Here is a 55,692-nt window from a genome sequence, read left to right on the forward strand (position 1 = left end):
GTGCGCCTACCAATCCGGACTGGTACTACAACCTGCTCGCTCACCCGAAGGTCCATGCGGAGATCGGTACGGACAAGTTCGAGTTGGTCGCCAGAGTTGCCGTCGGTGACGAGCGGGAACGGATCTGGAGCCCGTTGAAGGCCGCGTATCCAGGCTTCGCCGACTACGAGCGGAAGACCACCCGCCAGATCCCAGTCGTCGTACTGGAACCTGCGCCGTAGGCAGAGACGGTACAACCCAGTTCAGATCTGACGCGTGGATCCGTCGGCGGGGTGCGCTCCCGCCGACGGACCTCAACGCAAGACGCTGCCTATGGTTTGCGGGCGAGGAGCCCGACGAAGGTGTGATAGGTGTCGGTCTGCACCGTCGGCGGTGCGTCCGGCTCTGGACGCCACTCGGCCAGCGGCACCAGCCCTGGCTCCAGCACTGTCAGCCCATCGGCGAACGAGAGGATCTCCTCGTCCGTACGCCAGCGGCCAGTGCCCAGCGACTCGTTGAAGACCCGCTCGACCTCGCGGGCCTTGCGGGAGCCCTCCGGGTCTCGCTCGCCCGGGTCGCGGAAGTGCGAGATCGCCACGTAGCTGCCGGAGGGCAGCGCGTCGATCAACGCCGCCGCCACCGCCTTCGGGTCCTCGTCGTCACCGAGGTGGTGCAGGATCGCAAAGAGCAGCAACCCGATCGGCCGGTCGAAGTCGAGGAAGCGGCGTACGTCCGGGTGGTTGAGGATCACCTGCGGCTCACGGATGTCCGCCTGGATCACCGTCGCGGTGCCCTCCGCGGCGAGCAGGGCCCGCCCGTGCGTCAGAACTATCGGGTCATTGTCCACATAGACCACCTGAGCCTTGGGGTTTTGCTCGGTGGCGACCTCGTGCACGTTGCCCTGCGTGGGCAGCCCCGATCCGATGTCGAGGAACTGGTCGATGCCCGCCTCGCTGACGAGGAAGCGAATCACTCGACGCAGAAAAGCCCGGTTGGCCTGGCCGGCTGCTGGCCCGTCCGGTGTGATCCGCAGGGCGTGCTCGGCGACCCTTCGGTCAACCTCGAAGTTGTCCTTGCCGCCCAGGAAGAAGTCATAGACCCGGGCCACGCTGGGAACGCTGGGGTCGATGCCGGGGGGTGCCGCCTTGTCGCGGGTCACAGGCGTCTCCTATCGATGGGGATTGGCGCAGGCTGAGGTCTGCGGCGGTGCCGGCGTTCCGGCGAGTGTAGCGATCGGGAGCGTTGAATTTTGCCCCACTGGTATCGCTCCCAACGACGCGGCTGAGGCGTCAGGAGCAGTTCCTGTCATCGGCCGAGGCGTGAGACACGTTGGCGATCATCGATCTTTTGCTGCATCGTCGACGTATGACTGGCGTCCCCTCGTCTTCACAGTTTCGCCGTTTGCGGCCTGGCCTGCTGGCTGCTGTCGTGCTGTTGACGGCGGTGCCCGGCACCGCTCTGAGCGGCGCACCGGCGGCCGACGCCGGCACCGTGACGCCGGCCGCGTACCCGAGGGTCGCCCCAGCGCCCGCGGCGGCCGCCGAGTCCGTCGCAGCGCCGGCCGGGACCAACCCGCCAACGCCGACTACGCCATCCAGTACGCCGAGCGCCTCGCCCGTTCCGCCGAGTGCGCCAACGAACCTGACCGCCAGCGAGGTCCGCAGCTCGTCGGTCACCCTCACCTGGACGGCCGCCACGTCCGGCTGCTGCACCATCGCCGGCTACGACATCACGTATTACCAGGAGTTCGGCGACATCGTCTTCAGCGCCAGCGTCGGGGCCGTCACCAGCACCACCATCACCAACTCGCTTGGGTCGGGCCAGCAGTACACGTTCCGATTGATCGCCCGGGACAGCCTCGGGCAACGCTCGAACTGGTCGGACGCGCTGACAGTGGTCACCCCGGTGACGGACACCGGCCCGGACACCACCCCGCCGAGCGCGCCGAAGAACCTGACCGTCGGCGAGGTGACTGCCTCGACCGGCACGTTGTCCTGGTCGCCGTCGACGGACGACGTCGGCGTGCTCGGGTACAACGTCTACCGGTTCGACGGCTGGTTCACCTCGCAACTGGTCGCCACAGTGCCGGATACGACGTACACGACGCCGCTACCTGCGTCGACGCCGCTGCGGAACCTGTACTACGTGCGGGCCCGGGACGCGGTGGGCAACGTCTCGATCGCATCCAACACTGTCGCTCTGCCCACGACGACGACCACCCCGACGCCCCCGCCGCCCTCGACCTGCCGGGTGACCTACCGGAACCAGTCCGAGTGGCAGGGCGGTTTCGTGGCCACAGCGACGGTCCACAACGCCGGAGCGGCACCGATCGACGGCTGGGCCATCACCTTCAGCTACCCGGGAGACCAGCAGGTCACCTCGGGGTGGAACGCCACGATCGGCCAGACCGGGACAACAGTGACCGCTCGTAACGTCGGCTGGAACCGCGTCCTCGCGCCGAATGGCTCTACGACCTTTGGCGTCCAGGGGCGGTGGGGCGTCAGCGACGCGCCGCCGACCGGCTTCTCGCTGAACGGCGCCCCCTGCACAGTGGGCTGAGGAGGTCTCGTGAGCACACCCCAGCGCCGCCCCAGGGCCCTTGTCGGGGCTGTCGCGGCCGGTATCCTCGTCGTCGCCACCACGCTCGGCGCCGCGCCCGCGCCCGTCTCCGCCGCGAACACGCTCACCATGCGGGGCGCCGACGTCTCCTCGTTGCAGCGCAGCCTGGATCTGGGCGCCAAGTACTACGACGCCGGCGGCGTCGCCCGCGACCCACTGGACATCCTGAAGTCCGTCGGCGTCAACTACGTCCGACTGCGCGTGTGGAACAACCCGGCCAGCGGCTACAACAACAAGAGCGCGGTGATGGGTCAGGCGAGGGCGGCCAGGGCGAAGGGCCTCAAGGTGCTCATCGACTTCCACTACTCCGACACCTGGGCCGACCCGGGCAAGCAGTACAAGCCGGCAGCCTGGGCCGGCCACAGCCTGAGCCAACTGCGTACCGACGTCTACACCTTCACCTACGACGTCTGCTCGAGCCTGCGGGGGCAGGGCACCCCACCGGACAGCGTGCAGATCGGCAACGAGATCAACGTCGGGATGCTGTGGAACGAGGGCAGGGTCGCCAACAATGACTTCGCCCCGCTGGCCGGCCTGTTGAAGCAGGGTTACAACGCGACAAAGGCATGCGGCAGCGGCATCCCGGTGATGATCCATACCGCCAACGCCGACAGCAACGCCAACGCCCGATGGTTCTACGACGGCATCCGCGCCCAGGGTGTGCAGTGGGACATCACCGCCCAGTCGTACTACTGCATGTGGCACGGCACCCTGGCGAACCTCTACAACAACATCGTCGACCTGCGCGGGCGCTACGGCAAGCCGGTGGTGATCGTGGAGACCGCGTACCCCTTCACCCGCAACAACGCGGACAGTGAGCCGAACGCTATCGGCGACGCGACCTGTGACGGCATCAGCGCGACCTGGTCCGGGCAGGCCCAGGAATTCGACTGGGTGCAGAACACCGCCCGCAACGCGGGGGCCATCGGTGTCTTCTACTGGGAACCGACCTGGTACGCCGTCCGCGGCAACGGCTGGGACCCGGCCAACATCAACGGCACCGGAAACCAGTGGGACAACATGGCCGTCTTCGACTGGTCCGGGCGGGTGAACCCGGGCGTACGGTGGACGCCCTGACCAAGGGCCGGACGCGTCGCAACGGTTCCTGGCCTCTGCCAAGACCGCTCGGGCAGCGGCCACGATCCGTCGCCGAACCACTGTCGGGCGGCGGGCGAAAATCAGCAGGTGCGCGGCTGCCAACTCACCTTCGTCACGAACATGGGCACATACAGGTCCCCGCCGCCGGGGCGAGCGCAGATCGCGCCGGAAAGCTGCGTCCCGAGGTAGTTGTAGGACCAGGTGATCTCGGCGTTGCGGGAGGTGCGGTTGTAGAAGTTGAAGGCCGGGACGTTGCCGGACCACTCGCTGGTGGTCACCAGAGACGGAGTCGCGCCCAACGAGGTGCCGTACCAGTCGCAAACGCAGGGGTGCCGGTAGCGAGACGGCTCGCATCGAACAGAGGACCGGCTAGCTCCAGATGAGAGTGTTGCTGCTGACCGGCGCGATTGGTGAGCTAGGGGTGAGCCCGGCGACGTCGATGGTGTAGGCACCGGGTGGCAAATCATTGACGAGGGTCGTCGTCGTTGTGCTTCCGCGAGGTCTGGTAACTCGCGCGTCGACCACTTTGTGGTTTTCGTCGGACACCGTGATCCGGATGACGTGGGCGAAGCCGTCGGTGGTGGCGACGTGGATGGGAAGGGGTTCGCCGGCGAGGAGCAGGTCGGGAGTGCCGACATGGAGCGCAGTGGTGCGCGGTGCGCGGATGGCGATTCGGCTCGCGGTGAGGATGCCGTGGATTTCGTCGAGGACGGCGGTGTTTCGATGCAGGTTGCCGTGCTGGTCGGGGACGCGTCGTAGTAGCGGGCTGTTCATTGGAACGTCGGGTCTGCTGGCAGCGACGATCGGGACGGTGGCGTCGCCATGGAGCTCGTCTGTGCGGTAGGTGTCCATCAGTTCGATGCGGGAGCCGCTCAGGCGTGCGGTGGTGGCGGTTGGTTGGTGGATGCCGATGATGGCGTGGGTGGTGGTGAGGCTGGCCGGGCGGCCGATCTCGGCTTCGGCGAGTTGAGTGTGAAAGCGCATCCCGTCGTCGATCTTGGCCGTGGCCAGTTCTGGTAGGGCGGTCTCGGTGGTCTTGGCGAGGCCATCGGGATTTTCGAGGCAGGCGTACTCAGGTAGCAACTGGTACATGGACGGCATGCTGCGGATCAGGTCCGTCAGACTGACGCTGAATCCACCGATGCCCTTGTGGCTACCGTTGACGAGTTGTCCGAGGGCCTTGGCAGATCCCCGATACGGCGTACCGATGGTGATGAGCTTGTGAGTTGTTTCTGCGCCGCGGCAGTACTCGATGTACCAGCGGGCGATGAGACCGCCCATCGAGTGGCAGACGAAAGTCACCATGGCGTCGGCGTAGGCGCCGCCTTGACCACGCCAGCGTTCGAGGGCGGGTTCGATCAGACACGAGAGGCGTCGGCCGTTGTACCGGTTGGACAGCCGCCAGTCGTACGCGATGGGTAGCAGGTTGCCGGGCGGGGCGTCGGGATGGTCCACGGATTCGCGGTAGCCGAGGGCGCGTAGCCGGGTCAGGAGCCGGTCGTACCCCTTGATCGGGGTCCAGATGCCGGGGAGCACGTGCAGGTCGGGCATCAGGCCAACCGGTTCAACACCGTCGCCGGGGTGCTCGTCACCGAGGCCGTCGGGCAGTTGGAGGTCGCGGATACTGCGACCGAAGGTTCGGATCGCGCGGAGCGCGGAGCCGGCCGAGGGCGCCCAGACCAGCTTGCCGCGATGTCGCAGGGTGCTGCCGAGGATGCCGGGTAGCACGACGACGAAGTCGGTGGGGTTGGTCATCCCTGGGCTCCCGGTTGCTCGTCCGGGATGGTGAGGACGCTGATGAGGTGCAGCGCGGCAGGATGGCGGCGGCCGATGGCCGCCAACCGATTGATCCAGGCGGCAGTCTGCTCCGGTGCGAGCCGGCGTGCTGCGGTGAGGACGTGCGTCGCCTCGTCCACGTCGTCAGCGAGAGCAGAGGCGACGGCGGTGTAGAAGTCGGCGGTGGCTGCCGCCGCGTCTGTTTGTGCCGAGGTCCGGGCCAGAAATGCGGTGGCATCGAGGGCAGCCGGGTCCGGGCTTTCCGCGATCGCGGCCATGAGATCGGTGAACTTCTCAGGATGGATCAGCGCATCGAGGGCCGGTTCGGCGGCGCCGATCTGGGCGAGAGCGAGGATCGCGTCGGCGCGATCTGCGGTACCGCTGGTGTCCCGCTGCGCGAGCGCTGCGAGGGCCTCGCGGGCGCCGTCGGTGAGCAGCTCCTCGTTGTGTTCCGCGAGCATGGTGGTTTGCGTGAGTGGATCGGCCGCGGCGAACTCGGCGGCGAGAATGCTCAGCAATAGGGGAGCGTAAGCCGCAGTGACGCCGTCGGTACGGGCGATTCTGCGTAGCGTCAGGTACCGCAGGGCTTCCTGGTCGCTGACTGTGAGGAGGGCCTCGGTGACGGCAGTGTCGACGGCGGGAGCGAGCAGTTCGGGATGGGTCGCGAGGTAGTCGCGTTCGTCCTGGTACGAGGTCGTGTTGATCCACGCTTGGGCAACGGCGAGGAGAGCCGGGTCAAGCGTAAGCCAGTCCGGGAGATCCCCCGCGATCTCGGTCCAGGCACGTTCGAAGCGGTCAGGGTCAGGGCGACGGAGTCGCCTTGCCTGATCACGTAGAGCACGGAGCAATACCCGATCGGCAGGCTCGTGCCGCAACGCGGTCACAACCCATTCGACGACTTTTGGAGTCCCGGCATCGGCCGTAGCAACCCGGGTGAACAGGAGATATGCGATGTCCGGCGGCGATGCGTCGGCCAGAACAGCGAACCAGATTGCCTCCTGTTCTGCCGACCTCCCCACCTCGCTGTAGCGGTTGCCGAGGTTGTTCAGTGCACTGGCCAGGTTGGGGAGGAAGGTGGGGCTGGTGGCGGCGAGTTCCCGGTAGAAGGTGACGGCTTCCTCGGCGGGAGCGACGGCGTCGTATCGTCGCCCGACTTCGCTGTAGCGGTTGCCGAGGTTGTTCAGCGCGGCGGCCAGGTCGGGTAGGAAGGCGGGGTTGGTGGCGGCGAGTTCCCGGCGCAGGGTGACGGCTTCCTCGGTGGGAGGGACTGCCTCGTATCGTCGCCCGACTTCGCTGTAGTGGTTGCCGAGGTTGTTCAACGCGCCGGCCAGGTCGGGTAGGAAGGCGCTGTTGGTAGCGGCGAGGTCCCGGTAGGCGGTGACGGCTTCCTCGGTGAGAGGAACCGCGTCGTCTCGCCGCCCGACCTCGCTGTAGCGGACGCCTAGGTTGTTCAACGCGCCGGCCAGGTCGGGTAGGAAGGCGGGGTTGGTGGCGGCGAGTTCCCGGCGCAGGGTGACGGCTTCCTCGGTGGGAGGGACCGCGTCGTCTCGTCGCCCGACCTCGCTGTAGCGGTTGCCGAGGTTGTTCAGTGCACTGGCCAGGTTGGGGAGGAAGGCGGGGTTGGTGGCGGCGAGTTCCCGGTAGACGGTGACGGCTTCTTCGGTGGGAGCGATCGCGTCGGGTCGCCGCCCGACTCCGCTGTAGCGGTTGCCGAGGTTGTTCAGCGCGGCGGCCAGGTCCGGTAGGAAGGCGGGGTTGGTGGCGGCGAGTTCCCGGTAGGCGATGACGGCTTCTTCGGTGGGAGCGATCGCGTCGGGTCGCCGCCCGACTCCGCTGTAGCAGATGCCGAGGTTGTTCAGCGCGGCGGCCAGGTTGGGTAGGAAGGCGGGGTTGGTGGCGGCGAGTTCCCGGTAGACGGTGACGGATTCTTCGGTGGGAGCGACCGCGTCGGATCGCCGCCCGACTCCGCTGTAGCGGATGCCGAGATTGTTCAGTGAGCCGGCCAGGTCGGGTAGGAAGGCCGGGTTGGTGGCGACTAGTTCCCGGCGCAGGGTGACGGCTTCCTCGGTGGGAGCGATCGCGTCGGGTCGCCGCCCGACTCCGCTGTAGCAGATGCCGAGGTTGTTCAGCACGCCGGCCAGGTCGGGTAGGAAGGCCGGGTTGGTGGCGGCTACTCCCCGATAGGCGGCGACGGCTTCCTCGGTGGGAGCGATCGCGTCGGATCGCCGCCCGACTCCGTTGTAGCGGATGCCGAGGTTGTTCAGTGCGCCGGCCAGGTCGGGTAGGAAGGCCGGGTTGGTGGCGGCTACTCCCTGGTAGACGGTGACGGCTTCCTCGGTGGGAGCGATCGCGTCGGATCGCCGCCCGACTCCGTTGTAGCGGATGCCGAGGTTGTTCAGTGCGCCGGCCAGGTCGGGTAGGAAGGCCGGGTTGGTGGCGGCTACTCCCCGATAGGCGGCGACGGCTTCCTCGGTGGGAGCGATCGCGTCGGATCGCCGCCCGACCTCGCTGTAGCGGATGCCGAGGTTGTTCAGTGCGCCGGCCAGGTCGGGCAGGAAAGCGGGACTGGTGACGACCAGTTGCCGGTAAATGGTGACGGCCTCTTCGGTAAGCTCCATGGCTTCTTGCCGGTAGCCCCACCGACGAAAGCGTTGAGCTACGAGTAGTCCAGCCGCTGCCACGTCGGGTACGAGCGCCCGGTCAGTCTCGGCGAGCAGTCGAATCAGATGCAAGCCGTCCGGGCCAGCGTCGGCGGCGTGACGCCAGAAATATCGCCACAGGTATATCGGTCGGTCCGCGTTCAGCCCAGCGTCGAGTCTCGCCCGGTACAGGGTAGCCAGAGCATCGGCGATCAAGTACGCATCCGGATCGAATACCTGCTGGTGAGTGGCGCGGAAGGGCGAACGGAGATGGTCAGCCAAGCTTTGATGCGCCACCCGATAAACTGCGGTGCCGCCCTCACCGTCCTGCACGATGTACCGGCCGAGCCGGTCCAGCAGCCAACTGAGATCGTCACGCTCGAACGTCCCCGCCGGCTCTCTGCTGGCGTTCGCAATGGCTAGCCACTCGTCCTCTGGCAGACCCGCACCATAGCCCCGACTCAGCGCCGCAAGCAGCTGCCGGGCCGCCGCTACGTGGTCACTCACTCCCGTCCTCTGAGTGCCCGGGAATGCGCTGATCGTGGCCAGGTCACTGTCGAACGCCTGCTCGACCGAGACAGCCACTCGGCCCTGCCAATCCTCGGCACTGGTGTCGACCGGCACAGCATTCAGCTGGTCGGCCACCAATCGCGCGAGGAGGAATGGCCGACCGGCCTGCCAATCCGCCGCTGCGACGCCCGCTCCAACTTGCTCGGCGACCAACGCCGGATTCATGGCGGGATCCACCCCCGCCAGCCGAGCCGCGACGTAGTCGACAACATCGTGACGAGTACGCTCCTGCGCCTGCCTGGTATCCAGATCAAGTCCTGGTCCGTCTGGATTCAGCGTGGACACCACGCTCGCCCCACCGCCCGGCCGGGGAAGATCGCGGGTGGACACCACCACCACCGCGAGTCGGGACAGGCGCAACACCAGCTCCTCCGCCAGTGTGAACGCTTCGCCACGTGACTCGTCCACGCCGTCCACCACCAGCACCGGAGGTGCGGCGCCGGCCTCTACCGCCCGCTGTACCTGGCCGACCAGCTCTGCGGCGTTGCGCCGGGCCGCCTGCGCCGGTAGCAGACCACACCTGACCAACTGCCCGGCGATCAGCTCCGCTGCCTGGTCCACGCTCAAACCCCGAGCGTGAATGTGCGCGTGTATCGACCGTTCGCCAGGATCGTCGTGCTCCCACGGCCGGCCCTCGGTCAGCAGGCGGGCACGCTCGTGTGGATTCGACAGGCTGACGACCCGGCCCGTGATGGCGGATTTACCGGTCCCCGCTGAGCCCGTCACCACGTAAACGCCCGGCTTGCCGGCCCGAACCCACGTGACGACCTGGTTCACCTCGGTCGTGCGGCCAGTGAACCAGGACCGCTCATCCTCTCGCGCGCCGCCACGGGCTGCCCGCAACAGGTGCTCCACCACCTGCTCCGGCGCGCCCGGGTCGAACAGCGGGTTAGGGAACATCCACCAAGCGCTGCCGCGGCCTTGAAACTGCGGCGTCTGCCGTGGGCCAGGCCACTCTTTGATCACCGCATCGCAGAGGTCGTCGCCACGGATCGACTGGTTGTGCACCGACCAGCGCAGCCGCAGCATCGCCGACTGCGGTCCGTGTGCCAGCAACGACCGCAAGAGCTCACCCAGCAGACCGTCCTGCGCGGTTTCGACAGCCATGCAGGATGTCAGCACTCCTACCCACAAATGCTCGCCGTCGACTGGAAGTTGCTGCATCACCTCGGCCGCAACCGCAACTGCCGGTAACCCTTCACCGGAAAAGCAGGCGTCCAGGATGAGCAGCAGCTGACTCGAACCGGACGATGCGCAGTACGCGGCCACGTCCAACGCGCCGATCCCCGCCGCCAGTTCACTCCCGCTGTCACTGGCCAACAACCTCAGCCCAGTGGGGGATCCGATCCCGTGCCCGGCCCATAGCAGTACCAGCGGCCCGTCTGAATGCTCACCCGAGAGCTCACGAAGTCGGTCTCGTGCGGCGTTCTCGTCCGGGTCGGTCAGCAATGCACTAACGAAGTCCGTCCCCAGCAACTCTGCGAAGGCCCTAGTGTCCGGCACCGCATGGCGCAGGGGCGCGTGTCGATCCTGGTCGTATTTGCCGACGGCGATGCCAATGAATCGTCCCACCCGATCGACGCTCCCTCTCCGACAACGCGTGATGAGCGCGCCTGACCGTACACACAGCCAGCGATATCACGTGACAGGTACCCGACAGCAGAGCCGGGACTGCGAGGTCGTGCGGGCTGTGCCTCAAGGGCCTCGCGGTAGACGTTGCGGCGGCGAGTGAGCCGTGTTCGAGCCCCAGGTATCGGTGCGCGAGGATCGACAGATGAAAGATCTCCTCAGATTTCTTCATCACCGGTATGAGGCGGACTGCCACGCGTACGCCGACGTGTTTCACCGCTTCGGGGGCGACGCGCTCCTCGACAGCCAGCTGCCGATGCTCGACCTGGTCGACATGCTGGCGCGGGAGTACGAGGCGATGGACCCCGATGACGAGCGCTTCGCTGGCCTCACGTATGCGCTCCGGGTGCTCGTGCAGTCGTACAACGAGCACCCCGACTACCGCAAGGAGTGGCGTCCCTAGCTGCCTGACAGGCGCCAATGAGCCATCAGCGGTTGAGGTAGGCGGTCAGGCCGCCGAGTTCCTCGCTGGCGATGAACACCGACCGCACGTTGAGGATGGCCTCTTCGACGTGGGCGGGGCAGCCCCACGCCGCGTCGCCCCACGAATCGGCGATCTTGATCTCGGCCCGCGCGGTGCACCCGGCGGCACCGCCGAGCTGGCAGTGCTCGGGGTGCGGCGTGGCGGCCTGCGCGGCCGCGGCGGCACGCATCTGGGTGGCGAGTTCGGCGGCGACGGTGGCCCGCTGCTCAGCCTCGGCGCGCAGTTCGCGCTCCACGCGCAGCACCTTGGCCAGCTCGTCATTGGCCGACTTGGCGCGTGCCTCGGCGGCGAGTTTCGCCTGCTCGATGTGGTGGCGTTCGATGGCCAGGGCTGCCGTTCCGGCGAAGAGCCGGGTGAGGGCGAGGTCGGTGTCCTGCGGGACGCGCGGGGTGCGGTGATACATCGCGAAGGTGCCCAACAGGCCGCCGTCGCGGGCCAGGATCGGCGTCGACCAGCAGGCCGCGAGGCCGGCCTGGTCGGCCAGATCCCGGAAATCGTCCCAGAACGGATCGGTGGCGATGTCGGTGACGATGACTGGTTCCCGCCGGTGGGCGGCAGTACCGCACGAGCCGACACCTTCGCCCGTCGCGATGCCGTCGATGGCCTGGTTGTAGAAGTCGGGCAGGCTCGGCGCGGCGCCGTGGCGCAGGTGCCGGGCATCGGGATCGGCGAGCAGCACGGAGACGAGCACCTCCTGCGGTGCGAGGTTCTCGATACAGCGGGCCATCCCGTCTAGCACTTCGGTCAGGGGTGCCTGGCGGGCGATCTGCTCCAGCAGGGCACGGTGTTCGGCCATCAGCCGTTGGGCGTGCTTGACCTGCGTGGTCTCCACGCCGAGCACACGGATCCCGGTCACGTTGCCGTCGGTGTCTCGACGCGGCTCGTAGGTGAAGTCGAAGAACGCCTCCCGCGCCTGCGGGCCGCTGCCCAGCACGACCCGGACGTCACGGCCGGTGTACGGCTCACCAGTGCGGAAGACCTGGTCCAGGAGAGCGATGAATCCCTGACCGGCCAGTTCGGGCATCAGCTCGGCGATCGCCACCCCTACCCGGGCCCGCTCTTCGCCGACGGTGGCGAAGAACGCCGGGTTCGCCGTCTCCACCAGGTGCGATGGCCCCGCCAGCGACGCGAAGACGGCGATGGACTGCCCGAACAACGCCCGCAGGTCCTCCTCCGCTGCTTGCTCGGCAGCCGCCGGACCCGCAGCAGCAGTAGACCGTTGGCCTGGTACTGCGGTCATGGTGTGGGTTCGCCTCTCGTCTGCGGATACGGGCAACGACCGACGGTGCCACCCGTCGGTGCGGGTGGCCCCGGTGCGGCGGGAGTTGGCTGAGGCCACCGCCGGTGCAGCGTACCCATGTGCCCGACATTCAGGTCTTACCCACCAACCACGTACCGCAACCCGTCGCCCGAACAGCGCGTCGCCAGGTGATGGGTACATCCTGGAGCTCAGATCCGCTGCTCCCACAAACGGATGAGATCGGCCGCGTCCTCAACCCTGCAGCGCCGCAGTCAGCAGGTCGCACGTCGCGTCGTCGAAGGCGACCAGACGAACACGCTCAACAGTTGTCGGCGTCGCACTGATGGTCGAGATTGCGATCTTCGCTGCCTGGTCGGCCGGGAATCCGTAGACGCCGGTCGCGATGGCGGGGAAGGCGACGCTGCGAGCGCCAATCTCATCGGCAACCGCGAGGCTGCGCCGATAGCACGACGCCAGGACGTCTGCCTCGCCGTAGCCGCCACCTTCCCAGACCGGACCGACGGTGTGAATGACATGACGTATTGGTGGGTCCAGGTCGAAAGCTGGCGTGGCAACCGCATCACCGGGATCGCATGGAGCCAGCGCTGCTCCCGCCTGGGCCAGACGCGGCCCTGCCGCACGGTGAACCGCCCCATCGACACCGCCGCCACCCAACAGCGACTCGTTCGCCGCGGTCACGACGGCGTCGACGTCCTCACTGGTGATGTCGCCACGAACAACTTCGACCACAGGCATGGCTCGATGATGCCACCAACCGGTCAGCCCCACCCGTCGTCCCGGCACAGTCAGATCAGGGCTGCGGCGAGGGCGCGGAACGCGTCGGCGGGGAACGTCGTGGCGTCGCCGTCGTTGAGCACCTGGATCGCCACCTCGTCCGCGCCGGCCTGGTAGTGCTTCTCCAGCCCAGCCACCACCGTCTCGACGCTGCCCCAGGGGATCAGGGCGTCGATGAGGCGGTCACTGCCGCCGTCGGCGAAGTCCTCGTCGGTCCAGCCGAATCGCCGCAGGTTGTTGGTGTAGTTCGGCAGTGCGAGATACCCGCTCGCGTACTGGCGGGCGGTGGCGCGCGCGGTGGTGGCGTCCGCGTCGAGGACCACCGCGACCTCGGGGGCGAGCAGCCGGTCGGGTCCGATTGCCGCCCGGGCTTCCGCGGTGTGCTCGGCAGGGACAAAGTACGGGTGCGCCCCGGTCGAGCGGTCGCGGGAGAGTTCGAGCATCCGCGGGCCCAGTGCGGCCAGGATGCGCCGCTCGGGCGAAAGCCCGGCCGCGTCGAGGCCGTCGAGGTACTGCACCATCCGTGAGTACGGCTTGCGATAGTCGGTGCCGCTGCCCTCCACCACCACCGCGTGGCTGGCACCGAGACCGAGCAGGAACCGGCCGGGATGCGCCTGCTCCGCGTCCTTGGCGAACGCCGCCGCCTCGGGTGGCGACGAGTGCCAGATGCTCACGATCCCGGTCGCGACCCCGATGCGCGTGGTCCCGTCCAGGATCTCCCGGAAGCGGGGGGCGACGTTCTCGCCGAAACCACCGGAGAACCAGATTCGTGAGTAGCCGAGGTCTTCCAACTCGGTCGCGGCGTCGATGGCCGCGCCCTGACTCTCGCTAGCAAGGAAGAACGGTTGCCACACGCTGACGAGTCGTTGTGCCATACCGCAACCCTACGACCCGTGGGGTCAGGCGTCGCGGCGTAGCAGGATGGTGACGGCCACCCAGACGACGACCAGGGCGAGGCCGAGCCACGGCTGCCCGAGCAGGGCGAGCATCCCGCCGCCGAGCACGAACCAGCTGGCCTGGAATGCGCGCTTGGCCGGTGGGCGTAGTGGCACCCGGGCCCGTGGCGAACCGAGCGCACCCCAGAGCCCGGCAAGCAGCAGCGGTACGACGATGGCAGCGACCAGCCGGACGACGATGGGCGCGTCCAGGGCCCAGCCCCAGCGTGCACCGACTGCGAGTACGGCGAGTTCCAGGAGGAAGATCAGCAGCAGCCCGCCCCCCCGAAGCATGGTCGCCGCCCCAGCTTGGACCTCGTCGGTGATCTGCCCACCATGGCGCTCGACCTGGCTAGCCTTCATAGCCTTAAAGCTAAGCCACTTAGCTAGCGTCGTCAAGCTGAACGGGGAGATCCACGCGGTGATGGTGTCCGACGCCGACGCCGACGCCGACGCCGACGCTGGACCGCATGGCGGAACACGACTGACGGGGTGGTCGGCGAAGATCGTCACGGTGCGAGGCCGGCCTGGATCGCCAGGATGGCGGCTCGTACGCGATCGCGGCTGCCGGTCTTGGCCAGCACGTTTGTCACGTGGGTCTTGACGGTGCTCATGGACAGGTAGAGACGCTCGGCGATCTCGTTGTTGTTGAGCCCGGCGCCGATCAGGGCGAGGACATCGGTCTCCCGAGCGGTCAGCTGGTAGGCCGCCAACTCCACGCGGGAGGCCGGCCCGGTCGCGCGGACCCGGTCGAGGACGGCGCCGGTGACCTCGGCGGAGAGGACCGCCTCGCCGGCCGCGACTGTGCGCACCGCGGCGATCAGGTCACGGGCGCTGGACCGCTTGAGCAGGAACCCGCGCGCGCCGGCGGCGATGGCGTCCAGGACGTAGGCGTCGTCGTCGAAGGTGGTGACGACGATGACGGCCGGGGCGTGCGGGATCGTGGCCAGCTCGCGGGTGGCTTGCAGGCCGTCGAGCACCGGCATGCGGATGTCGACGAGGGCGACGTCGATGCGGGAGTCGCGACGTACGGCGTCGAGGAACTGCCGGCCGTCGGCCGCCTCGGCCGCGACCTGGATGTCGGGTTGGGACCGCAGGATCAGGCTGAAGCCGTCCCGGACCAGCTCCTGGTCGTCGGCGATCGCGACGCGGATCATTTGTTCGCCACCGGCAGGTCGGCCTGCACCACGGTGCCGCCGCCCGGGCGCTGGCTCAGCTCCCAGCTCCCGCCGCGCGCGGAAACGCGTTCCCCGATGCCGAGCAGGCCCGAGCCGCTCGTGGGTGCGCGGGGCGGGCCGACGCCGTCGTCGCTGATCCGTAGGCGAGCGTGGTCGCCGACGCGGACCAACTCGACCCAGGCCGCCGTGGCCTTCGCGTGGCGGGCGATGTTGGTGAGGGCCTCCTGGGCGATGCGGTAGGCGGTCAACACGCCGATCTCGTCCAGGCCCGGCTCCGGGTCCAGCTGGACCCGCACCGTCACGCCCTGCTGGCGCAGCGGCTGGGCGAGCAGTTCGTCGATGTCGGACAGGCGCGGTGGCGCGCTCACCGCGATCGACGCGTCCGGATCGCGCAGGTGCACGACGAGCGTGTCCAGCTCGCTCAGTGCGGTGCGGCCACTGCCCGCGATCGCCCGTAGCGCCGCCCCCGGGTCGTCACTGAGCTGGCCCGCCTCGGCCTGAACCACCATCGCTGTGACGTGGTGGCCGACCACGTCATGCAGCTCGCGGGCCAGGTTGGTGCGCTGTTCGAGCCAGGCGGCCTGGCCGCGTAAGTCGTCCGTCTCCCGGGTCAGGGCGTTGCCGCGGGACCACGATCGCAGCAGGATCGCCAGCAGGTAGCCGGCCGTCACGAAGAAGAACGGCTGTTCGTACACCCCTCGCTCGTTGACCAGCGCGGTGGTGAGGGCGCCGGCCGCGCCGATCAAGCCACCCACCCACCCCAGCCACGGGTGTCGGGCAGGGTCTTCGCAGACCGAGACGAACACCAGGCCGGCGGCCGCGAGGCCCAACTGCACCGACTCCCCGGTGCTCACGATCGCCACGAACCCCGCGCAGACCGCGAAGACCAGGGTTCGGTAGCGGGGGCGCAGCGCCGTGGCTCCGAGGCCGACCGGCAGTACCAGCCACGCCCAGCCCGCCGGCACGGACACGCCGTCCTCGACGGTGGTGACAACGGCGGCGATGATCAAACCAACCACACCGTACGCGAGCCGGCGCACCCGCTCGGGGTCGCGCAACCGTTCGCGGATTCCAGTCATCACCTGCACAGTCTCCGTGACCAGCCGGAAGACCGGCCAGTACCCAGGTACTGGATCGCCCGGCACCTCGGTACCGCCCTCGGGACCAGATCGGCACCGCGGCACGTTCCGCGAAAACGTTCACCGGACGACTCTGCGGAGGTGACTCTCGTTGACTCCCGCGCCGCCATTACCGTCGGCCCGCTTCGTACGGTTCCCAACTACATCACCGCCGTTCGCACGGTCGCCGCTGTCACCGTCGGCGTCGTGGCCCTCGTCTCCGGGTCGGTGGCATTGATGGCGGTATCGTACGGTATCTACTGGCTCGGTGACGTGCTCGACGGCTGGGCCGCCCGCCGGCTCGGACAGGAGACCCGGGCCGGGGCCGTCTTCGACATCGTGAGCGACCGCGCGTGCACCGCCGTACTCTGCGTGGGCCTGGTCTCCCTCGTGCCGGACGTCGCTGTCGTGGCAGTGGTCTTCCTGCTCTCGTTCCTGGTGCTGGACACCATGCTGTCGCTGGCGTTCCTGTGCTGGCCGGTGCTCAGCCCCAACTACTTCCACCTGGTCGACCGGCAGGTGTGGGCGTTGAACTGGTCGCCCCTGGCCAAGGTCGCCAACACCGCCGGGGTCATCGGCGCCATCGCGTTCGGGCAGTACCTGCTCGCGCTGGCCGTCGCCGTCGCCGTCGTCGTGGTCAAGCTGTGGTCGGTCGCAGCTGTGGTCCGGCTGCTCGAGCGGGACGGTCGGGCGTGAGCAGCCTCGCCGAGGCCGTGGTGGCGCTCGGCTACGGTGTCGCCTCGGCGCTCGTCCCGATCGTCAACGCCGAGGCCTACGCCGTGGTCGCCGGGCATCGCGGCGGCCACGCCCTCGTCGCCGTCGTGGTCGCCCTGGCACTCGGGCAGACCGCCGGCAAGCTGCTGCTGTTCGAATCGGCGCGTCGCGGATCGGGGCGACTGGCTCGGAAGGTCGCGAAACGGAAAAGGTCAGGTCGCGCGGCGGCTCGGGCCGCACGGTGGACCGAGCCGATCCGACGCTGGCTCTCCCGCCGCCGCACCGCCCTACCGACAGTGCTGGCCTCCGCCGCGGTCGGGGTTCCACCGTTGGCAGTCGTCAGCCTCGCCGCCGGCACCGCGGGCCTTCGACGCTGGGAGTTCGCCGTCGCCTGTCTGTCCGGGCGGGTGATCCGATTCGCCCTCCTCGTCCTGCCAGCGGTGCTGGCCTGACCCCGACTCCCGGTCAGAGGAGCCGGCCGTCGTGGGCGAGCAGGGCGATCTGGGTACGGTTGTCGAGATCCAGCTTGGTCAGGATGTGCGAGACGTGGGCCTTCACCGTCGTCACGCTCATCAGCAGCTCGCTGGCGATCTCGGCGTTGGAACGCCCCTGCGCGATGGCCAGCACGACGTCGCGTTCCCGGGGCGTGAGCAGGGCCAGCCGCTCGTGCGCCTGCTCATAGGACTCGGCCCCCGACGCGACCCGCTGCATGAGGCGGCGCGTCACGCCCGGAGACAGCATCGGGTTGCCGGCCGCGACCGCGCGGACCGCCTGGCTGATCTGCTCGGGCGGGGTGTCCTTGAGCAGGAAGCCGTTCGCACCGGCTCGGAGCGCTCGCACCACATGCTCGTCGGTGTCGAACGTGGTGAGCACGATGATCTCGGGCGGCCGGTGGCGGCGGCGCAGGCGCTCGGTGGCGGTGATGCCGTTGACGCCGGGCATCCTGATGTCCATCAGCACCACGTCCGGCAGGTGCCGGTCCACCGCCGTGATCGCTGCGGCGCCGTCGGCGGCCTCGCCCACCACGACGATCCCGTCGGCGCCGTCGAGCATCAGCGTGAGCATTCCCCGTACGAGGGGGTCGTCGTCGACGATGACGACCCGGACTGGACCCGTCACGTCGGCCACGGCAGCCACGCGGTGAGGTGGAACCGGCCCTCGGCGTCGACGTGGTGGGCGACCCGACCGCCGGTGAGCGCAGCCCGTTCGGCGAGGCCGATCAGGCCGGTACCGGCGGTACCGGTGGCGCCGCTGTCGGGCGTGGTCGGGTTGCTCACAGCGATGCTCAGGCCGGAGCCGGGCGCGCCGCCGAGCACCAGCCGGACCGGCTGGCCGGCGGCGTGTTTGCGGGCGTTGGTCAGCGCCTCCTGCGCGATCCGGTACGCGGTGCGGCCGACCGTCGGGGGCATCTCGACCGACGGGCCGAGCGGGTCGCCGACCTCGATCTGTTGCCCGGCGGCCCGCGCCTCGTCGACCAGGCGCGGCAGGTCGGCGAGGGTCTGCCCGGGTGGTGCGTCGGTCGGCGACTCGGCGTCGTCGCTGCGCAGCAGGGTGATGACCTCGCGCAGCTCGTCGAGGGCGTGGTGTGCGCTGGCCCGGATCACCCCGGCGGCGGCGCTGAGCCGCTCGGGCGGCGCGTCCGGCCGGTACTCCATCGCGCCGGCGGCCGCCGCCAGCAGGGACAGCCGGTGGGCCAGCACATCGTGCATCTCCCGCGCGATCCGGCTGCGCTCCGCCGCCCGCGCCTCGTCGACCCGTCGTTCCTGCTCCTGCTCGGCCCGCCGGGCCCGGTCCCGCAGCGCCGCCAGCAGTGCGCTCCGGGCCTGCGCCCAGGTGCCCCAGCCGAGCAGGGCCGCGTAGGCGATCGTCATCAGCACCAGCCGCCACCCGTACGGCAGGCTCGGCACCGGCCGCCAGAGCGCCTGCACCGCCTCGCCCGCCACGCCGACCACCGCCACCGCCGCCGCCTGCCGAAACGGTCGGTTGCGGGCGATGAACAGCACCGCGAAGCTCGCCACCGGCGTGGCCACCGGAGACAGCGCGACGAGCAGGCCGGCCAGCACGCCACCGATCGGCGGGCGGCGGACGACCACCGGAACGAGGGCCAGGGCGGCCACCGCCAGCGCGACGTCGAGGCCGACCAGGCCTGGGGAGCTGGACCGGGTGGCGGACCACAGCATGGTCGCGACGAGGACGCCGATCGCCACGGTCGTCACGACCACCACGGAACGCCACGTCCGCGGCGGCTTGACCTCGCACGTCGCCGCATCCACACCGCGCACGCTACTGGGCTCGCGGCCGGCCGGACCACCTCCTTTGGTAGTAGGTGGAGCCGCCAGCGGACGTACCCGCCGCGGCGTCTGGACCGACGCGTCCGGGCCGGCCCGGTCCACAGACTCAGACCATGACGAACAACCTTCTCCTGGGACGGGCCGCTGTGACGGCCGGCGCGATCGTGGTGGCGGTGACCGAGTTCGCGCTTCTGCACTCGGCGGCCGGCGTCGACCTGGCGGTCAGGTCCGCAAACTCGACCCGGCAGGTAACTGTGGCAGCGGTCGTCGTGGCCACCGCTGTCGCGGCACTGGCCGGCTGGGCGCTGCTCGCGGTGCTCGAACGCCGCAGCAACCGCTCCCGCGTCTGGTGGATCTCGATCGCTGTCGCCGTTCTGCTTCTGTCGCTCGTGCTCGGGCCGCCGAGTGGCGTCGGCGGGGGAGCGAAGGCGACCCTCGCGCTGCTGCACCTGAGCGTCGGCGTCATCCTCATCCTCGGTCTGCCCCGGTCGCGCCCGGAAGGGGCGAGCCGATGACCACGCTGACAGTTCGCAAGCAGGACGGGGCATTCATTCTCGAGTCCGGGGCGCGCGCCTCGCTGCGTACCGGCTGGACCTGGCGGTGCGGCGAGATCCGCACCGGCACCGGCCGCTGGACTGTCGCACCGACCGACCGTCGACGCATCGGGTTCAGCTCCCGGGGCGAGCACGGCGTGCCGGTGCGGCTCGACCCGGGCCGGTCACACGTGCCGGGGCCTGGCGGGGTGGCCCGCTGGGCGCCCGGTCGCTGCGGCGGTGAACTGGTACGCGACGGGCACCGCCTCGCGGTGCGTCTCCCCGGCCGGCGCGGCGGGCCGATCCGTGTCGACGTCACCGGCGAGTGGGCCGAGCTGGAGTTGGTGGTGCTCACCGCCTGTTTCGCGCTGATGAGTCAGCGGCGGCGACGCACCCTGATCGTGATGGCGGTCGTCAGCGCGGGGAGTGGGTGACAGTCGGCCCGACGGCGAGGGCGGGTGCTCAACGGGTTCCTGTCTCAGTTCACACAACTCCTCGGCGCCACGCCCGGCGCGCACCGGAAGGTCTTCCGACCGCAGGCGCGTCAGGCAGGCGCGCAGTCGAGGGAGGAGCGACGGCGCGGCCGCGACGCGCGTCAACCGAGAGCAGCGTGAGCGCGGCCAGCATCAGCAGCCCGCCCACGAGCGCCAGCGGGCGCGCCCCCGAGGTGGGCAGGAGGGCGCCGCCGAGCAGCGATCCGCCGGCGATGCCGGCGTTGAAGGCGGTGCTGACCCCGGCCGACGCGATGTCGGTGCTGCCGGGGGCCAGGTGCAACATTCGGTTCTGCACGGCAGAGCCGAACGCCGCGTACGCGAGGCCGATTCCGGCGAGAAGCGCGACCACACCTGGCTTGAGCGCGCCGAGCGCGTACAGCCCGAGCAGCGAGGCCGTGCCGATGCTCAGCGGCGTCAGCAGCGAGGCGATCGGTCGGGTGTCCAGAGTCCGGGCCGCGACCAGGGTCCCGACGACGCCGGCCGCGCCGGAGACGAACAGCAGCGGCGCCAGCACCGCGTCGGCGAAGCCGCTGACGTCGAGCAGGAACGGTGTCACGTAGGTCTGCAGGGTCATGAAGCCGCCGATGCCGAGGGCGGTGCCGATCAGCAGGACGACGAAGCGCCGCCCGTCCGGTGCGGTGCCCCGGGCGGCGCCGCCGGCGGCCGGGGGATAGGAGGGGAGGAGGAGCAGCACCGCGGCGGCGATCGCCACACCGATTCCGGCCAGCACCGCGAACGCCGCGCGCCAGCCGGCTTGCTGCCCGAGCAAGGTGCCGAAAGGTACGCCGAGCACCGGGGCGAGCGTCGCCCCAGTCCCGAACAGCGCCACCGCCCGGCCGCGCACCGCGACCGGGAACGGCCCGATCACGGTCGCCGTGGCGACGGACCAGAACAACGCCTGGGCAAGGGCGGTCACCAGGCGGGAGCCGGCCAGAACGGCGTACGTCTGGGCGAGCGCGGCGGCGGCGTTCGTGGCGGCGAACAGGAGCATCGTGACGCCGAGCAGGTGCCGCCGGGGGATCCGCTGGGTCAGTCGGGTCAGCGGCACGGACGCCAGCACCACCACCACTGCGTACCCACTGACCAGCAGGCCCACCTCTGAGCGGGACCGGTCCAGATCCGGTGCGATGCGGGTCAGCAGACCGACGGGCAGCAACTCGGTCGTGATGAACGCGAACGCGGCGAGGGAGAGCGTGACGAGCACGGCCCTGGCCCTTCGCGGCGACACCTCCGGTGCCATGGCCCACCCCCCATTCCAGGGGGTCACCGTAATGGAGGGCCCGACCCCCACTCCACGCTTGTGGTCAGGATCGCGTCCGGAACGGGGCCAGGACGGCGCGAATCTGATCGGCCGCGCCCCAGACGTCGTCGAACTGGGCCAGCACGGCGAGGTGTTGTCGCAGCTGGATGACCGGCATCCGGGCCTCCCAGCCGGCGTCGAGCGAGGTCAGCTCCGCGTAGACCTCGAACATCCGTCGCGCCTCGGGCGGGGGCGAGGTGGACCACACGTGCGCGAGGTCGACCTCGGCCCACACGTACGACACGGCTGGGTCGATCAGCGCCGGCGCTCCGTCAGCGGTGGCAAGGATGTTCTGTGCCCACAGGTCGCCGTGCGTCAGGCACGCCGGACGCTCCGGCAGCAGCTCGGGCAGCCGGTCGCAGAGCCGTTCCAACGCCCGGCGGCGGCCCAGCCAATTGTCGTGCTGCCAGCCGAAGCGCGGATGGGTAGTGCCCAGGTGCAGGCCGGCGAGCAGGTGTGCGAACTGCCCCCAGAAGGCCTCGCTGCGCGGCCTCTCCCGCAGCACCGACAGCACCAGGACGTCCCGATCCGCCAGGATCACCTCGGGTGTCGCCACACCGCCGAGCTCGCGCAGGGCGGCCAGCCCTTCGGCCTCGGCGACGAAGACGTCGTCGGCCGGCGAGTCGGCGAAGCCCTTGACGAACACCGGTGGGGCATCCCGGCGGGTGGCGATGCCCGCGAGCGCCGCGAGCCCGCCGGTCACCGGCTGCACCGCGACGACCTCACGCATGCCGGCCAGGTGCAGCCGCTCCAGCAGGGTCATCCGGGACGCTCCAGGTCCGGCGTACGAGGTCACCCGATCCTATGTGGCTGGTCACGGCTTACGCCGCCGGTGGCGGGGGTGTTGGAGACTGCTGAGCATGGGTCACGTGTCGGTGGATCAGCGGCGACTGGAGCGGACCGTCCAGGAGTTCGGTGCTCGCTGGACCAGAGACGCCGCCGACATCGAGACCTACCTGGCCGCCCAGGTCTCCGACGCCAGTCACCGTGAGGTGGTCGGCCCGCTGCTCGCCGCCAGTGGAGCCAGTGGTGTTGTCCGGGTCGGCGGTCGGGAGGTAGCGGCCTGGGGCGATCCGGCGGTCCCGGAGATGGCGTTCAGCGTCACCAAGTCGGTCGTGTCGGTGGTGGCCGGCCTGGCCTTCGACGACGGGCTGTTGGTGCCGGACCAGCCGGTGCACCAGGTCGTCGACGTTCCCGAGTTCCAGGGGCCGCACAACGAGCAGATCACCTGGCGTCATCTGTTGCAGCAGTCGAGCCAGTGGGAGGGCGAGCTGTGGGGCAAGCCGACGCGCGTCGACGCGCAGAGCTTCCGGGAGCGGACCGAGGTGCACGGCACGCCCCCGGGCCAGGGGTGGGCGTACAACGACGTGCGGATGAACCTGCTCGCGTACGCGCTGACGCTGCTGTTTCGGCGGTCGCTACCGGAGCTGCTGCGGGAGCGGGTCATGGACCCGCTGGGTGCCTCCGACCGGTGGTCGTGGCACGGGTACCGGACGAGCGTCGTCGACCTCGACGGCCGCCGGGTCGAGGTGGTCTCCGGCGGTGCGCACTGGGGCGGAGGACTGATCGTCCCGGCCCGGGACCTGGCCCTGATCGGGCAGCTCTTCCTGGACCGGGGCACCCATGCCGGGACCCGGCTGCTCAGCACCGAGTGGGTTGACCAGTCCTGGTCCCCGTGCCCGGTCAAACGGGAGTACGGCTACCTGTGGTGGCTCAACGATGAGCAGGTGCCGTGGCCCGGAGCCCCGGCGACCGGCCGCAGCGCCCGGGGCAACGGCGGACGACACCTGCTGTGGGTCGACCCGGCCCGGGAGCTCGTTCTCGCCTCCCACTGGACCGAAGAACCGCTCGATCTGATCCGGGAGGTTTCTCGTACCGTCACGAGCCCCACCGGTTGACGAAAGTTGATCCTCTGGGTCGGTGCGGTCGAGAATCGGGGTCGTGGATCTACCTCAGGACTGGGTCTCGTTGCTGGGCCAGCTTGACCGGCAGGTGTCGTCCGGGCGGCTCTCACCGGACACCGCGGCGTTGCCCGAGCTGATGAGCAGCTACGACGTGCCGGGGGTCAGCCTCGCCGTCGGCCACGTGAGCGGGCAGGTGTCGGCGGCGGGGTTCGGCGTCCTGGTTGGCGGGACGTCGAGTCCGGTGACCGCGAGCACCGCCTTCGCGGCCTGTTCGATCAGTAAGCATGTCGCGGCGTTCGGCGCGCTGCTGCTGGTCCAGGCCGGTGTCCTGGACCTCGACGCCGACATCGGCGATTACCTCACGACATGGCACCTACCCGGACGCGAAGGCCAGCAGGGAATTACGGTACGACAGCTGCTGGCGCACACTGCCGGGCTCTCCGACACCTGGTACCGCGGCTATGCCGCAGATGGCGCCCCGTCGCTGTTGCAGGTCCTGGAAGGCAGCGGCGCGACGACTACCCCACCGGTCCGGCCGACCCTGTTGCCGGGTAGCCGCTTCCGGTACTCGGGCAGCCACTACTCGGTGCTCCAGCAGCTGATGGCGGACGCGACCGGAACCCCGTTCGAGGACCTCCTGCGAACTCTGGTGCTGGAACCGCTGGCCATGGCCCACAGCAGCTTCGACCAGCAGTTTCCGCACCAGCGACCGGATCGGGTGGCACATGGCCACCACGGCGGCGGCACCCGGATTACCGGCGGCTGGCGCACGCAACCGGAGCTGGCCGCGGCCGGACTGTGGAGCACCCCGACCGACCTGCTCCGGCTCGACCTCGAAATCGCCCGAGCCGTCTCGGGAAGTTCGAAGCTGCTCGACAGCGACCTGGCCACCCAGATGTGCACACCGCAGATGCCTGGCGGCAGCTACGGGCTCGGCACCGAACTCGACGACCGCGCCGGAAGTCGGCGTTTCGGACACACCGGGCTGAACGTCGGCTACACCTGCTTCTCCTACGTGTGGCCCGACAGCGGCGTAGCCGTAGCGGCGATGACCAACTCCGAGGATGGCTGGGAGCTGCTGGTCAGCATCCGCGCCGCCGCGGACCGTCGCTACGCCATCACGAGTAACGCCGCTGCGCCGATTGCCGACGTCACGGGCCGCTACGTGCTGCGCGACGACTACCCGATCGACATCGCGGTCACCGACGGCCAGCTGACGTTCGCCGCAGCGACCCAGCAACCGGTTGTCCTCCTGGCGGACCCGGACGGTCGCTACCGACACCCGGACCTCGATGTGGAGGTCCGGTTCGTCCGGACCAACGATCAGCCCTACGTCCTCGAACTGCGTCAGGAAGGGGTCACGCAGAACGCGAGGCCAACATCCGAGCATCCGGAGTAGCCGGTTGGGTCGGCGTCGTCGGATGGTCAGGGTCGGTTGTGGACGAACCAGGCGTCACCGGCCGGTAGGGCGACGGCGACCTCCCATTGGCTCAGTTCGAGGTCCGGGGCGAGCGCCTTGAGCTGGCCGGCGGCGGCCCACGCCTCGTCACCCGGCGTCGGACGACGACCCACCTGAAACTGGAGCATGGTGCCCCACGACGCGACCAGGCGGGCGTCCCACCGGTGCCGCCACTGCGCCAGCACCTCGGCGAGCCGCTGCCGGTCCTCCTCGGTGAGCGCACCGTAGAAGTCCACCCAGTACGCCGAGCCGCGGACGTCGCTGGTGGGCAGCAACATGAGCAGGACGCTGTCCGGCGCATACCAGTAGTCGGTCTGCGTCACGAGCCGCACGTTGCCAAGCACCTGGGCGTGCAGGTCGGCGTCGGCGAGCAGCCGGTCGTACAGCGCCCGCTCCAGCGCCGGGAGTGGCATCGGCAGCACCACGTCCGGCAGCAGGGCGGTCAGGTCGACACCAGTCGTGCCACGCGCGTAGAACTCGATCTCGTCCTCGTCGACCTGGTGGTCCTCGCTGTGGTGGCGGTAGGTCAGCCAGGGTTTGGAAGATGCCGCGGCCTCGGCGAACACGCGCAGCTCCGACTCCGATGGACCCTGCTCGGGCTCGTACCGGAACGTCAGCGCGTCGTCGAAGTCATCGGTGACCATGACGGGCCGGCGTCCGATGACCGGCACCAGCGCCTCGGCGGCCTGCCAGACCTCGTGCAGGCGGTCGGGGTCGACGTCGGCGACGAGGATGCTGCCCGACGGGCCGTGCCCGATCGGCAGGCCAGCCAGTGGCGTGCCCAGGAAGGCCGCTTCGATCTGGTTGAGGTCGTCTCGCACGCCGACAGCTTTGCCGATCACTCGAAGTGGTCGGCCAGCTTCGTCAGCTTGCTGACGTACGCCGGCCAGTCGTAGTCGTCGGGGATGTTGCTGTTGTTCCGCCGGAGGCCGACCGCCGTGTCGTGCTGTTCGCGCATGATGTCGGCGTGCCCGGCGTGCCGGGCGATATCGCAGGTCACGTGGATGATGATCCGCTGTAGCGTCACGTCCTGACGACCTGGCCGCCACCACGGCACCTGCCCCGGCGCGTCGAGCGGTAGCTGGTCGATCGTCTGGTCGGCGAACTCGCCGACCCGGCGATACAGGTCGATCAACCCGTCCTTTGTCTCGTCCTCGCGGGCGTACCAGTCTGCCTGCGGGTCCTCGTCGAACGCCGCCATGGGGACCAGCTCGTCAGGCGTCGGGAATTCGCGGCCGAAGGTGGGCCCGAAGTAGCCGGCTTCGACATTGAGGCAATGCTTGAGCGCACCCAGCAGGTTGTTGCCGGTCGCCGTGCGGGGCAGCCTGACCTCCCGTTCGCTGAGCCCGTCGAGCTTCCAGATGAGGTCTTCGCGGTTCTCCCGGAGGTAGTCGTGCAGCGCGGCCTTCGCATCGCTCGGATCAGCCATGCCCGCCAGTCTCCCCTATCCACCGGGCCCACGCGCACCCTCGGCGGGCCGGTGCCGAGGCGCCGGCCCGCCGAACGACTCGATCTGCCCGGAGCGTCAGCTTCCGGTGCAACTCGCTGTGGTGCCGCTGCCGCTGCCGGTGCCCTGAAAGCCGAAACTGGTGGCCTGACCTGCGGCCAGTCGCCCGTTGTAGCTCTGGTTCGCGACGGTGATGGTCCCGCTGGTGCCGCTGCTAACCCCGTTCCAGAGCGAGCTGACCGACGCGCCGCTCGGCAGGGTGAGGGTGACCCGCCAGCCGGTCAGCGCTGTGGTTCCCGCGGTGACGCTGACGTTGGCGACGAATCCGCCGCTCCACTGGTCCTGGACGGAGTAGATCGCTGTGCAGCCGGGGGTGCCGGTCGGCGGCGGGGTGGTGGGAGGTGGGGTGGTGGGTGGCGTGCCGTCGTCGAGCGTCAGGTTCTTCTGCTGGACGCTCCACTGGCTGCGGCAGAGACCGCAGTCGGAGCCGACGAAGTTGCGGCCGGCCGTGGCGTCGCCCTTCAGACGCCACGTGAAGTAGAGAGTCGCCACCCGGCCGAACTCGCCGCCGTTGGCCTGGTCGTAGGTGCCGCCATGCCCGACGTTCAGGTTGCCCATGAAGGCGGGCAGGCCCGCGGGCAGCTTGCCCCAGTCGTCCATGGCGTTCGGGTAGGCGATGTCGCTGGGCCCGCCGACGAAGTAGGCGATCGGCTTGGTCAGCCTCCTGAGCTGGTAGTCGTCGGCGTCGTTGAGCAGACCGCTGCTGAAGATGCCGGTCGTGGTGACGCGCGGGTCGTTCGAGACGGCGTACGCCTCCAGACCTCCGCAGGAGAAGCCCGCGACGGCGACCTTGCTCGTGTCGATCTTGTTGTAGTACTTGCTGCCCTGCCGGGAGTTCTCCGCGACCGCCCAGTCGATGGACTGGGTGAGCATCTGGGAGGTGGTGGAGCCGGATCCGTTCGGGGCGCCGTTGGCGATGGCGAGGAAGCCGTGGGAGGCGATCTCGCGGAGGAAGTTGCCCTGGGAGAGGCCGTTGGCCGAGCAGCCGCCGTTGCCCCAGACGACGATGGGCAGCCGTTCGGACGGGAGGGTCTGCGGCCGGAAGATGGTGTGGTTGGCCAGGGTGGCCGAGGTTTCGTAGTCGGCGGGGTAGGGGCCGGAACCGCCGATGGCGGCGGACGCCGGTGTCCCGCCGAGCGCCATGATGACGGAAGTGACCGGGACGATGGCGGCCGCCAGCCCCGCGTAGATCTTTGCTCGCCTTCTCATTGAATCCTCCAGGAACAGTCGCGGTGGCGCTCCCTGCGGTGGCGGTTGTGTCACTCGCGCCCCGACGAGGGTGGTCAGCGCTGGCCACGGGGTCTGGTCGACGTGGGCGCGTCGCGGCCTGGGCGGCGGCCGTGCCCTCGGTCGCCGCTGCCCGCTCATTCAGCGCCGTCGACCGCCCGGCCGCGGTCCCTACAGGCGCTCCGATGGGAGCTGTATGCAGTTACTATCACTCTCGCAACGAAAAGTGTCAATGTCCGGTTGGCTCTGACCGGCCGCGACGTCGTCAGCCGGCGAGTGGGCCGCTATCGTGCCTTCCGCCGGTCGGCTCCGGCCGTGACGGATCCGTCGACGCCTGGAAGTGGGTGATCCACGAGGCGGCATCCGGCCAGTGCGGAGTCGCCACCTCGACCAGACGCGCCTGAGCGAGCGAGCCGAGCATGGTGTGGATGTCCAGGAAGGTCTCCCTGGCCTCCTGGCGAGGCCAGGGCTCCGGCAGCAGGTGCGGGGGGAGGTCCGGGTCGACGTCGGCGAACCTCCGCCAGGAATCCATGGCGGAGGTCCGAGCCACCAGCGCCCGGGCCGCGTCCACCTCGCCGTTTCGCGCGGCTGCCCGCAGCTCCGCGTACTGCTCGATGAAGCTGGAGTACGCCGAGGCGAGCCTGGTCAGGTCGTACGCGGAGGCCGGACCGTGCGGCCCGGTCTCCTCGTCGAACCGGGCATGCAGAACCGACCATCGGGCACCCTCGACGTGGTGCAGCAGCTCGCGCAGCGCCTCCTGCGCCGGCGCGGCGTCGGATCCCGGCCGGATCCACACGCTGTCGTACAGGCCCACGAACCCCAGCGCGCTCAACGATCTGCGGAGCGCATGACGGGAGGCCTGGCCGGCGTTCGGAACGGAGAAGGACGCCAGCACCCATTCGCCGGTCCAGGGCGCCGGGTGGGAGCCGAAGTTCAGGAAGTGCCGCATCCGGGAGCGATGCTTGGCGATCGCCTGTGGCGTGAGGTGGTAGACCGGCGACCGGTCCTTCCTCCGCATGGCGATGAGACCCCGCTTGACCAGCCGGGACAGCGCGGCGCGGGCACTGGACTCGCTGACCCCGAACTCTCGCAGAATCGCGATGACCGCCATCGACGCCAGGTCGGCGTCCGAGGAGTCGAGGTACTCGCCGAGCACTGTCGTCAGCAGATGCTGCGGGCTGGACCCCGCCTGGGCCCGGGGCACTCGGACGTCGTCGGCGTTCACCTCATCAGACTGCCGCACCAGGATGCCCACGGCTCGTCAGGTGGGGCTGGGCAAGGCGCCGTCAGGGGGCGGTGGAGGCACTATCGTTCTGACGTGCACATCCGTTTTGACGTCCCCGCCGATCCCGTCTACCCGGGCCGGGTGGCCGCCGCGCTCGGCAACGCCCGGCTCCGCAGATTCGGCTACATCGGAGCGGTCCTGACAGCGGTCGGGGTCATCGGTCTCGTCGTCTCGCGGGGGTTCGGGTGGGGCGAGCGGAGTTTGCCCCTGTGGACAGCGCTGGTAGTGGCCGGCGTGCTGTCGATGCTGTACCGGCCGTGGGTGCTGGCGCGCGCCCGACGCCGCTCCGGTAGCTACGCCGTCGAGGGCGCCTACGACATCACCGATGACAACATCATGATGCGCAGCGGCTCGGAGTCCGGCGGCATCGCCTGGGACGGGGTCGCCCAGGTGCGGGACGCCGGAGATTTCTGGGTCGTGTACGTCGGCCGAATGCCGGCGACAGTGATCCCGCGCTGGCTGATGTCCGCCGAGGACGCCGAGACGTTGCGCGCCTACATGACCGAACGAGGGCTGCTGCCCCGTCAGTGAACTCGGCCGCCGCGGGCCGCTGGGGATCGGACTACCGCGTGTGGGCCGGTCGCGAAGGGGCACCGAGGAGTACCTCGTACTGGTAGAGATCATCGTTGGTGCCGGTGTGCCGGAAGCCGGCACGTTCGAGGGTCCGCCGGGAAGCGACGTTGTCGCCGGTGGTCTCGGCGACGATGCGGGACAGCCCGTGCGCGGTCGCGAGGTCGAGCAGGGCGGCGAGCGCCTCCGCCGCGTAGCCGTTTCCCCGGGCTGACGGGGCGAGGCCGTAACCGACCTCGATGCGTCCGTTCTCCGGTTGCCCTTTGAAGCCGATGCCTCCGATGGCCTTCCCGTCGGCGGCGCGGGTGATCCGGTAGTGCCCGAATGGACGTCGGTCGCCGTAGGCGGCGGTGGCGGCGAGAAAGCCCCGCACGCCGAGGACGTCACCATCGAAAGGGAAGTCCTCCGCCCAGTCGTCCCCGGCCTCGGCGCGTCGCCCGACTATGCGTTCACCCTCTGCGGTGTCGATGGGGTGCAGGCGCAGTCGCGGCGTACGAAGCTCGGTCACGGGCGACAGCGAAGCAGCCCTCATGAAACAGCACAAGCCAATTTGCGCGCCCGGCACAGGCCGGCTCCGCGGAATCGGCCCCCCCGTGTCGGCATCCCCGCCCCTAATCGCCTGCCGCTCCCTATTCTCGACGGGGATGCACCAGTCCGAGTGGTGGCCGTCGGCCCGACGGCTTACAGGAGGCCGTCATGAGCAGCACGGATCGACCCGAGGGGATCAGCCCCACAGCTGTGGAGTCAGCGCCAGGGCTGTGGCGGATCGATCTGCAACGGCACGACCTCAGCATCCCCGGTCGAGAGGTCATTCAGACTCGGGTGGAGTTCACGCCGGATTCGCCACCGTTCAAGCATTTCCACCCCGGCGAGGAAATCATCTGCGTCCTTCAGGGCACGCTCGAATATCGGCTGGAGGGGCAGCCACCCATGGTGTGCAATCCCGGCGACGCGCTCACGGTCCCGTACGGTGTGCACCACCAGGCCCGCAACGTCGGCGACGGTATCGCTGTCGAACTGGCCACGTACGTCGTCGAGAAGGGGAAACCACTTCTCACCAAGGTGGAGTGAGATTTCCACGGTCGGCCTGACAGCAGCGGCCTGATCCACGCCGCACCGTTTACGCGATCGGCGCCTTGGGCAGAAGGCGCACCATGACGAATGAACGGGTCAGGTCTGTCGGTGGCTACACGATGCGGATCCTCGGCGTGCTGGCGATCGTCGTGGGCGTGCTGGGGATCGTCTCCAGCCTCTCCCAGGGCAACCTCGTCGGGGTGATCCTCGGTGTCGTCTTCATCGTCGGCGGGGCGTTCCTGCTCAAGCGCTCGGGCGCAGCGGCGACACCGAGGCCGCGGAGCACGCACTGACGTCTGCGGGGTTCGCGGTCGCCGTGGTCGTCGCGGTGCTCGACCACGGCGGCCGAACCCCAGGGCAGCACCGGGCCGGGCCGAATCCTGGTCAGATGGTCGCTGAGTCGCCGGGTCGTAGGTCGACGAGCACGTCCGTCAGGCCCGCGGTCTCGAAGGCGCGCACGACGTCGTCGGCGCCCTGGGTGTAGTGCGCCCAGCCGTCCTGATGAACCGGGATCACCGCCCGGACGCCGAGCAGTGTTGCCGCTCGCGCCGCCAGTTCCGCGGTCAGGGTGAGGAACGCCTCGCCGCGCACCGCGATCTGGGCCGCGCCGAGGTTGAGAATCGCGATCTCAATCGCCGGAAACTGCTCCGCGACGACCGCCACCACATCCAGCGAGGCGTTGTCGCCGCTGACATAGACGGTCGGCCAATCGGTCGCCTCCAGCACGAACCCGATCACCGGGCCGTTGACCACACCGATCTCCGGCGAACCGTGCAGCGCCGGCACCGCCGTGACGCGCACGTCGCCGACCTCGGCGTACTCGAATGGCCGCAGGCCGGTCGCCCCCGGCCCGAGATTCGGCGCCCCCGCCGTGGTGGTGAACACCCGTCGGGCCCGGCGCGCGTACTCCCGCCCGGAGACGTCGAGGTTGTCGATGTGGTGTTCGTGCGACACGAGCACCACGTCGACCGGGTCGAGGTCTGTGGGCGCCGCGCTCGGGCCGGTGAACTTGGTGGCGGCGACCGGCCCGTCCTGGTACGTGCGCGGATCGTCGAAGGTCGGGTCCAGTACGACGCGTTGGCCCGCGTAGTCGAGGACGGCCGTGGGTCCGCCGACGGTGCGTACGGTCAACTTGTTCATGGTGTTCTCCCTGGCTGGTGATTCGCCTGCTCGCGGAGGGCCTGGTTTTCGGCGCGCAGGCGGGCGAGTTCGTCGCGCACCGGCGCGAGCGCCTCCGAGAGTTCCGCCTCGCTGAAGCGGGGCGTGATGTGTTGGGGGCAGTTCCAGTCGTAGCCCTGCACCTTGACGGTGATCAACCGTTCCACCCGGCCCGCTGGCCCGGGCACGCTCAGCCTTTCCAGCAGCTCCTCGAACCCGGGGTCTCGCACGTCGGTGACGTGCGCCGTGCCGATGATCTTGAGTCGGCGTTGGTGGGCGTAGTCCATGAGAAGCAGCGAGACCCGGGGTGACGTGGCGAGGTTGCCGACCGACAGGTACTGCCGATTGCCGCGCAGGTCGGCCCAGCCGAGGACGCTGTGCCCGTCGACGGGGTCGAGGACGTGCAGGAACCCGGCTGGGCCGCCGCGGTGCTGTAGGTACGGCCAGCCGTTCTCGCCGACGGTGCCGAGGTAGAAGTTGTCGCGTTCGGTGATGAAAGCGGCCTCATCGTCACTGAATGTCGCATCTGTGTCCCAGCCGGCGGTCATGCGCTGGATGGCGGGCCGGCTGCCGTAACGCTGTTGCGCGGCGACCACCGACGCGGTGGTCAGCTCCTCCAGATAGCGGTGTGGCATGACGAGCACCTTCCAGGGGTCACCTAACCATCGTTCCGTCTTTTACCGGTAAGAAAGATACGTTGCGATGACTAACCTGTCAAATGGCAGACGGTGGTAAGGTCGGCGGCATGACACGTCGGCCACTGGTGGGCGAACCCCTCGCACTGGACCTGGTCAACACCCAGTGGGTCGAGCGGGGCCGCATGGTCGACCTGTTCGACGAGCCGGACGGGCTGCCGGGATGGCTCGCCGAACACCACCTGGAGGGTGACCCCGCAGCGGTGGAGCCCCCGTTGCGGGAGACGCGTTCCGCGCTGCGCCGCGTCCTCGAACAGCCCGACGAGGACGCCGAACGGGGGGTCAACGCGATCCTCGCGCGTGGTGCCTCGCTCTACAGGCTTCGCGAGGGGGCCGCGCAGGAGCGGCATGACGTCGACGCCGGCTGGCTCCCCTCCTGGCGAGCGGCCATCAACTACCTAGACCTGCTGCGCCAGCAACCCCACCGCATCCGACGCTGCGGTAACCCCGCCTGCGTCCTGCACTTCTACGACACGTCGCGCAACGGCACCCGACGCTGGTGCTCGATGGACGGCTGTGGCGCTCGCGCCAAGGCCGCCCGCCACTATCAACGCCAGCGCGTCACCCCTACCGCCTAGCCAGCGGCAGCAGGGCGAACCTTAAGGTGAACGAATGTCGGTCAAGCAAGTACAAGTGACCTTCGACTGCGCCGAGCCTGTGCGCGTCGGTCGTTTCTGGTGTGAGGTGTTGGGGTACGTCCCGCCGCCGCCCCCGGAGGGGTGCGCCACCTGGGACGATGTCAATTCCGAGCAGGGTTCGTGGTTCGCGTGCAGTGACCCCTCGGGGGTGGGCCCGCGCCTGTACTTCCAGCGGGTGCCGGAAGGCAAGGTCGTCAAGAACCGGGTGCACCTCGACGTGCGGGTCGGCACCGGGCTCGTGGGCGAGGAGCGCCTGGCCGCCCTCGAGGCCGAATGCGCGCGACTGATCCCGCTCGGCGCGGTGCGCGGGCAGCTGTTACTCGCCGACGAAGAGAACGAGTCGTGCCTCAACATGCAGGACGTCGAGGGCAACGAGTTCTGTCTCGACTAGGTGCCCGGGCACCTGCCGAATGGCGCTAGCCTCGGCCCTCATGACCTGGCTGCCCGAGGAGTTCGTCCACCCCGTCCATGTGCCGGTGCCCGACACCGCGCTGCATCTGCGGCCGATCCGCGAGGCGGACACCCCGCTCGACTACCCCGCCGTGATGGGCTCCCGCGAGCGCCTGTGGGAGATCTTCGGCCCGGCCTGGGGGTGGCCCAGCGAGACGATGACCTATGAAGAGGATCGCGTCGACCTGCTGCGGCACGAGGAGGAGATAGCCGCGCACCAGTCGTTCAACTACGCGTTGCTGAACGAGGGGGAGACGGCGATCCTCGGCTGCGTCTACATCGACCCGCCGGAGCGCACCGGCTCCGACGGCGAGGTGTCCTGGTGGGTGGTGGACGACCTGGTGGGCAGCGAGGTAGAGGCTGCGGTCGACGCGCTGGTGCCGCAGTGGATCGTCGCGGACTGGCCGTTCCGCCAGCCCCGCTATCTGGGCCGCGACATCGCCTGGCAGGACTGGCTGGCGTTGCCGCGCGTCTCCTGACTTGGGCCGAGCCTGATGGGGTGGCCAGGCGAAATCGCCTGGCCACCCACGTTTGGGCTCGATCAGCCCAGGTACTTCTCCCAGGGACCGGTGATGGCCAGGGTGAGGCCCGGGTCCTGCATGTTGACGAAGAGCACCTTGCCGTCCGCGCTGAAGGTCGGCCCGCAGAACTCCGAGTCGTTGAGCTGGTTGCGGGCGATCGCGTACGTGGGCCCGCCCGGGATCGTGCTGAGCACGTGCGAGGCGCCGGTGCCGTCCTCGGCGAGCACGAGGCTTCCCCACGGGGTGACTGTCACGTTGTCCGGGCCGTCGAAGGTGAGGTCGGTGTACTTGACCGGCGCACCCTCCTCAGAGGCCGTCTGGTGCGGGAAGTACGTCACCAGCTGGATGGTCTGGTTCTTGTAGTTGTAGAACCAGACCATTCCGTCGTGCGGCGCCGCGTCCGCCGGCAGGTCACCCTCGTCCCAGGCGTAGGAGTTGACCACGTACACGCCCTCGTCGGTGGCCCACACGCCCTCGAACTTGCGTCCCCGGGTGACCTGGCCGTCGGCGAACTGCTCACGCACCGACTTGGTGCGCGCGTCGCGGTCCGGCACCTCGATCCACCGGACCGGGAAGGGGCGGCCCAGCTGGGCGGAGGTCAGGTAGGCGACGTCCGGCAGCACCGAACCGTCATCCATGATGATCTGCATCGCGGCGAGGACACCGGCGTTCGGTGCGAGGCGGGTGAGCACGCCCGGGCCCAGCTTGACGCCGTGCGGCGCCGTCCAGCGGTAGAAGAGGCCGTTGGGCTCGTCGGCGTCCTCGGAGAGGTAGACCCGGGTGCGGTCCTTGTCGACGGCCAGGGCCTCGTGGGAGTAGCGGCCCAGGCACTTGATCGGCTTCGGGTCGGCGCTGCCGTCGGCCCACACCTCGAAGACGTAGCCGTGGTCCTTCTGGTAGACGCCGGACCGGCCGCCCTCTTCCCACGTGTCGCCGGCCCGGTCCTCGGTCTCCTCGCAGGTGAGCCAGGTGCCCCAGGGGGTCGGCCCGCCGGCGCAGTTGGAGATGGTGCCGGAGAGGGCCACGAACTCACCCAGGTTGCGGCCCGCGAGGTCGGTCTTGATCACGGTGCAACCGCCGGCGTCGACGGCGCCCGCGTCGTAGACCGTTCCCTTGACGTGCGGCACGCCGAACTCGGCGCCCGGGTCGATCTCGTGGTTCTGGATCAGGGTGTACCGGCCGTGGCCGGCGTCGTAGACGGCCATGCCGTCATGGTCCGACGGGGTGGTGCCCTGGCCACGGTCGAGCCGGGTGACGCCGGTCCGGGTGACCACTGTGTAGCTGAAGCCCTTGGGCAGGGCCAGGATTCCCTTGGGGTCGTCCACGAGCGGTGGGAAGGGCACGTTGCCGGGCTTCACCGGCGGGTGCGGCCGGGCCGGGCTGGCCTGGGCCAGGGACGGCAGGCCGCCAGCGACGGCAAGGCCGACGCCGGCGGCGGCGCCGCTGGCGAGGAAGGTACGACGAGAGGAAGGCACGTGGATCAACTCCTGGTCAAGACGTAGTGCGACGACTGGCAGCCAACTCCTTCGGGCGGACAGCGACACGTCACCCGTGGGATCGGGCGGTGACATCGGAGTTAAGAGTCAGGGTCGCGCACGCGTCGCGGGCAGCAGTGCGGGCCAGTCCTGGGCGAGGGCCCAGTCGGCGAAGTTGTGCCAGCCGACCTCCGGGTAGTCGCGGCGCAGCGCGGTGACGTCGACGGTCAGGCCCACGGTGCTGAAGTAGTCGAACATGGCCGCCAGGTCGGTGGACCGCTGCCGGACCTGGGCCAGCGGCACCTGCACGTGGGTGATCGGGCGGCCGATGGCGCTGGCGAGGATCTCGGCCAGTTGGGTGGGTGTGCGTTCGTCGGAGGCGATGTCGATGCGGCGGCCGGCGAACTCGCCCGAGCGCTGGAGGACGAGCGCGGCGAAAGCGCCGATGTCGACCGCCGGGATGAGGGTGAGCGGCCGGTCGGCGGGCATCGGCCAGGCGAAGGTGTCCCTGCCCAGGCCGTCGAGCGTCCAGCCGCTGGCGTAGTTGTCCATGAAAGCGGCCGGCGCGATGATCGTCCAGGGCACTGTCGAGGTGCGCAGGTGCTGCTCGACCAGGTGCTTGCTCTCGTAGTGCGGGACGCCGGTGCCGCGGTCGGCGTGGGCGACGGTGGTCAGAACGAGGTGACCGAGCCCGGCGGCTGCCGCCGCGTCGACGAGGGTCCGTCCCTGCCGGACCTCGGTGGCGAGGTCGGTGCCGAACGGTGTGGTGACCGCGAACAACGAGTCGGCTCCGGCGAGCGCGGCGTCGAGGGACGCGCGGTCGTCGAAGTCGGCCCGGCGCACCTCGGCCCCGAGATCGCGCAGGGCTTCAGCGGCCGGCGAGGTGGGGTGGCGGGTGATGGCGCGTACCCGGTGGCCGGCCGCCAGCAGGGCGCGGGCGGTGGCACCGCCTTGGGCTCCGGTGGCGCCGGTGACGGCGACGGCGAGCATGGGTCCTCCAGGAGGGTAAGATGGCTGCGTAACGCATTAACTGCGTCATGCAGCAGATTATGGCGAATCGCTGCGTCACGCAACTAATTGGGATGTGATGCGGATGACTGCGAAGCGTCGGGCCCGGCTGTACGAGGAGATGTCGATGGCGTCCCGGCGCTATCTGGCCTCGTACGTCCTGTTCAACCAGGCCATCGCCGACCACCTGGGGCTCCACCCGACCGACGTGCAGTTCCTGAGCCTGCTCTCGGCGGCTCCTGCGCCGCCCACGGTGCGAGAGGTCGCCGAGATGACCGGCCTGACCACGGGATCGGCAACCCGACTGGTCGACCGGCTCGAACGCGGCGGCTACGTCAAACGGACGCCCGATCAGGAGGACCGGCGCCGGGTGCTGGTCACCCCGGTGCCGGATCGCCTCGACCGGGTCACCGCGGTCTGGGACGACCTCGGCCAGTCCTGGCAGGAACTCCTCGACGAGCACACCGACGAGGAACTGGAGGTGATCACGCGCCACATGAACCGAGCGCATGACCTCAGCCACGCTCAAATGCGTCGCCTGCGGTCCCAACCGAAGCCCGACTGAGGCCGGCGGTTACCGTTCGACCTGATCGACTGTCAGCTCTGTTGGTAGTTCACCGCGGCGAACCCGCACGGCTGGTGCAGGTGTAGGTAGTAGGCGCCCTCGCCGACGTCGTCCAGATCCGCGCCGCCGACCAGACCCACGTAGTCCATCGGGTCCCCGCAGCCGGGGCAGTCGGCGTGCTCGGCGTCCTGGATCCAGTCCGGTCGCCCGCCCAGCGTGGAGCCGCCCTGGTGCCAGGCGCTGGCCTGGTACGGGCTCGACAGGGCCGGCCCTGGAACCGGGAGCAGTGTCGGCGGGTCCTCCGGGCCGTCATCGCCGCCCAGGTAGCTCGGCCGGGTGTTGTCGGCCCACCAGGTGGTGGCGCCGGCCGGTGTGACCCGGCTGTACAACGTCGTGTAGCAGGCGCAGAAGTGGCAGGTCTCGATGACCAGGCGGCCGGACCAGCCGGTGTGGGCCAGCGCGGCGCCGACGGCGGGGTCGGTGGTGTCGAGGTCGGCGGCGACCCAGAGCGGTGACGCGCACCAGGGGCAGGCGGGTCGGTCCGCGGGCGCTGGCGTCTCCCGCATGACCCACCGGTACGCCACGTCAGCGCACAGGTCCCGTCGGTTGCCGTTCGGGCCGATCGTCCAACCGCCCTCTGCCGCGTAGCTCAGCACCCCCACGTACAGGTCGTCCGCACCGGGCGGTGGGTGCTCCGACCAGCGACGCAGGGCGTCCTCGGCGAGCGGGTGAGCGCTGTGGGCCAGGATGAGGAGGAGGTCGTTGAGTTGGTCCGGCGTCCGCCCGCCGTCGATTTGCTCGATGACCCGGCCGACCACGTCGGCGCCCGCCGCCCTGTACAACGTCGCCGGACACAGCAGGTCGAGGTCGAGCAGGGCCCCGTGGTACGGCGACAGCCTCTGTGGATCGGCCGCGGCGATCTCGCTCAACTCCTCGATCGCGTCGCCGTCCTCGTCCGCCGCTCTCCTGATCAATTCCTCGATCACCGGCGAAGGGTAGCTCCCGCCTCCGACGCTCAGCGTCGCGCTGCCGGGGCCGGCTGGGGTTCGCGCTCGGTGGACGTGTCGGGTGTGGCGCGCCACCAGCGGCGGGACGCCAGCGCCGCAAGCCCGGCGCCCACGGCGTTGAGCAGGACGTCGTCCACTGACGACACCCGGTCCAGCCGCAGGACGTACTGGGCGGTCTCCACGAGGACCGAGCAGCCGGCCGCGAGGACCAGGATCCGCGGTACCGACGCCAGCGCCGCGAACCGCAGCGGGGCGAAGAAGCCCAGGGCCGCGAAGACCAGCAGGTTGCCGACGACCTGGACCGTCGCCGTCAGCGGGCCCCCGTCGGAGAAGATCGTGAGCAGGTCGCGCAGCGGCACCAGGGTCACCCGGCCGGAGACGACGCCGGCCTGGTCACCCGGCAACATGATCATCCATACCCACGGCACGGTGCCGTAGACGATGCCGACGTCGGCCAGCGACGTCCGCCACGCCGCACTGGTGCCGGCGGCACGTCGGCGGCGTGCCAGGGCCCACACCGCCAGCGCGGCCAACGGCAGGACGACCACAGTGATGAGGACGACGCCGTTGAACGTACCGAACCAGCCGTGCCAACCCCTGACCATGCGACCCCCGCTGTTCGCCCAGCCCGAAACCTACCCGGCCCGGGCGGCGTGCGGTCGCCCGTTCGTGGCACCCGCGCGTCAGGAGTTCATCGGTCGACGGGCGAGGTGACCGATGCCCGTCATGGTGGCAGCGGCCACCGCGATGAGGATCGCCAGCGGTAGCGGCTGACCGTCGAAGTGCTGCATTGCCGTGTTGACGAGCAGTGGGTCGGGGATGAGCCATCCGGCGAGGAAGCCGGTGAGTGCGACGCCGACGATGACGGCGGGCCGGTGACGGCGGACCGCGAATGCGGCGGCGACAGCGGCGGTGGCGGCGGCGAGGATCCCGATCACCGTCGGCACGGCGTCGAGAACGTAGACGCCGTGGCGTCCCCATTCTCCGGTGCCTTTCCAGGCGAGGATCCCCAGCGGGACGAGGGCCCACCAGAACAGGCGCGGCCGGGGCACGGTCCACCGCTCGCGGGCTGCGATCGCGAGCAGGGCGAGGATCGAGGCCGGTACGGCGTACGCGAAGATCTGTTGGCCGAGGTTGGTGCCCATGCCGGCGCCGTTGAGCACGTCAAAGACGAACCAACCAACGGTGACCGTCAGGAACATCGCTTGCAGGGTGAGGGCGGTCCGGGTCGCACCGCACAGCCAGGCGATCAGCGGCGCGAGGGGTAGCAAGCCGAGACCGACTATCTGCGGCCAACTGGAAATGATGGCCGGCATGTCGGTGGTGAGGACGGCGCCGGTGAACAGGTCCAGGGTGTGACCGGCGGGCTGGGTGCCGGCGGCGACGAGCAGGGCACTGAGCCCGGTGGTGAGGGCCGCTGTGGTGACGGGTGTCGTGAGCCGCAGCCGGATCGCCAGGGCGATGATGTTCAGTGTCTCGTGCCGGCTCGGGTGTCGTCGGCCGTCGTCGAGGTCCAGCAGTAGTCCGAGCAGTTCCTCGCCGCGAGCGGTGCGGTGCGTGGCTGGCAGCAGGCGCAGCAGCCGTCGATACCGTCGTTCCAGAGGGCTCATGCCCGGGCTCATCCGATGGTCCCGAGGCGCGGGGCGTTGCGGGCGGCACGCTTGTTGAGGCGTTCCTCGGCGAGCCGGACCGCGTCGGCCATCCGTCGGCTCTCGGCGCGGATGGCGTCTGCCCCCGCGTCGGTCAGTTTGTAGAAACGGCGCAGCCTGCCCTTCTCCACCTCATCGTGGTCGGGGGCGATGAGCCCTTGGGTGACGAGGCGGTCGAGGGCACCGTAGAGGGTGCCAGCGCGTAACCGGATCCGGCCGGCGGTCATCTCGTCGACCTCCGTCACCACTGCGTAGCCGTGCCGGGGCTGGTCGGCGAGGGCGGAGAGGATCAGGAACGTCTGCTCACTGATGTCCATGCACGATATATACCGCACCGCGATATATAAAGCAACGACGTCGCGCGATGGAGTGGCAGGGCCGTCGTCGGCGGAGTGAGGTCGCCGGCCGTACCGCCCCTGTGCACCTCGCGGGGGCGGTACGACCGGCGCAGTCGGGCGGTGGGTCAGCTCCGGGTAGCCCACTGCTGGTTGGTGCCGCCGTTGCAGGCCCAGAGGATGAGCTTGGTCCCGTTCGCGGTGGCGGCCGCGTTGGCGTCGAGGCAGAGCCCGGATTGGACGCCGGTGATGGTGCCGTTGGAGTTGAGGTTCCACTGTTGGTTGGTGCCGCCGTGGCAGTCCCAGATGATGGCTTGGGTGCCGTTGGTGGTGCCCTGGCCGTTGGCGTCGAGGCACTTGTTGCCGTACACCTGGAGTTGTTTGCCGGCGGTGTAGGTCCAGCGCTGCGCGGTGTTGCCGAGGCAGTCCCAGAGTTGGACCTGGGTGCCGTTGGTGGTGCTGCCGTTCGGTACGTCGATGCAGCGGCTGGACTGGCCGCCCACGACCTGGACGTTCTGCTGCGGGTTGCCGCCGCCGACCGGCGCGTAGGCGGCGGCGTTGATGTTGGCCTGGACGGCGTTCTCGGTGGCCGCCGTCGGGTAGCCGGAGGTGAGTACGCCCTCGAAGAAGGTGCCGCGACCGGTGATGCTGTTGTCACCGCCGATGCCGAGCAGGATGGCGCCTTCCTTCTTCATCGGGTGGTAGCCGTTGGGGCGTGGCCCGTCGAAGTAGGTCGTCAGGCTGCCCGACTGGGCGTTGCCGCCCCGGATCGCCCAGTGGTTCGGCTCGCCCTTGACCATGGCGGTGACGAAGCGGTGGTTGATCGACGCGATGTTGTTGTAGCCCGCGTTGACGCCGGAGAACAGCCCCCACTCCAGGTCGGCCATGATCCAGGGCCCGGCCCCCGCCCCATAGCCCCACTGCTTGTTGGCGCCGAAGTAGACGGTCTCCATGATGGCGCGTTCGTCGGCGAGGTTGTTGGTCTGCGCATTGCCGTAGTCGAAGCAGCACCACTGGTTGTAGTGCGTGCCGTCGACGACCGCGTAGATGCCCTCGGGCTGGTCGCCGGTCGCGACACCGTTGGTGTTGTTGTTGCGGTAGCCGGTGCCGGGGGCGATGTAGACGCCGTACGCCTTCTGGCCGCCGACGGTGACCGGCGCTGCCTTCGCGTCGGCGAGGTTGTCCCATCCGCCGGGGGCGGGGCCGGCGAAGCCGCCGGGGGGCGCCTGGGTGAGGCGGTTGTTGCGGCCGGACTGGTCGTAGATGATCGTGATGACGCAGTTGGTGCTGGCGCAGAACGTGTCCTGGGTGGCGGCGTTGGCGTAGCCGCCCTCGCTGAGCACGCCGACGTCGCGGGTGGTGTTGTCCGACGAGCGTCGGACCTGGTAGAGCGGGCCGTTGTACGCGCCGTACAGCGCGCGGGTGGTGCTGTGCGCGGCCACGCACGGCGTGCCGCCCGAGGCGTAGATGTCACACGGACCCGTGCCGGCGGCGTGGGCGACGCCCGGCGCGTCCGAGACCACATAGGCGCCAGCGCCGACGACGAGGACGAACAGGGTCCCGGCGGCGGCCATCAGGCGACCCAGTTTTCTCTTCACGTTCATCGGATCCTTTCGGGTGCGTGGTGGGGGTGGGCTGCGGCGGTGGAATTGACGTCACACGTCATACCTGTGACATTAATGGGTGTCCATCTATTGGCGCTAGTTGGCACGCGTTGGTCATCGATCGATGAGCCTGAGGACGGATATGCTGGTCGGCGGAGCAAGGTGCGTCCCCGTATCGGGGCAAGAATCGATTCGAGGGCGATTGATGAACATCGGGGAGATCGCTCGCCGGGCGGGGGTGTCCCGCAGCACTGTTTCCTACGTGCTCAGCGGAAAACGCAGCGTGTCGGAGGCGACCCGGCAACGGATCCAGTCGGTCATCGACGAGTTGGACTACCGCCCGAATGCCAGCGCCCGTGCTCTCAAGGAGGGGCGCACCCGCACCCTCGGGCTGGTCATCCCGCCAGCGAGCCAGCGGTTGACCGACATGCAGCTGGGCTTCGTCGCCAGCGTCGTCGAGGCCGCCGCCCGCCACGACCTCGACGTGCTGCTGTCCCCCTCGGGTGGCGACCATGACCGGTCGTTCGAGCGGATCGTCACCGGGCGTCGGGTGGACGGCGTGGTCCTCATGGAGATTCGGCTGGCCGACGACCGGGTGACCCGGCTGACCAAGGCCGGGCTGCCGTTCGTCACCATCGGCCGGACCGCCGAGCCGCACGGGATGAGCTGGATCGACATCGACTACGCCGGGCTGATCGCCCGGTGCGTGCAGCACCTGGCCGACCTGGGGCACCGGCACGTGGCACTCGTGAACCGGTCCGCCGAGTTGGTGGCCGCCGGATACGGCCCCAGCCATCGCGCGCTGACCGGCTTTCGCGCGGCGGCGGTGGAGCGGGGGTTGACCGGCGTGGAGGTTTGCAGCGGCGACGACACCGCCTCCGGCGAGGCGTGTATGGAGCAACTGCTCGCGACGCACCCGGAGGTCACGGCGGTGGCCACCATCAACGAGGCCGCACTTCCCGGAATGCAGCGCGCGTTGACCGGTGCCGGTCTGTCGGTGCCCCGCGACTTCTCCGTCGCCGGAGTCGCCGCGCAGCACTGGGCGGAGGATTTCCGCCCGCCGCTGACCGCCGCCGACGTGCCGATGGTCGAGATGGGCGCCGAGGCGGTGTCGCTGCTGCTGGAGATCATCGCGGCCCCCGGTGCCGTGCCACGACACCGCCTGTACAGCCCGCCGATCTCGTTGCGGTCCAGCACCGGCCCGGTCCGGGCCCGCTGATCCGAGCCGGCTACCCGCCCCGGACCCGCCGCTCCTCCTGGGCGGCGGCGAGGATGAGATAGCTGCTGGCGGTCCAGGTGTAGGCGCGGTCCCGCAGCCCGGTGCCGGTCTCGGCGTCGAAGTTCTCCGCGAAGCCGGACTTCTCGCACAGCGCGAGGAACCGCCGACTGATGTCGTCGGCGATCCTGGTCTGCCCGGCCCGACGCAGGCCGTCCTCGACCAGGACTGTGGAGGGCGCCCAGATCGGGCCACGCCAGTAGCCGTCGGCGAGGTAGTGGGCCGAGTCGGTCGGCTCGGTGGCCAGCCCGTGCGTGGTCAAGTGGGTTTCGACGCCGCGCGCCAGCGCGGCGGCCACCGGGGCCGGCAGATCGGCCCCGAGCGTGACGGGCATCAGGTCGAGCAGACTGCGGCTGGGTCGGCGGCGCCCGGTGTGGGGGTCCCGGGCGCGGAAGCGCTCGCCGTCCCACAGGTCGCGCAGCATGGCCCGGTGGATCCGGTCGGCCTCCCGGGACCAGCGGGTGGCCGGCTCACCCAGCTCGGTGGCGAGGTCGGCGAGGCAGCGAAGCTGCGAGACCAGGAACGCGGCGAGGTCAGCCGTCTCAAGGACCCGGTTCTCGTCGAAGGTGGTGGCGTTGTCCCAGCCGCTGTCGTTGCCGTGCTGGTAGTGCGGCAGGTCGTGGCCGGGAGCGCGCCGCGCGTCGAGCCAGAACCCGGTCCAGCGGGCGAGCCGGTCGTACGTCTGCGCGAGTGCCGCCCGGTCCGGCGGCTGGGGAAGGCGTCGGCGCAGGTGCCGGAGGGCCCAGCCGTGGATGGGGGGCTTGACGTAGTTGTGCAGGACCTCGGAGTGGGTGACCGAGTCGGGGAGGGCGCCGGACTCGTCCTGGTGGTCGAAGGGCAACTGGAACTGGTGCCAGGCCAGCTCCGGCTCACCGGCCGCCAGGGCGATCGCGTTGAAGCAGTGGTCCCAGCTCCACACCTTGTCCATCCAGTGCTTGGACATCAGGACGGCCGGCCGGGTGACGAAGCCCGCCGGGGCGACAGTTGCCGACCAGAGGACGTACGCGGCCAGCTCGGCGGCCGGGGTCTCCGGACCGCGCCAGGGCGCTATCGCGTCGACGAACGCGGTGAACTCCGCGAACCGGTCGCGGCACAACTGCTCGAAGGTGACGGATCCGGCGTACGGGCGGCGAGCGGTGGCGTACTCCTCGATCGCGATCTCCCAGGGCTGGTCGCCGGAAAGGTCCAGGGACCGGTCGGCGGCGCCGAGCGCCTGGGCGCCGTCAGTCCGCAGCAGGGCGCCGGAGAGCACCGTGATCCGGTAGCGGCGACCGGTCTCGTACGAGGTGAACACGTGCGATCCGTCGACCGGGTCGGCGTAGAGGTAGGTGCCGCTGAACGGGGTGAGCGTGTGCGCCGCCGCGGCCAACCGCAGGCCGAGCCGGTGACCCCGGATCCGCAGGGCGTCCGGCCCGTCGTAGACGGCCTCGATCCGGTCGGCCCCGTTGCGCCAGGTCAGCAGCGTGGGTGTGGCGACGACCGTGGTGCCGGCGACAGTGGGGGCCAGACGCAGTACGGGGTGCAGACCGGTCTGGTGTGAGACGAGGTGCAGGTCGTCGGCGTACGTCTTCTCGGCTACCACCGGGGAGATGTTGAACCAGGATCCGCGGTAGCTGAACGGGATGTCCTGGATTCCGAACTCCGGACCGGACGGGGCGACGGTCATGGGTGGCGGGTGCCTTTCTGTGGTGCGGGTGGTCAGTCCTCGACCGCCGCGGATGGTCAGTCCTTGACGGCGCCGGCGGTCACGCCCATCGAGACGTACCGCTGGGCCAGGATCAGCAGCACCGCGGCGGGGATCGAGGCGACGACGGCGGTGGCCATGATGGCGTTCCACTGCTGGTTGTTGTTGCCGATGTAGTGGTAGATGCCGAGGGTGATCGGCTGGTAGTCGCCGCCGCCGGCCAGGGTCGAGGCGAAGACGAAGTCCGACCAGGACCACAGGAACGCGAAGAGCGACACCGTGACGATCGAGTTGCGGCTGACCGGCAGCACGACCGACCAGAAGGTCCGCAGCCGGCCGGCGCCGTCGACCACGGCGGCCTGGAGCAGCTCGTCGGGGATGCCGGACATGAAGGCCGTGAAGATCAGGACAGCGAACGGCACCGCGAGCGTGGTGTCGGCCAGGATCAGGCCGGGGAGCGTGTTGAGGACGCCGAGGGTGAGGTAGATGGCGTAGAAGCCCATCGCCATGATGATCCCAGGGATCATCTGCGCGATCAGCAGCACGAAGCTCAGTGCCGGGCCGCCGGGTGGCCGGAGCTTCGCCAGCGCGTAGCCGGCGGGGGCGGCCAGTGCCACGGTCAGCGCCACAGTGCCGAGGCCGACCAGGAAGCTGGTCCCGAGGTACGGCAACTGCTGGTCGAGCACCGCCCGGTAGCCGTCCAGGGTGCCGTTGGTGGGGAACAGGTGTGGGGGACTGGCCCGCATGTCCTGGTCCCGGGTGAAGGACACGTTGATCATCCAGTAGACGGGGAAGAGCATCAGCCCGGTCAGCACCAGACCGATGCCGGTCTTCCACCAGGTCCGCGGCGTCGAGGTGGTCATCGCAGCTGCTGCCTCCGCTCGATCCGGATGTAGACGAGGCCGGCGATCAGGGCCAGCACGATGAGCAGGTTCCCGATGGCCGCGCCCGGGCCGAACTCGGGCAGCAGGTTGCCGAATCCGAGCCGGTACGACCAGGTGGCGAGTGTGGCCGAGGAGCCGGTCGGGCCGCCCTTCGTCATGATCCAGATGATGTCGAAGACCTTCAGTGTGTAGATCAGCCCCAGCAGCAGCGTGATCAGGGAGACGGGGCGCAGCAACGGGAAGGTGATCCCCCAGAACCGTTGCCACCCCGTCGCGCCGTCGAGCGCGGCCGCCTCGTACATCTCGATCGGGATCGCCTGTAGGCCGCTGTAGAGCACCACCAGGTTGAACGGGATGCCGATCCAGACGTTCGCGATGATCACCGAGGTGAGCGACCAGCCCGGCGAGGTGAGCCAGTTGACCGGGCCGATCCCGACGACGCCGAGCGCCGCGTTGACCAGCCCCGAGTCGCTGTTGAGCAGCCACGACCAGGTCGACGCCGAGACGATCAGTGGCAGCAGCCACGGTACGAGTATCAGTGCCCGCAGCGTGCGCGACAGCGGGAAGTGCTGGTGGAAGAAGAGGGCCAGGGCCATGCCGATGGTGAACTGGAAGGCGAGCGAGGCCACTGTGAAGACCACAGTGTGCGTCAGCGTCGGCCCGAATGCCGGATCGGTCAGGATTGTCCGGTAGTTGTCGAGGCCGGCGAAGGGCGCCCCGCCCTGCACGAACGAGCGGACGGTGTACTCGCGCAGGCTCAACTCGACGTTGCGGTAGAGCGGGTAGGCGTAGAACGCCGCCAGGTAGATGGTCACGGGTGCCAGGAAGCCCCACGCCCACCATCGGCTGGGCCGGCGGGCACGGGAAGGGGGAGGCCCGGGCGGGGCGGCGCTCGCCGCCCCACCCTGGCCGCGTACGGCGGTGGAGGTCTCTGTCGTGGAGGGCATGGTGTCGGTTCGGATCGCTTACCTGGTCGTGGCGGCGGTCTGCGCGGCGGCCAGCGCCTCCTGTGGCGACTTCCCGCCGCTGAGGGCCGACTGCACAGCGGTCCACAGCGCTTCGGAGATCTTCGGGTACTTCGTGCCGAGGTCGTCACCGGTGCGGCCCTTGGCTGCCCGGACCGCCTCCACCCAGACCTTGAGCTTGGGGTCCGCGGTGGCCTGTCGCTCCTGGACGGCGGCGACGGGTGCGACGTAGGAGAGCGTGGTGTCAGTGGTGAGGAGGTTGTCGGCGTTGGTCAGGCAGGTGACGAGCTTCTGCGACGTCTCGTACCGGCCGGTCTTCTTCTGCACCGGAATGGAGACGAACTCACCGCCGGTGGGCGCCGGGGCCGGGCCGCCCGCGCTGGCCGGGATCGCGATCGTGCCGTACGAGAAGCCGAGCTTCTCGGCGTTGGCCAGCTGCCAGGTGCCGTTCTCGGCGAACGCGTAGTCGCCGGTGGCGAACTCCTGCCAGCTCGTGGTCTGGGTGTTGTTGATGACGGAGTTCGGGGCGTGGCCCTGCTTGAGCCAGTCGGTCCAGAGCGTCAGCGCGGAGACCGCCTGCGGTGAGTCCAGACTGGTCAGTTGGGCACCGGAACCCCAGAACCAGGGCAGGAACTGGAAGCTGCCCTCCTCGGTGCCGATCGCGGAGAAGGTGATGCCCTTCTTCCCCTTCGCCTTGACCTTGGTCAGTGCCGCGGTCAGTGCGGTCCAGTCCTTGACGGCGGCGGGATCGACGCCGGCGGCGGTGAGCACATCCTTGTTGTAGTAGAGGGCGAGGGTGTTCGCCCCGATCGGCACCCCGTAGGTCTTGCCGTCGCTCTGGCCGGCGCCGAGCAGGTTCTTCTCCATGGCCGAGACGTCCAGCTTGTTGTCGTCGGTGGTGGTGAGCGCACCAGCTTCGGCCAGAGTTGAGATGACCGGGTTGTCCACGATCAGCACGTCCGGTGAGTTTCCCTGCTGGGCGGCGAGCAGCGCCTTGTTGGTCAGGTCGGTGGTGTCGTAGCCGGTTCGCTCGACAGTCACCCCCGCGGAGGTGCCGCACTTCTTGAGCAGCGCGACCCACTCGGAGTCGTCGGCGAACTGCGGATACGGGTCCCAGACGAGGTAGGCGCCGCCGTCGGCGGGGTCGTCGGCGGACGACGAGCAGGCGCTGCTCGCTACTGCGGCGAGAGCTATCACGGCGACGGCGGCCAGGCGCCGCCGACGACTGAGTCCGGTCATGTGGTGCCTCACTTCAAATCGATCGTCAGGTGGGGTTCGTGGGTTGATCGTCGCGGGTTGGATCAGTCCAACCATGATGCGAATCGATTCGACGAATCGGTTCGCCCGAAGATAGGTCTGGCCATGCCCGGGGGTCAAGGGTCAGTTGGTCGCACCGGGAGGATTGCTGGGCAACACGGGCGATACCTGGCCGTCACTTCATTGACATGGTTCAGTTCCCGGTCCTACGATCCGTGCGAATCGATTCGCAAGCGCTGCCCTCCGGAGAGCGTCCCCCGCGCCCCACCAAGGAGCCGCCCGTGAAAACCCCGTCCCGCAGCAGCTCAGGACGAGTCCGCGTGTTCGTGGCCCGACTCGTCGTCGGCCTGCTCGCCGCCGCTGCCGCCGTCACCGCCGTTTCGTCTCCCGCCCAGGCCGCCGACGAGTCGATCAGCGTCAACTTCGCCACCACCAGCGGTGCGCCGACCTACCGCGCCTCCGGCTGGATCTACGGCATGACCGAGAACGCCAGCGGTCCGGCCGACCACTTCTACCGGGACGTCAAGTTCCAGTACATGCGCGCCGGCGGCGCGCAGCTCCCGGGCAGTGGCTGGGTCGGCGGAACCTACGACCGCCGCTGGAACTCCACAGTCGCCCAGGCGCGTCGGACCACCGCCCTCGGCGGGAAGTTCATCATCCTGCCGCACGACCTCTGGGGTGCCGACGGCGCCGGAATCTCCCGCTTCCCCGGGGACAACGGCAACTGGACCGACTACGACAACTTCCTGACCCGCCTGATCAGCGACGTCCGGGCGTCCGGGCTGTCGGTGCAGTGGGACATCTGGAACGAACCCAACATCACCATCTTCTGGAACCGGCCGATCTCCCAGTACCTCGAACTGTGGCGGCGGACCTACCAGCGCATCCGGGCGGAGTTCCCCAGCCAGCTCATCGTCGGGCCGAGCTGCGCCTGCGTACCGTCGACCAACCACGCCTTCTGGAACCAGTACCTGGACTTCGTGCGCTCGACGAACACGGTGCCGGACATCATCAGCTGGCACTCGCTGCCCGGTGACCCGGTGGCCAACGTCGCCGCCGCCAACGCCACCCTCGACCCGCGCGGCATCGCCCACCCGCGTCCTTACCAGATCAACGAGTACGGCGCGCCCGACGAGCAGAACCCGGCCGACGGCGCCTGGTACATCGCGCGCCTGGAGCGGGCCAAGGCCGACGGCCTGCGGGCGAACTGGGCCAGCGGCGGCAGCCTGCACAACGACCTCGGCAACCTGTTGATCCGTAACTCGGCCGGCCAGCACCAGCCCAAGGGGGAGTGGTGGAACTACCGCTACTACGCCTCCCAGGTCGGGGAGAACGTCGCGGTGACCCCCAGCCAGTCGTACGACGCGTACGCCACGAAGACGGCGGGGGTGGCGAAGGTGCTCATCGGCGGTGGTCGTACCACCGGCAACCTGACCGTCAACCTGCAGCGCCTGGACACCACCAGCGGCATCGTGCAGAACAACCAGGTCCGGGTGCTCACCCAACGCATCCCGCACAACGGTGGCGGCGCGGTGGCGGGGCCGGTCACCGTCTCGAACAGCGTGGTCGGTGTGTCCAACAACAACGCCACAGTCACAGTGCCGTACACCAACCAGACCGACACCTACACCGTCACGCTGCTGCCCCCCGCGGATGGTGGCTTCCAGTCGGTGGCGGTGGCCCAGCACTCCCAGCAGTGCCTGAACAACGCCGGCCTGAGCACCGCCGACGGCAACGTCCAACAGCAGAACTACTGCGACGGCGGTGACCAGCAGCTCTGGAATTTCCGCCCGGTCGCCGGCGTGGCCAACACCTACACGGTGGTCAACCAGCAGAGCGGCAAGTGCCTCGACGTCAGCGGCGTCTCCACCGCCGACGGCGCGGCAGTGCACCAGTGGACCTGCCTGAACGCCCCCAACCAGCAGTTCACACTGCGCAAGGTGACCTACTCGGGCAACGACTCGCACGACTACCAACTCGTCGCCCGGCACAGTGGCAAGTGCGTCGATGTCAACGCGGTCTCCACGGCGGCCGGCGCGCTGGTCCACCAGTGGACCTGCAGGGCGGTCAACCTGGGCAGCCCGTTGAACCAGACGTGGCGGCTCCTGGGGCGGTAGGCGTCCCGGGGAAAGTGGTGCGCTGGCCGTCCGCCCAACGGCCAGCGCGCCACTCGGCACCACATTCATTGACATAAATTAAACAAAGGTCATACGATTCGCTGCGAATCGATTCGCCACCGCCACCACCACCCGTGGCGCGTCGACACCCCCACCGCGCTTCCACGACTCCGAGGAGCCACCTCGTGCGAACCCCGTCCCCCCTCGGGCCCGGAACAGCCCGTGATCTTGTCTCGAGACGTCAGCGCGCCCGACGTCTGACCGCCCTGGCGGCCGCGCTGGTCGGCATTCTCGTCGGCATCGGCGCCACCCCCGGTGCCCCGTCGCCGATCGCCGAGGCCGCCGCCGCCCCGATGGCGGCCGCCATCGTGCCGGGGCAGAGCACCCCGATCATCGGTACGCCCTCCGGCCGCTGCCTCGAAGTGCCCAACTCCAGCACCACCAACGGCACCCAGACGCAGCTCTGGGACTGCAACGGCACTGCCGGCCAGACCTGGACGTGGACGTCGACAAAGCAACTCCAGGTGTACGGCAACAAGTGCCTGGACGCCTCCGGCCGCGGCACCGCCAACGGCACCCAGGTGATCATCTGGGACTGCAACGGCCAGAACAACCAGCAGTGGAACGTCAACAGCAACGGCACCATCACCGGCGTGCAGTCCGGGCTGTGCCTCGACGCCAACGCGGCCGCCACAGCGAACGGCACCAGAATCATCCTCTGGGCCTGCAACGGCGGCGCGAACCAGCAGTGGGCCTCGCCGACCACCACCCCGCCGCCGACCAACCCACCGACCGGCGCGCGCCCGTGCGACATCTACGCCTCCGGCGGCACCCCGTGCATCGCGGCGCACAGCACCACGCGGGCGCTCTACGAGGCGTACGCCGGCAACCTCTACCAGGTCCGACGCTCGTCGGACAACACGACCCGCAACATCGGGCTCACGGGCACGGGCGGCACCGCCAACGCGGCGACGCAGGACTCGTTCTGCTCCGGCACGACCTGCGTGATTACCGTCGTCTTCGACCAGTCCGGGCGTGGCAACGACCTCTGGTACCAGGGGTCGAGCGTCGTTCCGGGCTCCCCCCAGAGCAGGCCGGCGACCGCAACCTCGGAGTCGCTGACCGTTGGCGGCGCGAAGGCGTACTCGCTCTACATCAACCCCGGCAACAGCTACTGGCGCGACGGGCACCTCACCGGCGTGCCGACCGGCGCGGCACCCGAGGGCATGTACATGGTGACCAGCGGGACCCACGTCAACAGCGGCTGCTGCTTCGACTACGGCAACAGCGAGACGACCAGGAAGGCAGACGCCGCCGGGGCGATGGACGCCATCAACTTCGGCAAGCAGTGCTGGTTCGGCGGCTGCTCCGGCAGTGGCCCGTGGGTGCAGGCCGACCTCGAGTGGGGTCTCTTCCCGGGTGGCAGCAGCTCCTGGAACCCGAACCAACGCGCATTCACCAGCAAGTTCGTCACCGCGACGCTCAAGAACAACGGCGTGTCCCGCTTCGCCATCAAGGGCAGCGACGCGCAGGCCGGCAACCTCTACACGCTGTGGGACGGCTCGCTCCCGCCGGGATACAGCCCGATGAAGAAGCAGGGCGCGATCATCCTGGGCAGTGGCGGTGACTGCTGCAAGCCCGACGGCGGCGCCAACCTGAGCGCCGGAACCTTCTACGAGGGGGCGATGGTCGCCGGCTATCCGTCCGACGCGATCGAGAACGCCGTGCAGGCCAACGTGGTGACCGCCGGATACCGCTGATCCTGGCGGCGTCCGAACGAGTCGTGCGCCGGTCACCAGCTCATGGTGACCGGCGCACGCGCGGATGGGTCTCAGGCGACAGTGCAGGACGCGCCGTTGAGGGTGAACGAGGACGGTCGGGTGTTGTCACCGGTGTGGGTGGCCTGGAAGCCGAAGCTCACCGAGCCGTTGGCGGGGATGCCGCCGTTGTAGGAGACGTTGCGGGCCGTCACCTGCCCCGAACTGGGTGAGTAGGTGGCGTTCCAGCCCGAGGTGATGGTCTGCCCACCCGGCAGGGTGAAGACCACTGACCAGCCGTTGACGGCGCTGGTGCCCGTGTTCGTGACGGTGATGTTCTCGGTCAGCCCGGTGTTCCAGGCGTTGACGTCGACAGTCACCCGGCAGGCGCCGGAAGCCGGCGGCGGCGTGGTCGGCGGCGGCGTGGTGGGGGGCGGCGGGGTGGTCGGGGGCGGCGTCGTGGGGTTGGTGAGTCCGAAGAACGCGATGGCTGACGCCGCCATGCCGCCGGAGGGCAGGCTGTGCCCGGCACCCTGGATGCTGTACGCCTCGACCTGGACGGTGCCGCCGTTGTCGGCGTACCGGCGCCGGTTCCAGTTGGCCTGAGGGGTGTCGGTGGAGGTGGGTGTCTGGCTCAGCCCGAACACGTTCGTCCACTGCTCGATCGCCTCCTGCAACAACGAGTACGGCACGAGCGTGTCGTTGGTGCCGTGCCACAGCTGCACGCGCGGGCGGGGCCCGGAGTAGCCGGGGTACGCCTGGCGGACCGCGTCGCCCCACTGCTGCGGAGTCCGGTTCATGTTTCCGCCGGTGCACTGGCTGCTGGTGGGCGGGTAGTCCGCCGCGTTGGCGAAGCAGTTGAACGGCACGCCCATGAACGCGGCGCCGGCCTTGAACAGGTCGGGATAGAGGGCGAGCATGTGGTTGGTCATCATGCCGCCGGACGAACTGCCGGTGGCGTAGACCTGCTGCGGGTCGGCCGCGTACTGCTGTTGCACGTACCGGATCATGGAGACGATCGACACGGGGTCGCTGCCGCCGCCACGTCGCTTCGCGGCGTCCGACCAGACGTCGAAACAGTTGCCGAACCCGGCCTGCTGGGTGGCGGACGGGTAGATCACGATGTACCCGTAGCGGTCGGCGAGGCTGGCGAACTCGCTCCCGGAGTGGAAGCCCGGGCCGGACCCGCCGCAGCCGTGCATGGCCACCACGACCGCAGGCCGGGCCGGGCGGTTGTCCGGCACGTAGACGTGCATGCGCATCCGGCCCGGGTTGTCGCCGAAGCTGGTCACCTCGGTCAGCGACGCCGCGTACGCGGGCCCGACCGTGGGGGCCACCAGGCCGGCCGCCACCAGTGACGCGGCCAGGGCGAGTAGCAGTTTCCTTCTGATTCTCAACTGACGACTCCTTCGATTGCCTGTGCAGGCTGGATTGGCAGTGCGATCCGGTCGCGGTGTGCCCGACTCCCGCGGTGATCGCACGATGCCCGCTACCTGTGGCTCGCCCAGCCCGGCTTCGGATGGCGTCGCGTGGCAGTTAGTGTTCCGTCCGGGCCAGGAAGTGTCAATCGAGGATTCTCGATTTATGGGGGAGCTGTGGCCGTCCGTCTACAGTCGTCTTGCCGTCCCCGAGGAGCACGGAGCGCCTGTGGCAAGCCCTTTCGACATCGACGAGATCTATCCGGACGACGGAGACCAGCCACCCCGGCTGCCCCGCCGGCAGGTCGGCACCTCGCCCCAGGGTGTCGCGGTGACCCTGTTGGCGGACTACACGCTGCGGACCCGGGTCGCCCTCCCGTCCGCGGCCATCGTCGCGCTGCTCGGGGAGACCGGCGTGACGACGGCCGGAGCGCGGACCGCGATCAGTCGGTTGGCCCGTCGTGGCGTGCTGGAGGGCAGTCGACTGGGGCGGCGCAGCTCCTACCGGCTCAGCCGCGCCGCCGCCGCCAACCTCTCCGCCGGCGGGCAGTGGATTCTCGCGTCCACCGCCTCGACGGCGCTGTGGGACGGGTGTTGGACGATCGTCGCCTTCTCGCTGCCGCAGGATCGCAGTACGCAGCGCCGGGCCCTGCGGGCGCAACTCCGGTGGCTCGGCTACGCCCCGCTGTACGACGGTCTGTGGATCTCGCCGCAGGAGCTGACTCCCGCGGCTCGGACCCAGCTCGACCGGCTCACCCTCGGCGCCGTGACGGTGTTTCGCGGGCGGCAGACCGCGCTCGCCTCGACCATTCACCGCGCACCGATCGAGGCCTGGGACATCGAGGCGATCAGCCGGAGCTACGACGCGTTCCTCCGGCGGTGGACGCCACTGTTGCCCGGGGTGCTGTCCGGGCAGGTCGACGGCGCCGCGGCGGTGCGGACCCGTACCGAGGTAATGGACACCTTCCGGCGTTTCCCCGTCCTCGATCCGCAGTTGCCGGTGGAGCTCCTTCCGCGGGAATGGCTCAGGCAGCCAGCGCGGGAGTTGTTCGCAGCCGTCTACGACGGCCTCGCCGCACCCGCCGAGCGACACGTCCGGTCGGTCGTCGAGCGGTTCGCCGACGCCCCGCAGCCCGGCATCGAGGCCCACACCACCGCCGACCTGGTCGCCGGAATACGCGCCGGGGTGGCCGTCTCCAAGTAGCTCGGCCATCAGGTGCTCGTGAACCGCCAACAGTCGCGGCCGGCGACTGTGAGCGATAACAGGGTTGCCCTCCGGCGTGCTCCGAGCGGCGCGGTGGTACGACTCGTCCGCTGATCGCGCGGCGGCTGAACACGGTTGCCCTGGGCCTTTGGTTACCGGGCGAAACGTGGCGTTCCGGGAGATCGGCGTGAACGGCCCGTTACGTCTTGACGAACGGCATGTTATCGCTCACTCTCGATATAGAGGACGATCGTTCCCGTGGCTCACCGGGCGAGCCGCACTGGTCGTGCCTCCGATCACGGCGTTCGCAAGGGCATGCGGACGTCACTCGGACCCGGCAGTTGCCGGCGACAGCCCTCTCGGACTGTGCGTGCTGATGCCGGGCGGCCAGGATGACCGCCCCGATCAGTCGCCCCGAGCGAAGTGGCACATCACCACCACCGATGCAACCACTGAAAAGGAACGCCATGAAACCCATGAGAACGATGCTGGCGGCGGCGACCATCGCCGTCGCCCTCACCACCGGTATGACGGTGGCGCTGACTCCCGCATCCGGTGCCGGCACGACCCTGAAGGCGGCCGCCGCCGAGAAGGGCCGCTACTTCGGCGCCGCTGTCGCCGTCGGCAAGCTGTCGACCAGCGCCTACACGACGATCCTGAACCGTGAGTTCAACAGTGTGGTGCCCGAGAACGAGATGAAGTGGAGCTCGACCGAGCCGCAGCAGGGCACCTTCACCTACTCGAGTGGTGACCGCCTGGTCAGCCACGCGCAGGCCAACGGCATGAGCGTGCGCGGCCACACGTTGTTGTGGCACGCGCAGCAGCCGGGCTGGGCGCAGGGCATGTCCGGCAGCGCGTTGCGGAACGCGGCGATCAACCACGTCACCCAGGTCGCCACGCACTTCCGGGGCAAGATCTATGCCTGGGATGTGGTGAACGAGGCGTTCGCCGACGGTGGTAGCGGTGGGCGTCGGGACTCGAACCTGCAGCGCACCGGTAATGACTGGATCGAGGCGGCGTTCCGGGCGGCGCGGGCCGCGGATCCGGGTGCGAAGTTGTGTTACAACGACTACAACACCGACGGGATCAACGCGAAGTCGACGGGGATCTACAACATGGTGCGGGACTTCAAGTCCCGTGGCGTGCCGATCGACTGCGTGGGTTTCCAGTCGCACCTGGGCACCTCGCTGGCCGGTGACTACCAGGCGAACCTGCAGCGGTTCGCCGATCTCGGTGTGGATGTGCAGATCACCGAGCTGGACGTGATGACCGGCGGCAACCAGGCCAACATCTATGGCGCCGTCACCCGCGCCTGCCTGGCCGTCTCCCGCTGCACCGGCATCACCACCTGGGGTGTGCGCGACTGCGACTCGTGGCGCGGGTCGGACAACGCTCTGCTGTTCGACTGCAACGGCAACAAGAAGGCCGCGTACACCGCCGTCCTGGACGCCCTGAACGGTGGCTCGACCCCGCCCACCACGCCCCCGCCGGGCTCCGGGGTGGACACCAGCGCCTGGTACGTGTTGGTGAACCGAAACAGCGGCAAGGCGCTGGACGTCTACGCCTCGGCCACCAACGACGGGGCGCGAATCAGCCAGTGGACGCGG

At 69.4% G+C, this 55,692-nt stretch carries 55 protein-coding genes (2 of these 55 only partly in view); 22 read left to right on the plus strand and 33 right to left on the minus strand.

The window, feature by feature from the left end; translation table 11 throughout:
* Positions 1–221: the 3' portion of a nitroreductase family deazaflavin-dependent oxidoreductase gene (locus ACLJOK_RS25040; RefSeq protein ID WP_410821025.1), read on the plus strand. It extends 187 nt beyond the left edge of the window; the window shows 221 of its 408 coding nt (coding positions 188–408); its start codon lies off the left edge, out of view; the stop codon is at positions 219–221.
* Positions 222–310: 89 nt separating this feature from the next.
* Here the strand turns inward: ACLJOK_RS25040 and ACLJOK_RS25045 are convergent, their stop codons facing one another.
* A complete protein-coding gene (locus ACLJOK_RS25045; RefSeq protein ID WP_410821026.1) occupies positions 311–1,138 on the minus strand; it encodes an SAM-dependent methyltransferase in 828 nt (275 codons plus the stop codon).
* A gap of 242 nt (positions 1,139–1,380) precedes the next feature.
* On the opposite strand from ACLJOK_RS25045, the gene ACLJOK_RS25050 reads away from it, so the two are divergent.
* Together ACLJOK_RS25050 and ACLJOK_RS25055 are read left to right on the plus strand one after the other, a co-directional pair.
* Entirely contained in the window at positions 1,381–2,538 is a 1,158-nt protein-coding gene (locus ACLJOK_RS25050; protein ID WP_410821027.1) for a cellulose binding domain-containing protein, read from the plus strand.
* 9 nt (positions 2,539–2,547) lie between these two features.
* A complete protein-coding gene (locus ACLJOK_RS25055; RefSeq protein ID WP_410821028.1) occupies positions 2,548–3,675 on the plus strand; it encodes an arabinogalactan endo-beta-1,4-galactanase in 1,128 nt (375 codons plus the stop codon).
* Positions 3,676–3,776: 101 nt separating this feature from the next.
* Here ACLJOK_RS25055 and ACLJOK_RS25060 read toward each other — a convergent pair whose 3' ends face one another.
* From ACLJOK_RS25060 to ACLJOK_RS25070, 3 genes are all read right to left on the minus strand, one after another.
* Positions 3,777–3,974 (minus strand): hypothetical protein, encoded by a 198-nt coding sequence (locus ACLJOK_RS25060; protein ID WP_410821029.1) that lies wholly within the window; start codon positions 3,972–3,974, stop codon positions 3,777–3,779.
* Between the two features lie 91 nt (positions 3,975–4,065).
* Positions 4,066–5,451 (minus strand): esterase/lipase family protein, encoded by a 1,386-nt coding sequence (locus ACLJOK_RS25065; protein ID WP_410821030.1) that lies wholly within the window; start codon positions 5,449–5,451, stop codon positions 4,066–4,068.
* On the minus strand, positions 5,448–10,253 hold the full coding sequence (locus ACLJOK_RS25070) for a tetratricopeptide repeat protein (RefSeq protein ID WP_410821031.1): 4,806 nt from the start codon (positions 10,251–10,253) through the stop codon (positions 5,448–5,450). Before ACLJOK_RS25070 ends, ACLJOK_RS25065 begins: the two co-directional genes overlap by 4 nt.
* A 202-nt stretch (positions 10,254–10,455) precedes the next feature.
* Here ACLJOK_RS25070 and ACLJOK_RS25075 point away from each other — a divergent pair, with 202 nt between their 5' ends.
* The gene (locus tag ACLJOK_RS25075; RefSeq protein WP_410821032.1) at positions 10,456–10,713 is read left to right on the plus strand and encodes a DUF6221 family protein; all 258 of its coding nucleotides are present in this window, start codon (positions 10,456–10,458) and stop codon (positions 10,711–10,713) included.
* Between the two features lie 25 nt (positions 10,714–10,738).
* On the opposite strand, the gene ACLJOK_RS25080 is transcribed toward ACLJOK_RS25075, so the two are convergent.
* The 6 genes from ACLJOK_RS25080 to ACLJOK_RS25105 form a co-directional block, all read right to left on the minus strand.
* Positions 10,739–12,034 carry a GAF domain-containing protein gene (locus ACLJOK_RS25080; RefSeq protein ID WP_410821033.1) on the minus strand — a complete coding sequence of 432 codons (1,296 nt, stop codon included), beginning with the start codon at positions 12,032–12,034 and terminating at the stop codon, positions 10,739–10,741.
* Between the two features lie 252 nt (positions 12,035–12,286).
* On the minus strand, positions 12,287–12,790 hold the full coding sequence (locus ACLJOK_RS25085) for an O-acetyl-ADP-ribose deacetylase (protein WP_410821034.1): 504 nt from the start codon (positions 12,788–12,790) through the stop codon (positions 12,287–12,289).
* A gap of 50 nt (positions 12,791–12,840) precedes the next feature.
* On the minus strand, positions 12,841–13,704 hold the full coding sequence (locus tag ACLJOK_RS25090; RefSeq protein WP_410821035.1) for a TIGR03620 family F420-dependent LLM class oxidoreductase: 864 nt from the start codon (positions 13,702–13,704) through the stop codon (positions 12,841–12,843).
* A 24-nt stretch (positions 13,705–13,728) separates the two neighbouring features.
* Complete coding sequence (locus tag ACLJOK_RS25095) at positions 13,729–14,127, minus strand: DUF2568 domain-containing protein (RefSeq protein ID WP_410821036.1); 399 nt, start codon at positions 14,125–14,127, stop codon at positions 13,729–13,731.
* A 146-nt stretch (positions 14,128–14,273) separates the two neighbouring features.
* Positions 14,274–14,921: a response regulator transcription factor gene (locus ACLJOK_RS25100; protein WP_091400951.1), complete on the minus strand. Its 648-nt coding sequence runs from the start codon at positions 14,919–14,921 to the stop codon at positions 14,274–14,276.
* A complete protein-coding gene (locus tag ACLJOK_RS25105; RefSeq protein WP_410821037.1) occupies positions 14,918–16,021 on the minus strand; it encodes a sensor histidine kinase in 1,104 nt (367 codons plus the stop codon). The genes ACLJOK_RS25100 and ACLJOK_RS25105 overlap by 4 nt, the downstream gene beginning before the upstream one ends.
* Before the next feature lie 141 nt (positions 16,022–16,162).
* Here ACLJOK_RS25105 and ACLJOK_RS25110 point away from each other — a divergent pair, with 141 nt between their 5' ends.
* Both ACLJOK_RS25110 and ACLJOK_RS25115 read left to right on the plus strand, forming a co-directional pair.
* Positions 16,163–16,756, plus strand: coding sequence for a CDP-alcohol phosphatidyltransferase family protein (locus tag ACLJOK_RS25110; protein ID WP_410821038.1), 594 nt, complete (start codon positions 16,163–16,165; stop codon positions 16,754–16,756).
* Positions 16,753–17,226, plus strand: coding sequence for a hypothetical protein (locus ACLJOK_RS25115; RefSeq protein ID WP_410821039.1), 474 nt, complete (start codon positions 16,753–16,755; stop codon positions 17,224–17,226). Before ACLJOK_RS25110 ends, ACLJOK_RS25115 begins: the two co-directional genes overlap by 4 nt.
* Positions 17,227–17,239: 13 nt before the next feature.
* On the opposite strand, the gene ACLJOK_RS25120 is transcribed toward ACLJOK_RS25115, so the two are convergent.
* A complete protein-coding gene (locus ACLJOK_RS25120) occupies positions 17,240–17,902 on the minus strand; it encodes a response regulator (protein ID WP_410821040.1) in 663 nt (220 codons plus the stop codon).
* Complete coding sequence (locus ACLJOK_RS25125) at positions 17,890–18,990, minus strand: sensor histidine kinase (protein WP_410821041.1); 1,101 nt, start codon at positions 18,988–18,990, stop codon at positions 17,890–17,892. The genes ACLJOK_RS25120 and ACLJOK_RS25125 overlap by 13 nt, the downstream gene beginning before the upstream one ends.
* Before the next feature lie 188 nt (positions 18,991–19,178).
* Here ACLJOK_RS25125 and ACLJOK_RS25130 point away from each other — a divergent pair, with 188 nt between their 5' ends.
* The gene (locus tag ACLJOK_RS25130) at positions 19,179–19,580 is read left to right on the plus strand and encodes a DUF6069 family protein (RefSeq protein ID WP_410821042.1); all 402 of its coding nucleotides are present in this window, start codon (positions 19,179–19,181) and stop codon (positions 19,578–19,580) included.
* Positions 19,577–20,032, plus strand: a complete 456-nt coding sequence (locus tag ACLJOK_RS25135; protein ID WP_410821043.1) for a hypothetical protein — start codon at positions 19,577–19,579, stop codon at positions 20,030–20,032. Before ACLJOK_RS25130 ends, ACLJOK_RS25135 begins: the two co-directional genes overlap by 4 nt.
* 49 nt (positions 20,033–20,081) lie before the next feature.
* On the opposite strand, the gene ACLJOK_RS25140 is transcribed toward ACLJOK_RS25135, so the two are convergent.
* Complete coding sequence (locus tag ACLJOK_RS25140; RefSeq protein ID WP_410821044.1) at positions 20,082–21,332, minus strand: MFS transporter; 1,251 nt, start codon at positions 21,330–21,332, stop codon at positions 20,082–20,084.
* 64 nt (positions 21,333–21,396) lie between these two features.
* Positions 21,397–22,155 (minus strand): fructosamine kinase family protein, encoded by a 759-nt coding sequence (locus tag ACLJOK_RS25145; protein ID WP_410821045.1) that lies wholly within the window; start codon positions 22,153–22,155, stop codon positions 21,397–21,399.
* A 97-nt stretch (positions 22,156–22,252) separates the two neighbouring features.
* On the opposite strand from ACLJOK_RS25145, the gene ACLJOK_RS25150 reads away from it, so the two are divergent.
* Complete coding sequence (locus ACLJOK_RS25150; RefSeq protein ID WP_410821046.1) at positions 22,253–23,290, plus strand: serine hydrolase domain-containing protein; 1,038 nt, start codon at positions 22,253–22,255, stop codon at positions 23,288–23,290.
* Between the two features lie 43 nt (positions 23,291–23,333).
* Complete coding sequence (locus tag ACLJOK_RS25155; RefSeq protein ID WP_410821047.1) at positions 23,334–24,695, plus strand: serine hydrolase domain-containing protein; 1,362 nt, start codon at positions 23,334–23,336, stop codon at positions 24,693–24,695.
* Between the two features lie 26 nt (positions 24,696–24,721).
* Here the strand turns inward: ACLJOK_RS25155 and ACLJOK_RS25160 are convergent, their stop codons facing one another.
* The 4 genes from ACLJOK_RS25160 to ACLJOK_RS25175 form a co-directional block, all read right to left on the minus strand.
* On the minus strand, positions 24,722–25,576 hold the full coding sequence (locus tag ACLJOK_RS25160) for a DUF4253 domain-containing protein (RefSeq protein ID WP_410821048.1): 855 nt from the start codon (positions 25,574–25,576) through the stop codon (positions 24,722–24,724).
* Positions 25,577–25,593: 17 nt separating this feature from the next.
* A complete protein-coding gene (locus tag ACLJOK_RS25165) occupies positions 25,594–26,184 on the minus strand; it encodes a DinB family protein (protein WP_410821049.1) in 591 nt (196 codons plus the stop codon).
* 96 nt (positions 26,185–26,280) lie between these two features.
* Entirely contained in the window at positions 26,281–27,471 is a 1,191-nt protein-coding gene (locus ACLJOK_RS25170; protein ID WP_410821050.1) for a cellulose binding domain-containing protein, read from the minus strand.
* A gap of 283 nt (positions 27,472–27,754) precedes the next feature.
* Entirely contained in the window at positions 27,755–28,714 is a 960-nt protein-coding gene (locus ACLJOK_RS25175; protein WP_410821051.1) for a PaaX family transcriptional regulator C-terminal domain-containing protein, read from the minus strand.
* A 93-nt stretch (positions 28,715–28,807) separates the two neighbouring features.
* Between ACLJOK_RS25175 and ACLJOK_RS25180 the strand changes: the two genes are divergently transcribed.
* On the plus strand, positions 28,808–29,305 hold the full coding sequence (locus ACLJOK_RS25180; RefSeq protein ID WP_410821052.1) for a YcxB family protein: 498 nt from the start codon (positions 28,808–28,810) through the stop codon (positions 29,303–29,305).
* A gap of 31 nt (positions 29,306–29,336) precedes the next feature.
* Here the strand turns inward: ACLJOK_RS25180 and ACLJOK_RS25185 are convergent, their stop codons facing one another.
* Positions 29,337–29,852 carry a GNAT family N-acetyltransferase gene (locus ACLJOK_RS25185; RefSeq protein WP_410821053.1) on the minus strand — a complete coding sequence of 172 codons (516 nt, stop codon included), beginning with the start codon at positions 29,850–29,852 and terminating at the stop codon, positions 29,337–29,339.
* 188 nt (positions 29,853–30,040) lie between these two features.
* Between ACLJOK_RS25185 and ACLJOK_RS25190 the strand changes: the two genes are divergently transcribed.
* Complete coding sequence (locus tag ACLJOK_RS25190; protein ID WP_238679635.1) at positions 30,041–30,415, plus strand: cupin domain-containing protein; 375 nt, start codon at positions 30,041–30,043, stop codon at positions 30,413–30,415.
* A gap of 83 nt (positions 30,416–30,498) precedes the next feature.
* Positions 30,499–30,711: a hypothetical protein gene (locus tag ACLJOK_RS25195; RefSeq protein ID WP_410821054.1), complete on the plus strand. Its 213-nt coding sequence runs from the start codon at positions 30,499–30,501 to the stop codon at positions 30,709–30,711.
* 91 nt (positions 30,712–30,802) lie between these two features.
* Here ACLJOK_RS25195 and ACLJOK_RS25200 read toward each other — a convergent pair whose 3' ends face one another.
* Both ACLJOK_RS25200 and ACLJOK_RS25205 read right to left on the minus strand, forming a co-directional pair.
* A complete protein-coding gene (locus ACLJOK_RS25200) occupies positions 30,803–31,558 on the minus strand; it encodes an MBL fold metallo-hydrolase (RefSeq protein WP_410821055.1) in 756 nt (251 codons plus the stop codon).
* The gene (locus tag ACLJOK_RS25205) at positions 31,555–32,211 is read right to left on the minus strand and encodes a pyridoxamine 5'-phosphate oxidase family protein (RefSeq protein WP_410821056.1); all 657 of its coding nucleotides are present in this window, start codon (positions 32,209–32,211) and stop codon (positions 31,555–31,557) included. The genes ACLJOK_RS25200 and ACLJOK_RS25205 overlap by 4 nt, the downstream gene beginning before the upstream one ends.
* A gap of 110 nt (positions 32,212–32,321) precedes the next feature.
* Here ACLJOK_RS25205 and ACLJOK_RS25210 point away from each other — a divergent pair, with 110 nt between their 5' ends.
* Genes ACLJOK_RS25210 through ACLJOK_RS25220 form a run of 3 tightly spaced genes read left to right on the plus strand, consistent with a single transcriptional unit; the run spans position 32,322 to position 33,838 of the window.
* Positions 32,322–32,849 (plus strand): CGNR zinc finger domain-containing protein, encoded by a 528-nt coding sequence (locus ACLJOK_RS25210; protein ID WP_410821057.1) that lies wholly within the window; start codon positions 32,322–32,324, stop codon positions 32,847–32,849.
* A gap of 34 nt (positions 32,850–32,883) precedes the next feature.
* The gene (locus ACLJOK_RS25215) at positions 32,884–33,300 is read left to right on the plus strand and encodes a VOC family protein (protein WP_410821058.1); all 417 of its coding nucleotides are present in this window, start codon (positions 32,884–32,886) and stop codon (positions 33,298–33,300) included.
* Positions 33,301–33,340: 40 nt separating this feature from the next.
* Positions 33,341–33,838, plus strand: coding sequence for an N-acetyltransferase (locus ACLJOK_RS25220; protein ID WP_410821059.1), 498 nt, complete (start codon positions 33,341–33,343; stop codon positions 33,836–33,838).
* A 62-nt stretch (positions 33,839–33,900) separates the two neighbouring features.
* Here the strand turns inward: ACLJOK_RS25220 and ACLJOK_RS25225 are convergent, their stop codons facing one another.
* Positions 33,901–35,355: an alkaline phosphatase PhoX gene (locus tag ACLJOK_RS25225; RefSeq protein WP_410821060.1), complete on the minus strand. Its 1,455-nt coding sequence runs from the start codon at positions 35,353–35,355 to the stop codon at positions 33,901–33,903.
* A 108-nt stretch (positions 35,356–35,463) separates the two neighbouring features.
* A complete protein-coding gene (locus ACLJOK_RS25230; RefSeq protein WP_410821061.1) occupies positions 35,464–36,345 on the minus strand; it encodes an NmrA/HSCARG family protein in 882 nt (293 codons plus the stop codon).
* Positions 36,346–36,448: 103 nt separating this feature from the next.
* Here ACLJOK_RS25230 and ACLJOK_RS25235 point away from each other — a divergent pair, with 103 nt between their 5' ends.
* Positions 36,449–36,928: a MarR family winged helix-turn-helix transcriptional regulator gene (locus ACLJOK_RS25235; RefSeq protein WP_410821062.1), complete on the plus strand. Its 480-nt coding sequence runs from the start codon at positions 36,449–36,451 to the stop codon at positions 36,926–36,928.
* Between the two features lie 32 nt (positions 36,929–36,960).
* Here the strand turns inward: ACLJOK_RS25235 and ACLJOK_RS25240 are convergent, their stop codons facing one another.
* The 5 genes from ACLJOK_RS25240 to ACLJOK_RS25260 form a co-directional block, all read right to left on the minus strand.
* Complete coding sequence (locus ACLJOK_RS25240) at positions 36,961–37,914, minus strand: hypothetical protein (RefSeq protein WP_410821063.1); 954 nt, start codon at positions 37,912–37,914, stop codon at positions 36,961–36,963.
* Between the two features lie 29 nt (positions 37,915–37,943).
* Positions 37,944–38,540: a VanZ family protein gene (locus ACLJOK_RS25245; protein WP_410821064.1), complete on the minus strand. Its 597-nt coding sequence runs from the start codon at positions 38,538–38,540 to the stop codon at positions 37,944–37,946.
* A gap of 78 nt (positions 38,541–38,618) precedes the next feature.
* On the minus strand, positions 38,619–39,545 hold the full coding sequence (locus ACLJOK_RS25250) for a hypothetical protein (protein WP_410821065.1): 927 nt from the start codon (positions 39,543–39,545) through the stop codon (positions 38,619–38,621).
* 8 nt (positions 39,546–39,553) lie between these two features.
* Entirely contained in the window at positions 39,554–39,901 is a 348-nt protein-coding gene (locus tag ACLJOK_RS25255; RefSeq protein WP_410821066.1) for a PadR family transcriptional regulator, read from the minus strand.
* 146 nt (positions 39,902–40,047) lie between these two features.
* Complete coding sequence (locus ACLJOK_RS25260; protein ID WP_410821067.1) at positions 40,048–41,523, minus strand: arabinofuranosidase catalytic domain-containing protein; 1,476 nt, start codon at positions 41,521–41,523, stop codon at positions 40,048–40,050.
* A 205-nt stretch (positions 41,524–41,728) separates the two neighbouring features.
* Here ACLJOK_RS25260 and ACLJOK_RS25265 point away from each other — a divergent pair, with 205 nt between their 5' ends.
* Positions 41,729–42,742, plus strand: a complete 1,014-nt coding sequence (locus ACLJOK_RS25265) for a LacI family DNA-binding transcriptional regulator (protein WP_410821068.1) — start codon at positions 41,729–41,731, stop codon at positions 42,740–42,742.
* A 10-nt stretch (positions 42,743–42,752) separates the two neighbouring features.
* Here ACLJOK_RS25265 and ACLJOK_RS25270 read toward each other — a convergent pair whose 3' ends face one another.
* The 4 genes from ACLJOK_RS25270 to ACLJOK_RS25285 form a co-directional block, all read right to left on the minus strand.
* Complete coding sequence (locus ACLJOK_RS25270; RefSeq protein ID WP_410821069.1) at positions 42,753–44,465, minus strand: amylo-alpha-1,6-glucosidase; 1,713 nt, start codon at positions 44,463–44,465, stop codon at positions 42,753–42,755.
* Positions 44,466–44,521: 56 nt separating this feature from the next.
* Positions 44,522–45,346, minus strand: coding sequence for a carbohydrate ABC transporter permease (locus tag ACLJOK_RS25275; RefSeq protein ID WP_410821070.1), 825 nt, complete (start codon positions 45,344–45,346; stop codon positions 44,522–44,524).
* Positions 45,343–46,182: a carbohydrate ABC transporter permease gene (locus tag ACLJOK_RS25280; RefSeq protein ID WP_410821071.1), complete on the minus strand. Its 840-nt coding sequence runs from the start codon at positions 46,180–46,182 to the stop codon at positions 45,343–45,345. Before ACLJOK_RS25280 ends, ACLJOK_RS25275 begins: the two co-directional genes overlap by 4 nt.
* A gap of 150 nt (positions 46,183–46,332) precedes the next feature.
* The gene (locus ACLJOK_RS25285) at positions 46,333–47,571 is read right to left on the minus strand and encodes an extracellular solute-binding protein (protein ID WP_410821072.1); all 1,239 of its coding nucleotides are present in this window, start codon (positions 47,569–47,571) and stop codon (positions 46,333–46,335) included.
* Between the two features lie 299 nt (positions 47,572–47,870).
* On the opposite strand from ACLJOK_RS25285, the gene ACLJOK_RS25290 reads away from it, so the two are divergent.
* Both ACLJOK_RS25290 and ACLJOK_RS25295 read left to right on the plus strand, forming a co-directional pair.
* On the plus strand, positions 47,871–49,706 hold the full coding sequence (locus ACLJOK_RS25290) for an RICIN domain-containing protein (RefSeq protein WP_410821073.1): 1,836 nt from the start codon (positions 47,871–47,873) through the stop codon (positions 49,704–49,706).
* A 185-nt stretch (positions 49,707–49,891) separates the two neighbouring features.
* Entirely contained in the window at positions 49,892–51,466 is a 1,575-nt protein-coding gene (locus ACLJOK_RS25295; RefSeq protein ID WP_410821074.1) for an arabinofuranosidase catalytic domain-containing protein, read from the plus strand.
* A gap of 71 nt (positions 51,467–51,537) precedes the next feature.
* Here ACLJOK_RS25295 and ACLJOK_RS25300 read toward each other — a convergent pair whose 3' ends face one another.
* Positions 51,538–52,860, minus strand: a complete 1,323-nt coding sequence (locus ACLJOK_RS25300) for a PHB depolymerase family esterase (protein ID WP_410821075.1) — start codon at positions 52,858–52,860, stop codon at positions 51,538–51,540.
* A gap of 250 nt (positions 52,861–53,110) precedes the next feature.
* On the opposite strand from ACLJOK_RS25300, the gene ACLJOK_RS25305 reads away from it, so the two are divergent.
* Both ACLJOK_RS25305 and ACLJOK_RS25310 read left to right on the plus strand, forming a co-directional pair.
* The gene (locus tag ACLJOK_RS25305; RefSeq protein WP_410821076.1) at positions 53,111–54,085 is read left to right on the plus strand and encodes a PaaX family transcriptional regulator C-terminal domain-containing protein; all 975 of its coding nucleotides are present in this window, start codon (positions 53,111–53,113) and stop codon (positions 54,083–54,085) included.
* Positions 54,086–54,552: 467 nt separating this feature from the next.
* Positions 54,553–55,692, plus strand: partial view of an endo-1,4-beta-xylanase gene (locus tag ACLJOK_RS25310; protein WP_410821077.1) — the 5' portion only. It continues 327 nt past the right edge of the window; only the first 1,140 of its 1,467 coding nucleotides appear in the window; its start codon is at positions 54,553–54,555; its stop codon lies off the right edge, out of view.

The organism is Micromonospora sp. 050-3, assembly GCF_046549335.1.
In the GTDB taxonomy this organism is placed as follows: Bacteria; Actinomycetota; Actinomycetes; order Mycobacteriales; family Micromonosporaceae; genus Micromonospora; species Micromonospora trifolii.

What these genes read in the sequence shown, in the direction of transcription:
- ACLJOK_RS25220 (WP_410821059.1), top strand. Translation starts at nt 33,341, where the DNA reads ATGACCTGGCTGCCCGAGGAGTTCGTCCACCCCGTCCATGTGCCGGTG.
- ACLJOK_RS25255 (WP_410821066.1), bottom strand. Translation starts at nt 39,901, where the DNA reads ATGGACATCAGTGAGCAGACGTTCCTGATCCTCTCCGCCCTCGCCGAC.
- ACLJOK_RS25150 (WP_410821046.1), top strand. Translation starts at nt 22,253, where the DNA reads ATGGGTCACGTGTCGGTGGATCAGCGGCGACTGGAGCGGACCGTCCAG.
- ACLJOK_RS25090 (WP_410821035.1), bottom strand. Translation starts at nt 13,704, where the DNA reads ATGGCACAACGACTCGTCAGCGTGTGGCAACCGTTCTTCCTTGCTAGC.
- ACLJOK_RS25140 (WP_410821044.1), bottom strand. Translation starts at nt 21,332, where the DNA reads ATGGCACCGGAGGTGTCGCCGCGAAGGGCCAGGGCCGTGCTCGTCACG.
- ACLJOK_RS25095 (WP_410821036.1), bottom strand. Translation starts at nt 14,127, where the DNA reads ATGAAGGCTAGCCAGGTCGAGCGCCATGGTGGGCAGATCACCGACGAG.
- ACLJOK_RS25170 (WP_410821050.1), bottom strand. Translation starts at nt 27,471, where the DNA reads ATGAGAAGGCGAGCAAAGATCTACGCGGGGCTGGCGGCCGCCATCGTC.
- ACLJOK_RS25285 (WP_410821072.1), bottom strand. Translation starts at nt 47,571, where the DNA reads ATGACCGGACTCAGTCGTCGGCGGCGCCTGGCCGCCGTCGCCGTGATA.
- ACLJOK_RS25215 (WP_410821058.1), top strand. Translation starts at nt 32,884, where the DNA reads ATGTCGGTCAAGCAAGTACAAGTGACCTTCGACTGCGCCGAGCCTGTG.
- ACLJOK_RS25200 (WP_410821055.1), bottom strand. Translation starts at nt 31,558, where the DNA reads ATGAACAAGTTGACCGTACGCACCGTCGGCGGACCCACGGCCGTCCTC.
- ACLJOK_RS25250 (WP_410821065.1), bottom strand. Translation starts at nt 39,545, where the DNA reads ATGAGCCCTCTGGAACGACGGTATCGACGGCTGCTGCGCCTGCTGCCA.
- ACLJOK_RS25075 (WP_410821032.1), top strand. Translation starts at nt 10,456, where the DNA reads ATGAAAGATCTCCTCAGATTTCTTCATCACCGGTATGAGGCGGACTGC.
- ACLJOK_RS25130 (WP_410821042.1), top strand. Translation starts at nt 19,179, where the DNA reads ATGACGAACAACCTTCTCCTGGGACGGGCCGCTGTGACGGCCGGCGCG.
- ACLJOK_RS25210 (WP_410821057.1), top strand. Translation starts at nt 32,322, where the DNA reads ATGACACGTCGGCCACTGGTGGGCGAACCCCTCGCACTGGACCTGGTC.
- ACLJOK_RS25165 (WP_410821049.1), bottom strand. Translation starts at nt 26,184, where the DNA reads ATGGCTGATCCGAGCGATGCGAAGGCCGCGCTGCACGACTACCTCCGG.
- ACLJOK_RS25265 (WP_410821068.1), top strand. Translation starts at nt 41,729, where the DNA reads ATGAACATCGGGGAGATCGCTCGCCGGGCGGGGGTGTCCCGCAGCACT.
- ACLJOK_RS25135 (WP_410821043.1), top strand. Translation starts at nt 19,577, where the DNA reads ATGACCACGCTGACAGTTCGCAAGCAGGACGGGGCATTCATTCTCGAG.
- ACLJOK_RS25105 (WP_410821037.1), bottom strand. Translation starts at nt 16,021, where the DNA reads ATGACTGGAATCCGCGAACGGTTGCGCGACCCCGAGCGGGTGCGCCGG.
- ACLJOK_RS25245 (WP_410821064.1), bottom strand. Translation starts at nt 38,540, where the DNA reads ATGGTCAGGGGTTGGCACGGCTGGTTCGGTACGTTCAACGGCGTCGTC.
- ACLJOK_RS25190 (WP_238679635.1), top strand. Translation starts at nt 30,041, where the DNA reads ATGAGCAGCACGGATCGACCCGAGGGGATCAGCCCCACAGCTGTGGAG.
- ACLJOK_RS25275 (WP_410821070.1), bottom strand. Translation starts at nt 45,346, where the DNA reads ATGACCACCTCGACGCCGCGGACCTGGTGGAAGACCGGCATCGGTCTG.
- ACLJOK_RS25205 (WP_410821056.1), bottom strand. Translation starts at nt 32,211, where the DNA reads ATGCCACACCGCTATCTGGAGGAGCTGACCACCGCGTCGGTGGTCGCC.
- ACLJOK_RS25235 (WP_410821062.1), top strand. Translation starts at nt 36,449, where the DNA reads ATGACTGCGAAGCGTCGGGCCCGGCTGTACGAGGAGATGTCGATGGCG.
- ACLJOK_RS25100 (WP_091400951.1), bottom strand. Translation starts at nt 14,921, where the DNA reads ATGATCCGCGTCGCGATCGCCGACGACCAGGAGCTGGTCCGGGACGGC.
- ACLJOK_RS25230 (WP_410821061.1), bottom strand. Translation starts at nt 36,345, where the DNA reads ATGCTCGCCGTCGCCGTCACCGGCGCCACCGGAGCCCAAGGCGGTGCC.
- ACLJOK_RS25145 (WP_410821045.1), bottom strand. Translation starts at nt 22,155, where the DNA reads ATGACCCTGCTGGAGCGGCTGCACCTGGCCGGCATGCGTGAGGTCGTC.
- ACLJOK_RS25065 (WP_410821030.1), bottom strand. Translation starts at nt 5,451, where the DNA reads ATGACCAACCCCACCGACTTCGTCGTCGTGCTACCCGGCATCCTCGGC.
- ACLJOK_RS25260 (WP_410821067.1), bottom strand. Translation starts at nt 41,523, where the DNA reads ATGAACGTGAAGAGAAAACTGGGTCGCCTGATGGCCGCCGCCGGGACC.
- ACLJOK_RS25085 (WP_410821034.1), bottom strand. Translation starts at nt 12,790, where the DNA reads ATGCCTGTGGTCGAAGTTGTTCGTGGCGACATCACCAGTGAGGACGTC.
- ACLJOK_RS25270 (WP_410821069.1), bottom strand. Translation starts at nt 44,465, where the DNA reads ATGACCGTCGCCCCGTCCGGTCCGGAGTTCGGAATCCAGGACATCCCG.
- ACLJOK_RS25080 (WP_410821033.1), bottom strand. Translation starts at nt 12,034, where the DNA reads ATGACCGCAGTACCAGGCCAACGGTCTACTGCTGCTGCGGGTCCGGCG.
- ACLJOK_RS25195 (WP_410821054.1), top strand. Translation starts at nt 30,499, where the DNA reads ATGACGAATGAACGGGTCAGGTCTGTCGGTGGCTACACGATGCGGATC.